48 protein-coding genes (2 of these 48 cut by a window edge) are annotated in these 57,671 nt (G+C 71.1%); 30 read left to right on the top strand and 18 right to left on the bottom strand.

Annotated features, from left to right (window positions below; genetic code table 11):
• Positions 1-349 carry the 3' end of a helix-turn-helix transcriptional regulator gene (locus ACH4RG_RS32560; RefSeq protein WP_398163299.1) on the top strand. Its footprint begins 620 nt before the window's first position, so only the last 349 of its 969 coding nucleotides appear in the window; its start codon lies off the left edge, out of view; its stop codon occupies positions 347-349.
• Here ACH4RG_RS32560 and ACH4RG_RS32555 read toward each other — a convergent pair.
• From ACH4RG_RS32555 to ACH4RG_RS32545, 3 genes are all read right to left on the bottom strand, one after another.
• Positions 346-897 (bottom strand): FBP domain-containing protein, encoded by a 552-nt coding sequence (locus tag ACH4RG_RS32555; protein ID WP_398163300.1) that lies wholly within the window; start codon positions 895-897, stop codon positions 346-348. The genes ACH4RG_RS32560 and ACH4RG_RS32555 overlap by 4 nt on opposite strands.
• Positions 898-1,019: 122 nt before the next feature.
• Entirely contained in the window at positions 1,020-1,451 is a 432-nt protein-coding gene (locus ACH4RG_RS32550) for an RNHCP domain-containing protein (protein ID WP_397923202.1), read from the bottom strand.
• A 26-nt stretch (positions 1,452-1,477) separates the two neighbouring features.
• A complete protein-coding gene (locus ACH4RG_RS32545; protein WP_397923204.1) occupies positions 1,478-1,855 on the bottom strand; it encodes an RNHCP domain-containing protein in 378 nt (125 codons plus the stop codon).
• Positions 1,856-2,209: 354 nt separating this feature from the next.
• On the opposite strand from ACH4RG_RS32545, the gene ACH4RG_RS32540 reads away from it, so the two are divergent.
• Together ACH4RG_RS32540 and ACH4RG_RS32535 are read left to right on the top strand one after the other, a co-directional pair.
• Positions 2,210-2,719 (top strand): hypothetical protein, encoded by a 510-nt coding sequence (locus ACH4RG_RS32540; RefSeq protein WP_398163301.1) that lies wholly within the window; start codon positions 2,210-2,212, stop codon positions 2,717-2,719.
• A 35-nt stretch (positions 2,720-2,754) separates the two neighbouring features.
• Complete coding sequence (locus ACH4RG_RS32535; protein ID WP_397923206.1) at positions 2,755-3,144, top strand: hypothetical protein; 390 nt, start codon at positions 2,755-2,757, stop codon at positions 3,142-3,144.
• Positions 3,145-3,545: 401 nt separating this feature from the next.
• Here ACH4RG_RS32535 and ACH4RG_RS32530 read toward each other — a convergent pair whose 3' ends face one another.
• Both ACH4RG_RS32530 and ACH4RG_RS32525 read right to left on the bottom strand, forming a co-directional pair.
• The gene (locus ACH4RG_RS32530; protein WP_397923208.1) at positions 3,546-3,977 is read right to left on the bottom strand and encodes an SRPBCC family protein; all 432 of its coding nucleotides are present in this window, start codon (positions 3,975-3,977) and stop codon (positions 3,546-3,548) included.
• 79 nt (positions 3,978-4,056) lie between these two features.
• Positions 4,057-4,251 (bottom strand): hypothetical protein, encoded by a 195-nt coding sequence (locus ACH4RG_RS32525; protein WP_397923210.1) that lies wholly within the window; start codon positions 4,249-4,251, stop codon positions 4,057-4,059.
• Between the two features lie 247 nt (positions 4,252-4,498).
• Between ACH4RG_RS32525 and ACH4RG_RS32520 the strand changes: the two genes are divergently transcribed.
• The 3 genes from ACH4RG_RS32520 to ACH4RG_RS32510 all read left to right on the top strand — a co-directional run bounded on the left by ACH4RG_RS32520 (position 4,499) and on the right by ACH4RG_RS32510 (position 7,303).
• Complete coding sequence (locus ACH4RG_RS32520) at positions 4,499-5,041, top strand: Clp protease N-terminal domain-containing protein (RefSeq protein ID WP_397932643.1); 543 nt, start codon at positions 4,499-4,501, stop codon at positions 5,039-5,041.
• 111 nt (positions 5,042-5,152) lie between these two features.
• Positions 5,153-6,184, top strand: coding sequence for an EamA family transporter (locus ACH4RG_RS32515; protein WP_398540645.1), 1,032 nt, complete (start codon positions 5,153-5,155; stop codon positions 6,182-6,184).
• A gap of 159 nt (positions 6,185-6,343) precedes the next feature.
• Positions 6,344-7,303: a DMT family transporter gene (locus tag ACH4RG_RS32510; protein WP_398540644.1), complete on the top strand. Its 960-nt coding sequence runs from the start codon at positions 6,344-6,346 to the stop codon at positions 7,301-7,303.
• Between the two features lie 84 nt (positions 7,304-7,387).
• On the opposite strand, the gene ACH4RG_RS32505 is transcribed toward ACH4RG_RS32510, so the two are convergent.
• The gene (locus tag ACH4RG_RS32505; RefSeq protein WP_397923217.1) at positions 7,388-8,083 is read right to left on the bottom strand and encodes a pyridoxamine 5'-phosphate oxidase family protein; all 696 of its coding nucleotides are present in this window, start codon (positions 8,081-8,083) and stop codon (positions 7,388-7,390) included.
• 36 nt (positions 8,084-8,119) lie between these two features.
• On the opposite strand from ACH4RG_RS32505, the gene ACH4RG_RS32500 reads away from it, so the two are divergent.
• Entirely contained in the window at positions 8,120-9,451 is a 1,332-nt protein-coding gene (locus ACH4RG_RS32500; RefSeq protein ID WP_397923219.1) for an aminotransferase class I/II-fold pyridoxal phosphate-dependent enzyme, read from the top strand.
• On the opposite strand, the gene ACH4RG_RS32495 is transcribed toward ACH4RG_RS32500, so the two are convergent.
• Positions 9,438-10,547 carry a DMT family transporter gene (locus ACH4RG_RS32495; protein WP_398540643.1) on the bottom strand — a complete coding sequence of 370 codons (1,110 nt, stop codon included), beginning with the start codon at positions 10,545-10,547 and terminating at the stop codon, positions 9,438-9,440. The two genes, ACH4RG_RS32500 and ACH4RG_RS32495, sit on opposite strands and share 14 nt — an antisense overlap.
• A gap of 74 nt (positions 10,548-10,621) precedes the next feature.
• On the opposite strand from ACH4RG_RS32495, the gene ACH4RG_RS32490 reads away from it, so the two are divergent.
• On the top strand, positions 10,622-11,542 hold the full coding sequence (locus ACH4RG_RS32490) for a LysR family transcriptional regulator (RefSeq protein ID WP_397923223.1): 921 nt from the start codon (positions 10,622-10,624) through the stop codon (positions 11,540-11,542).
• Between the two features lie 39 nt (positions 11,543-11,581).
• Here the strand turns inward: ACH4RG_RS32490 and ACH4RG_RS32485 are convergent, their stop codons facing one another.
• Positions 11,582-12,052 (bottom strand): pyridoxamine 5'-phosphate oxidase family protein, encoded by a 471-nt coding sequence (locus tag ACH4RG_RS32485; RefSeq protein ID WP_397923225.1) that lies wholly within the window; start codon positions 12,050-12,052, stop codon positions 11,582-11,584.
• 175 nt (positions 12,053-12,227) lie between these two features.
• Between ACH4RG_RS32485 and ACH4RG_RS32480 the strand changes: the two genes are divergently transcribed.
• Positions 12,228-12,908, top strand: coding sequence for a cysteine hydrolase (locus tag ACH4RG_RS32480; RefSeq protein ID WP_397923227.1), 681 nt, complete (start codon positions 12,228-12,230; stop codon positions 12,906-12,908).
• On the opposite strand, the gene ACH4RG_RS32475 is transcribed toward ACH4RG_RS32480, so the two are convergent.
• Entirely contained in the window at positions 12,895-13,341 is a 447-nt protein-coding gene (locus ACH4RG_RS32475; protein WP_397923229.1) for a Rieske (2Fe-2S) protein, read from the bottom strand. The genes ACH4RG_RS32480 and ACH4RG_RS32475 overlap by 14 nt on opposite strands.
• A gap of 265 nt (positions 13,342-13,606) precedes the next feature.
• On the opposite strand from ACH4RG_RS32475, the gene ACH4RG_RS32470 reads away from it, so the two are divergent.
• The 3 genes from ACH4RG_RS32470 (at position 13,607) to ACH4RG_RS32460 (ending at position 16,639) form a co-directional block, all read left to right on the top strand.
• Positions 13,607-13,972 (top strand): PKD domain-containing protein, encoded by a 366-nt coding sequence (locus ACH4RG_RS32470; protein WP_398540642.1) that lies wholly within the window; start codon positions 13,607-13,609, stop codon positions 13,970-13,972.
• Between the two features lie 599 nt (positions 13,973-14,571).
• Positions 14,572-15,720, top strand: a complete 1,149-nt coding sequence (locus ACH4RG_RS32465) for a DUF475 domain-containing protein (protein WP_397923233.1) — start codon at positions 14,572-14,574, stop codon at positions 15,718-15,720.
• Between the two features lie 292 nt (positions 15,721-16,012).
• Complete coding sequence (locus ACH4RG_RS32460; protein ID WP_397923235.1) at positions 16,013-16,639, top strand: TetR/AcrR family transcriptional regulator; 627 nt, start codon at positions 16,013-16,015, stop codon at positions 16,637-16,639.
• A 133-nt stretch (positions 16,640-16,772) separates the two neighbouring features.
• Here ACH4RG_RS32460 and ACH4RG_RS32455 read toward each other — a convergent pair whose 3' ends face one another.
• Positions 16,773-18,518: an ABC transporter ATP-binding protein gene (locus ACH4RG_RS32455; protein ID WP_397923237.1), complete on the bottom strand. Its 1,746-nt coding sequence runs from the start codon at positions 18,516-18,518 to the stop codon at positions 16,773-16,775.
• Entirely contained in the window at positions 18,515-20,224 is a 1,710-nt protein-coding gene (locus tag ACH4RG_RS32450) for an ABC transporter ATP-binding protein (RefSeq protein WP_397923239.1), read from the bottom strand. The genes ACH4RG_RS32455 and ACH4RG_RS32450 overlap by 4 nt, the downstream gene beginning before the upstream one ends.
• A gap of 165 nt (positions 20,225-20,389) precedes the next feature.
• Between ACH4RG_RS32450 and ACH4RG_RS32445 the strand changes: the two genes are divergently transcribed.
• The 4 genes from ACH4RG_RS32445 (at position 20,390) to ACH4RG_RS32430 (ending at position 24,282) form a co-directional block, all read left to right on the top strand.
• The gene (locus ACH4RG_RS32445; RefSeq protein WP_397923241.1) at positions 20,390-21,445 is read left to right on the top strand and encodes an ABC transporter substrate-binding protein; all 1,056 of its coding nucleotides are present in this window, start codon (positions 20,390-20,392) and stop codon (positions 21,443-21,445) included.
• A gap of 9 nt (positions 21,446-21,454) precedes the next feature.
• Positions 21,455-22,558: a FecCD family ABC transporter permease gene (locus ACH4RG_RS32440; RefSeq protein ID WP_398540641.1), complete on the top strand. Its 1,104-nt coding sequence runs from the start codon at positions 21,455-21,457 to the stop codon at positions 22,556-22,558.
• Entirely contained in the window at positions 22,555-23,370 is an 816-nt protein-coding gene (locus ACH4RG_RS32435; RefSeq protein ID WP_398540640.1) for an ABC transporter ATP-binding protein, read from the top strand. Before ACH4RG_RS32440 ends, ACH4RG_RS32435 begins: the two co-directional genes overlap by 4 nt.
• 417 nt (positions 23,371-23,787) lie before the next feature.
• Entirely contained in the window at positions 23,788-24,282 is a 495-nt protein-coding gene (locus ACH4RG_RS32430; RefSeq protein WP_397923247.1) for a LuxR C-terminal-related transcriptional regulator, read from the top strand.
• Between the two features lie 121 nt (positions 24,283-24,403).
• Here the strand turns inward: ACH4RG_RS32430 and ACH4RG_RS32425 are convergent, their stop codons facing one another.
• Positions 24,404-25,462, bottom strand: a complete 1,059-nt coding sequence (locus ACH4RG_RS32425) for a methyltransferase (RefSeq protein ID WP_397923249.1) — start codon at positions 25,460-25,462, stop codon at positions 24,404-24,406.
• A 4-nt stretch (positions 25,463-25,466) separates the two neighbouring features.
• A complete protein-coding gene (locus ACH4RG_RS32420) occupies positions 25,467-27,038 on the bottom strand; it encodes an FAD-binding oxidoreductase (RefSeq protein ID WP_398540639.1) in 1,572 nt (523 codons plus the stop codon).
• A gap of 280 nt (positions 27,039-27,318) precedes the next feature.
• Here ACH4RG_RS32420 and ACH4RG_RS32415 point away from each other — a divergent pair, with 280 nt between their 5' ends.
• Both ACH4RG_RS32415 and ACH4RG_RS32410 read left to right on the top strand, forming a co-directional pair.
• Entirely contained in the window at positions 27,319-28,899 is a 1,581-nt protein-coding gene (locus ACH4RG_RS32415) for an aminotransferase class III-fold pyridoxal phosphate-dependent enzyme (RefSeq protein WP_398540638.1), read from the top strand.
• A 95-nt stretch (positions 28,900-28,994) separates the two neighbouring features.
• Positions 28,995-30,023, top strand: coding sequence for a methyltransferase (locus ACH4RG_RS32410; RefSeq protein WP_397923255.1), 1,029 nt, complete (start codon positions 28,995-28,997; stop codon positions 30,021-30,023).
• A 145-nt stretch (positions 30,024-30,168) separates the two neighbouring features.
• On the opposite strand, the gene ACH4RG_RS32405 is transcribed toward ACH4RG_RS32410, so the two are convergent.
• On the bottom strand, positions 30,169-31,557 hold the full coding sequence (locus ACH4RG_RS32405; RefSeq protein ID WP_397923257.1) for an aldehyde dehydrogenase family protein: 1,389 nt from the start codon (positions 31,555-31,557) through the stop codon (positions 30,169-30,171).
• Between the two features lies 1 nt (position 31,558).
• Positions 31,559-32,569, bottom strand: coding sequence for a phenazine antibiotic biosynthesis protein (locus tag ACH4RG_RS32400; protein ID WP_397923259.1), 1,011 nt, complete (start codon positions 32,567-32,569; stop codon positions 31,559-31,561).
• A 415-nt stretch (positions 32,570-32,984) separates the two neighbouring features.
• Here ACH4RG_RS32400 and ACH4RG_RS32395 point away from each other — a divergent pair, with 415 nt between their 5' ends.
• Entirely contained in the window at positions 32,985-34,184 is a 1,200-nt protein-coding gene (locus tag ACH4RG_RS32395; RefSeq protein WP_398163313.1) for an NAD(P)/FAD-dependent oxidoreductase, read from the top strand.
• A 107-nt stretch (positions 34,185-34,291) separates the two neighbouring features.
• Here ACH4RG_RS32395 and ACH4RG_RS32390 read toward each other — a convergent pair whose 3' ends face one another.
• The 3 genes from ACH4RG_RS32390 to ACH4RG_RS32380 are packed head-to-tail and all read right to left on the bottom strand — an operon-like array spanning position 34,292 to position 37,473.
• Positions 34,292-35,566 carry an amidohydrolase family protein gene (locus ACH4RG_RS32390; protein ID WP_397923263.1) on the bottom strand — a complete coding sequence of 425 codons (1,275 nt, stop codon included), beginning with the start codon at positions 35,564-35,566 and terminating at the stop codon, positions 34,292-34,294.
• Positions 35,567-35,569: 3 nt separating this feature from the next.
• The gene (locus ACH4RG_RS32385; RefSeq protein ID WP_398540637.1) at positions 35,570-37,249 is read right to left on the bottom strand and encodes a (2,3-dihydroxybenzoyl)adenylate synthase; all 1,680 of its coding nucleotides are present in this window, start codon (positions 37,247-37,249) and stop codon (positions 35,570-35,572) included.
• Positions 37,246-37,473, bottom strand: coding sequence for an acyl carrier protein (locus ACH4RG_RS32380; protein WP_397923267.1), 228 nt, complete (start codon positions 37,471-37,473; stop codon positions 37,246-37,248). The genes ACH4RG_RS32385 and ACH4RG_RS32380 overlap by 4 nt, the downstream gene beginning before the upstream one ends.
• 436 nt (positions 37,474-37,909) lie before the next feature.
• On the opposite strand from ACH4RG_RS32380, the gene ACH4RG_RS32375 reads away from it, so the two are divergent.
• The 11 genes from ACH4RG_RS32375 to ACH4RG_RS32325 form a co-directional block, all read left to right on the top strand.
• On the top strand, positions 37,910-39,184 hold the full coding sequence (locus ACH4RG_RS32375; RefSeq protein ID WP_397923269.1) for a DegT/DnrJ/EryC1/StrS family aminotransferase: 1,275 nt from the start codon (positions 37,910-37,912) through the stop codon (positions 39,182-39,184).
• The gene (locus ACH4RG_RS32370) at positions 39,181-40,362 is read left to right on the top strand and encodes an FAD-dependent oxidoreductase (RefSeq protein WP_398540636.1); all 1,182 of its coding nucleotides are present in this window, start codon (positions 39,181-39,183) and stop codon (positions 40,360-40,362) included. Before ACH4RG_RS32375 ends, ACH4RG_RS32370 begins: the two co-directional genes overlap by 4 nt.
• 113 nt (positions 40,363-40,475) lie before the next feature.
• On the top strand, positions 40,476-47,954 hold the full coding sequence (locus ACH4RG_RS32365) for an amino acid adenylation domain-containing protein (RefSeq protein WP_398540635.1): 7,479 nt from the start codon (positions 40,476-40,478) through the stop codon (positions 47,952-47,954).
• A 142-nt stretch (positions 47,955-48,096) separates the two neighbouring features.
• Positions 48,097-51,303, top strand: a complete 3,207-nt coding sequence (locus ACH4RG_RS32360; RefSeq protein WP_398540634.1) for an amino acid adenylation domain-containing protein — start codon at positions 48,097-48,099, stop codon at positions 51,301-51,303.
• Positions 51,300-52,475: an acyl-CoA dehydrogenase family protein gene (locus ACH4RG_RS32355; RefSeq protein WP_398540633.1), complete on the top strand. Its 1,176-nt coding sequence runs from the start codon at positions 51,300-51,302 to the stop codon at positions 52,473-52,475. The genes ACH4RG_RS32360 and ACH4RG_RS32355 overlap by 4 nt, the downstream gene beginning before the upstream one ends.
• Positions 52,468-53,187 carry a thioesterase II family protein gene (locus ACH4RG_RS32350; protein WP_397923279.1) on the top strand — a complete coding sequence of 240 codons (720 nt, stop codon included), beginning with the start codon at positions 52,468-52,470 and terminating at the stop codon, positions 53,185-53,187. The genes ACH4RG_RS32355 and ACH4RG_RS32350 overlap by 8 nt, the downstream gene beginning before the upstream one ends.
• 288 nt (positions 53,188-53,475) lie before the next feature.
• Positions 53,476-54,354, top strand: coding sequence for a HipA family kinase (locus tag ACH4RG_RS32345; RefSeq protein WP_398540632.1), 879 nt, complete (start codon positions 53,476-53,478; stop codon positions 54,352-54,354).
• Complete coding sequence (locus ACH4RG_RS32340) at positions 54,351-54,734, top strand: DUF3037 domain-containing protein (protein WP_397923283.1); 384 nt, start codon at positions 54,351-54,353, stop codon at positions 54,732-54,734. Before ACH4RG_RS32345 ends, ACH4RG_RS32340 begins: the two co-directional genes overlap by 4 nt.
• Positions 54,735-54,953: 219 nt before the next feature.
• A complete protein-coding gene (gene fabG / locus ACH4RG_RS32335) occupies positions 54,954-55,715 on the top strand; it encodes a 3-oxoacyl-ACP reductase FabG (protein ID WP_030582031.1) in 762 nt (253 codons plus the stop codon).
• Between the two features lie 20 nt (positions 55,716-55,735).
• Positions 55,736-56,491 (top strand): SDR family oxidoreductase, encoded by a 756-nt coding sequence (locus ACH4RG_RS32330; RefSeq protein ID WP_397923285.1) that lies wholly within the window; start codon positions 55,736-55,738, stop codon positions 56,489-56,491.
• A 118-nt stretch (positions 56,492-56,609) separates the two neighbouring features.
• Positions 56,610-57,671, top strand: partial view of an ABC transporter substrate-binding protein gene (locus ACH4RG_RS32325; protein WP_397923287.1) — the 5' portion only. It continues 519 nt past the right edge of the window; 1,062 of the gene's 1,581 nt are visible here — the first part of the coding sequence; it begins with the start codon at positions 56,610-56,612; its stop codon lies beyond the right edge, outside the window.

Here is a 57,671-nt window from a genome sequence, read left to right as displayed (position 1 = left end):
GGCCGCCGAGGAACTGCCCGAACCGGCCGAGCGGCCGAACCGGGTCGACCTGGACCGGATCTGGCGGGACCGCTCCGCGCGATTCCTAGCCGGCGGCGACCACGTCACCGCGCTGGTACGGGTGAATCCGGCGCGGCGAGAGGAACTGCTGGGCACCGTGCTGGCCGTCCGCGCGGAAGATCCCGACGCGGACGGCTGGCCACGGCTGGAAGTCACCTTCCAGGACGCACGGCACGCCGAATGGGCTCTGTGGCGTCTCGGTACGGATGCGGAGGCCCTGGCCCCGCAGTCCCTGCGCAGCGCCCTGCGCGACGTCGCCGTCGCGCTCGCCGCCCGGTACGGAACCTAGCGCGCGGCCCCGCTTCGGAACCCAGGGGGTGTCTTGCCGATCGGGGCCCGCCGCGGTTCAGCGACCGAACGGACGAAGGCGATCGTGCGCGAGCGCAGGCCCTCCCGGCGCGAGGCGATGATCTCGTCGACCGGACGGTCGAAGGTCTCGCGGACCGGCTTGCCGTGCACCTTCACCGCGCAGTCGAGGTCGGTGCACAGGAGGAGACCGATCGCGTCGAGGCGTTCGCGCTTGTCACGTGAGGGGCGTTGGGCGGTGAACAGCGAGACCTCGTTGAAGCGGCGGGCGAACCGGCACAGGTCGCACATCACCGCGCGCGAACCGCGCGCCGAGTCGCTCGGGGCCTGGCGCAGCAGTACTCCCCGCGCTCGGCCGTCGACCTCGGTGACGAGGTAGGCGTGGGCCGGGGCGCGCAGGTCTCTCCAGCCGAGGTAGTCGATCCGGTGCCATCGGACGTCGTCGAACCGGGCCGGCAGGCGGACCTTCTTCGCGGCCGGGTCCAGGTTCACGATCGCGCCGCGCACCTCTTCCCTGGTCATGGGGAGCATGGCTTCTCCTTGTGCGTCGCACACGGGTGCGATCTGTAGGGGGGCGGGGGGTGGGAACCCCGAGCGTCAAGGCGCGGGGGTGGTGGGCGCCGTGTGCCACGGCGCCGCGCGGGACGGCCGGGTCACGGCGTGAGTCGCATGCGATGGGCGACGCCGGGGTCCCGCAGGGGTTTGAGCGCCAGGCGCACCAGAGCCAGGGCGTTGTCGTCACCGGCGATGCGATTGGCGCTGAGCTCGCCGCAGGACACGCACTGGTGGATGATCATCCACTCGCCGTCGGGCCTGACCGACATGCCCAGGGCTTCCATCCGGGCGTGGCAGTCCGCAGCCCGGTCGCCCGGCACCCGCCGGTCGACGTGCAGGCTGACCAGGCAGTTCGGGCAGTGATTGCGGTGCCGGGTGCCGGGGGCTTCCAGGGACACGTCCAGTCGGCAGCCCGTGCACCGGAAAGCGTCTCCCCGGTGCCCTCCCTCGCTGTGCAGGACGTCCTTGTACCGCTGCGGCCGGCGTGCGGCCCGGGCACGGCGACGGGTGTTCTTCGCTCGTCTCGGCATGTCCGGTCCTCTCCTCTCCTTCCGGTTCAGAGGTCGCCGAACGCTTCGAGCGGAAAGGGGGGTTGCGCCAGTGGCCGGACGGCCAACCGCATCAGGATGAGTTGGTTGTCGTCCGTGCGGGTGGGGTGGGAGGTCAGCTCGTCACAGCGCACGCAACGGTGAATGACCACCCAGCCGCCCGTACGCGGCACGGCGACGGCGATCGGCGACATGCGGCCCCCGCAGTCACCGGAACCGCCGTCGGCGGGGTCGAGAACGTGCTGGAACTGCAGGCACGACGGGCAGTGGTGGCGCCGTGCGCCGTCGTCGGCGACGGACACGGTCCGGCCGCACCACGCGCAGGAGAAAGCGCTGTTCAGGGTGGTGCGTGGCGTGCTGGAGAGAGTTCTGTTGGTGCTGGACACCCGGGGCGCTCCTTGCTGGGAAGTCTGTGATGACAGCAAGAGCAGGCCGAGCGGCCTCGACGAAGACGCCCACCCCGTACGGCGCGACATGCGCGCGGGCGGAGGCAGGGGCTGATTCAGTGCACCGGAGAGTCACGTCCGGACGCCGTCCGAGAGGGACGGCAGCGGAAAGGCGGACTACTGGTCAGACGGTGCAGCGAGGCGCGCGCGGCGCGGGCCGGAACATAAAAATCTCTCTTTTCCAGGGCACGGAAGCCCAGAACAGACCGAGGAACGCCGTCAGCGTAACCACGGCTCGGTCGGGGGGCCAGTGATTATTTCCGGGCACCGCCGCACCGTGTGCGCAGCGGAGTCGTGTCTCCGGAGCTGATGCGTCCGGGCCGGGCCGACGTCCTGACGATGGTGCCGCACCGCCGTCTGCTGTCCCTGGACGAACACGTGGAGCACACGGCGGCCAAGCCGTTGATCGTCCCGGAGATGATCGTCTGCGACCACGGGGAGGTGTTCGTCGCGCACAACTTCCGTGCCTCCTGCCGCCTTCCGGAGACGGATTGCCAGCCCACCCATGAAGGCGCCCATAAAGGTGCCCATAAAGGTGCCCATGAAGGCGCCCATAAAGGTGCTCATAAAGGTGCGCCCTTGGGGAAGGGGCACATTGAACAAGCAGTTGAACGCAAGCGCATCACCGGCTGCCCGCACCGCGACCGCACGCGATCGATGAGTGCCCATCGCTTCAGGTCCACTGCCGGAGCAACCGTCAAGGCCCGGGGAGGCGAGCACCGACCCAGCGACTCCACCTGGACAGTGGTCGTAGCCGGACCGGCTCCCGCCTCGGATACCGTGTTCCTCCACGGGGTGCCATAACGGATGTGGCGCCCTCTGCCGGAGGTAGTCAGCGTATGAGTTCAAAGCGCAGCAAGAATCCAGCCCTGCCCGTACTTGACGACGCATTTCGACTCGCGTCGGTCAAGGAGGCCGAAGAGTCCACCCGTGAGGTGGCCGCGCGGCTGGCCACCACCGAGCTGCGCCGCGTTTCCCACCCGGGCCGGGTCACCTGGGAGCCCACCGAGCAGGCCGAGCCCGTACCGGTCCCGCCGACTGTGGTCGACGGTGACGGGGACCTGTGGCTGCGGGACCGGGGCACTGGCACCTGGACCATGCCCGAGTTCGACCCGAAGGAGTTCCCGGCCCGCTGTGGCGAGGTTCTGACGTGGAACGAGCTTGCCTGCGAGTTCGGCCCGCTGACCGGACTGGCCGACGACCGCCGCATGGGCGGCGGCCGGCGCTGACCGCGCAGCCTTCCGGGACGACCGCGCCCCTGAACGCCCGCTACAGGTAGCTGGGGGGCGCCCCAGCTCACCGCGCGGCTCGACGATGGCGGCGAGCAGGTGAGCGTGGCGGTGGCACGCGGCCGCCTCGAGCAGCGTGGTTGCCCGGCTCGATGGCGACCGGGGACGCGTTCCGTGCACCGCGAGGCCGCCGAGATCCTCCGACTCCGCACCGGGGGGCGGCCGACCGTCCGGGTTCGGGCGAGCGTGACCCGGTAGCAGGCCAGGGCTTCCCGCTCGCGTTCCCGCGCGATGCGCGTGAAGCCGAGAGTGGAGGGTGCGGCGGATGTGCGGCGCGGGATCGTTCCGCGGGGTCTCTCGCGTGCCGCGTGGCGTGGTCGGGACGTGCCGCGTGGGCGTGGTCAGGAGGTGACGAGCCCGGCGAGCTTGCGCAGCGACTCCTGGAGCGCCGCCGTCGCGGAGTCCTTGAGCCTGCCGCCCATCAGTGAGACCGCCGCACCGGTGAACTCCCCGTCGATGCGCATCGTCGTGGCGTCCCCCTCCGGGGTCAGGGAGTAGCGCATGGCCAGGTTGACCCCCATCGGCCCCTTGCCCCGGGTCGCCAGCAGGCGGCCCTCCTCAAGGCCGTCGACCGTCCAGATCACCTCGGCGGGGAAGCCCATGAGCTTCATGTTCTCCTCGTAGGTGGCCGCGAGCTCCAGCTCGGCCGGGCCGCCCTCGGGGAAGCTGGTGTGGGTGGCGTTCCACTCCCCGTACGACGAGAAGTCCGTCAGACGGCCCCAGACCTTCCCGGCGGGCGCCTCGATGCGTGCCTCGGCGCTGACTTCAGCCATGCGACCACCCCTGGTTCGTCCGGTTTCGGTGTCGCGGAAGGTAGCGGGGGCCGCCCGAACATTCAATACTGATGACCCGTCAGATCTGTTGGGGCTGCCTGTTCCACCAGATCGTCGCGGAGTCGAACCTGTCCGACGCGCGGGGGTGCGGGCCCTCGTCGTGGCAGTGGAAGGCCGACCAGAAGAGATCGGCGGGCAGGGCGTCGTCGGGTGCGTACACGCGGTAGACGTACTGCAGCCCGTCCTGGGCGAGCAGCGCGACCATCCAGAACACCCGTTCCTCCTCCCCTTCCGCTCCCGCCGCGTCCGTGTGGCGTGGGGGACGTGTGCGCGGGGGCCTGCGGTTGCCGCGGGGGCGTGAGACGCAAGGCGGCGCGCGCTCCGGACCGTCATGGTTGTGCCGTTCGGCACGATCTCATCCGCAAGGATGACGGACGGCTCCGGTGTCCCCAACTTCGGTGGGATGCCCAATGGGTCGCTCCGGGGATGCCCTTCGGCCGAGGGACTGATGGGGTAGAGGTGTGCAAAACCGGACGCCGCGCATGCCTGACCAGCCCGCACCGAACCACACCGAGAACGATGCCCGCTTCACCGTGGAGCTGGCATCGGTGCTGACGGGTGCGCGCAGGCGCGCCCTGCGCGACGGTGACCGGCAGATCGACACCGCCCACCTCCTGCATTCGCTGATCGAGACGGACCCCGAGGTCCGCGAGGCCTTCGACGGCGGGTCCCAGTTGGCCAAGGTGCTCGGCTATCTCGTCCAGCGCAGCATCGGCTACGGGCTCCGCTGGCAGGGCTCCGTCGAGGATTCCGGCGCCGTTCCGGTGGTGCGCGACCCGGCGGTCGACGGCTGGTCGCCCTCGGCCCTCGCCGCGATGGAGGGCGCGCTGTACCGTGCGGCGTCGCGCGGCGAAGCGCGTGCCGCCGGCCTCGATCTGCTCGCCGCCCTGGCGGCCGACACCGAGTGCCGTGCGGTGGAGGTGCTCGCCCGCGGGGGCGTGGACGCGCGGTGGCTGGCGGACCGGGTGGTCGTGCTCGCGGCCGAGGCGGCGCGACACGCGTGAGCCGCCCCATGACGGTGATCCCTCGCCCCCCTTCCCCGGGCGCGGCCGGAGGGCCGTCTCGACAGGTGTCATGGGGGTGACGGTGCTGTCGACTGCTGCCATGATGTGCCGATGCAAGCGTCTTCGGGATTTCAGGGCAGAAGTGCCGGGCTGGGCCTCGCACTGGTCTCGGCCTTCGCGTTCGGCGGTTCGGGAGTGGCGGCCAAGCCGCTGATCGAGGCGGGGCTCGACCCGCTGCACGTGGTCTGGCTACGCGTCGCGGGCGCCGCCGTCATCATGCTCCCGGTCGCCTGGCGACACCGGAATCTCGTACGGGAACGCCCCGCGCTGCTGGCCGGGTTCGGCCTGTTCGCGGTGGCCGGGGTCCAGGCCTTCTACTTCGCCTCCATCTCCCGTATCCCGGTCGGTGTGGCGCTCCTGGTGGAATACCTGGCACCCGCGCTGGTCCTCGGCTGGGTCCGCTTCGTGCAGCGCAGGCCCGTCACCCGGGCCGCCGCGGTCGGGGTGGTGCTGGCGGTCGGCGGCCTGGCGTGTGTCGTCGAGGTCTGGTCCGGGCTCAAGTTCGACCTGCTCGGCCTGTTGCTCGCCCTCGGCGCGGCCTGCTGCCAGGTCGGCTACTTCGTTCTCTCCGACCACGGCGGGCAGGACGGCCGGGACGGCGGGGGCAAGCACGCCGGGCCTCCGCACCCCGTCGGGGTCATCGCGTACGGACTGATCGTCGGCGCGGCCGTCCTCACCGTCGTCGCCCGCCCCTGGGGCATGGACTGGTCGCTGCTGGGCGGCAGCGCGGGCATGAACGGCGACGAGGTCCCCGCCTGGCTGCTGCTCGGCTGGATCGTGCTGCTCGCCACCGTGCTCGCGTACGTCACCGGGGTCGTCTCGGTCCGGCTGCTCTCGCCCCAGGTGGCCGGAGTCGTCGCCTGCCTCGAAGCGGTCATCGCGACCGGACTGGCCTGGGTGCTGCTCGGCGAGCATCTCTCCGCACCGCAGCTCATCGGCGGATTCGTGGTGCTGACCGGCGCGTTCATCGCTCAGTCCGCCGCGCCGAAGCCCCCGTCGGGTCCCGTCGCCTCCGGTGCCGGTGCCGGAGCGGTGGCCGGCGTCGCCGAGGGCGAGTTGTCCGGCGGCCGGGCCCCGCATTAGTGTGACGGCCATGCATCTGACTGTGCTGCCGCCCCCCGCCGCCTAGCGCGGGCGGCCACTCCTGACGAAGACCGGGCTCGGGCAGTCCCCGAGCGGCTCGTCGCTGCCCGCGTGCGGAGCCGAGCGACCTGCCACCCTGTCCTCCTCTGGAGAAGTCGTATGTCCATCCCTGTTGCTTCCGCGTTGCCCGTCGGGCGAAGCATGCTGTATCTGGTCGTCGCCGGAGTCGCCTGGGGCACCGCAGGCGCGGCCGCGTCCCTGATCTTCCGGGTCAGTGATCTCGGCCCCCTCGCCCTGTCCTTCTGGCGCTGCGGGGGCGGTCTTCTCCTGCTGGCCGGGGCGCTCGCACTGCGCCCCCGCCGGACGCCCCGGGTGCCCGAGCCCCGGCCTCGCCGACTGCTCCGGATTCTCGGTACCGGCATCGGTCTCACCCTGTTCCAGACCGCGTACTTCGCGGCCGTCGAGGTCACCGGCCTCGCCGTCGGCACCGTCGTCACGCTCGGCGCCGGGCCCGTCCTGATCGCCGTCGGGGCGCGTCTGCTGCTGGGCGAACGCCTCGGCCGGGGCGGCCTGGTCGCCGTGACCGGCGCGCTGACCGGGCTCGTCGTGCTGGTCCTGGGCGGCGAGGGCGGCGACGTCGTGCCGGCCGGGGTGCTGCTCGCGCTGCTGTCCGCCGCCGGGTACGCGGCCATCACGCTGCTCACCCGTTGGCTCGGGCGCGACGGCGGCGGCGGTGACGCGCTGACCACCAGCGCCTGGGCGTTCGGCATCGGAGCGGTGGGCCTGCTGCCCATGGCCATGGCCGAGGGGCTGGTGCCGCACACCGCAGAGACCGGGCAGGTGCTGTGGCTGTTGGTCTATGTGGCCGCGATCCCCACGGCGCTCGCCTACGCGCTGTACTTCGCCGGGGCGGCCGCCGTCCGATCGGCCACCGTCTCGGTGATCATGCTGCTGGAGCCGGTGAGCGCGGCCGTCATCGCGGTGACCGTCCTGCGGGAGCGGTTGACGGCGGCCACGGTCCTCGGCACGCTGCTCCTGCTGTCCGCGGTGGCGGGACTGGCCCTCGCGGAGGCGCGCGACGCGGCGGCGGCCCGTCGGCGGCAGGCCCTGCCCGTGTGACTACCCCGCCCGGCGGGGCGGCGGGTGCCGGTCGCGGCGGACATGGCCGCCGCGGCCCCGGTCGGTGTGCCGCCGCGGTCTCCGTCAGAGCGCGGACAGGTAGTCGGGTACGGCGATGGCCGGATCCATGTCGTCCGCGGGGACCGGCGCCGCGTAGCCCCGGGTGAGCGGCACGATGCCGGTCCAGTGGGGGAGGGTGCTGTCCTCGGGCTCGTCGTTGGGCCCGCCGGTGCGGACCTTCGCGGACACTTCGTTCAGGTCCAGCCGGATCACCGCCGTCGCGGCGAGCTCCTTGGCGTCGGCCGGCCGGGAGTCGTGGGAGCGGCCGGGCACGACCTGTTCCACGATCGCGTCCAGGGCGAGCCGTCGCTCCTCGGGGTCGGTCACCGTCACGGCCGTGCCGTGCACCACCACCGAGCGGTAGTTCATCGAGTGGTGGAAGGCGGACCTGGCCAGCACGAGGGCGTCGACATGGGTGACCGTCAGGCAGACCGGCAGCCCCGGGTCGGCGCTCCTCGCCGAGCGCAGCGGTCGTGAGCCCGTCGAACCGTGGACGTACAGCCGCTCTCCTATCCGGCCGAAGAGGGTCGGCAGGACGACCGGGGCGCCGTCGCGCACGAAGCCCAGGTGGCAGAGGTAGGCCTCGTCGAGGATGGAGTGGACCAGCTCGCGGTCGTAGGAGGCGCGCTCCTTGGACCGGGTGGGCACCGTGCGGTCGGTGGGCAGGTAGGGGGCGGCGACGCCGGAGCCCGTGCCGTCGGGCATTGCGGTGTGCTGCATTTGCTGACTCCATTGCACTAGTGCATACTATTGTTTGTGCTAGGAGAGTATCGGATCAGTGGGCGGCGCGCAGCGGAGATCGCCGCCAGCGTGGAGCGCGGGGTCGGCACCGGAGACCTTCCGCCGGGTCAGGTGCTGCCCCCCATGCGGGAGTTGGCCGCACGTCTGGAGGTCAACCCCAACACCGTGGCCGCCGCCTACCGGACGCTGCGCGAGCGCGGCGTGATCGAAACGGCGGGTCGGCGGGGGAGCCGGGTGCGTCCGGCCCCGGCCAGCACGTCGCGCGGGTCGCTGCGGATCGAAGCGCCTCCGGGCGTACGGGACCTCGGCGAGGGCAATCCCGATCCGGAGCTGCTGCCCGACCTCGGGCCGGCGCTCGCGGCGGCCGCCGCGGCCGACGCGGAGAGCCATGGTCTGTACGGGCAGGCGGCGGTGGTCGCGGAGTTCGCCGCGTACGCCCGCGCCGCGCTGGACGCCGACGGGGTGCCCGCCGGGCCGGTCGCCGTGACGTCCGGAGCGCTGGACGCGATCGAGCGGGTCCTCGCGGCACACCTGAAGCCGGGTGACGCGGTGGCGGTGGAGGACCCCGGCTGGGGCAGCGTGCTCGACCTCGTACCGGCGCTCGGGCTGCGCGCCGTGCCGGTCGGCGTGGACGACTCCGGACCGCTGCCCGCGGATGTGGAGCGGGCGCTGCGGGCGGGGGCGAGGGCCCTGGTCGTCACCGACCGGGCGCAGAACCCGACCGGCGCGTCCCTGGACGCGCCGCGCGCCCGGGAGCTGCGCGCGGTCCTCGGGCGCTACCCGGAGGTGCTGCTGATCGAGGACGACCACGGACACGCCATCGTCGACCTGCCGCTGCACCCGCTGGCCGGGGTGACGGCCCACTGGGCGTTCATCCGTTCGGCGGCCAAGGCGTACGGCCCCGATCTGCGGGTGGCCACGCTCACCGGGGACGCCGTCACGGTCGACCGGGTGGCGGGGCGGCAGCGGCTCGGGCCCGGCTGGGTCAGCCGGCTGCTCCAGCGTGCCGTGCTCCAGTTGTGGACCTCGGGGGCCGTCGACACTCGTGCGGTGTCACGCTCCTACGGGGACCGCCGGGACGCGCTCATCCGTGCGCTGGCGGAGCGTGGCGTGAGTGCCCGGGGCCGTAGCGGGATGAACGTGTGGGTGCCCGTGAGCGACGAGACCGGGGCCGTCGCCCGGCTGCTCCACGCGGGCTGGGCGGCGGCCCCGGGCGCACGCTTCCGGCTGGACACGCCTCAGGGGGTGCGGCTCACCGTCTCCCCGCTGACCGCGGCGGACATCGGGCCCCTGGCGGACGCGGTGGCCGCGGCCGCGGCCACCGCACGGCCGGTCAGCTACGGCTGAGACCGACGGCGTCGGCGTCCGGCGGCAGGGCTCGGTCCGCCGCCGGCTCCGGTGGGGCGGCGACCGGAACGGCCGCGGGCCCCGGTGGGGCGGCGGCAGGAGCCCCCGCGGGCTCCGGTGCGGCGGCAGGGCGGGCCCGGCTCTGGGTGAGGGCCGCCCCGACGAGGACGATCAGCGCCCCGACCGGGGTGTTCCAGCTCAGCTGTTCGCCGAGCAGTGCGACGCCTGCCGCCGTCGCGATCACCGGAATGAAGTACGTGACCATCTGGGCCGTCGTCGGGCCGACCTCCTGGACCAGGCCGTACTGGAGCAGGACGGCGAGGCCCGTGCCGAGCGCGCCCAGGGCGATCACCGAGAGCGTCGGGAGCAGCGGATAGGACGTTGGCGCCGAGGTGAACAGCGGGGTCACCACGGCCAGTTGCAACGTACCGAGGAAGAGCTGGCTGCCCGTGAGCGCCAGCGTCGACGACCCGGTTCCGGCCAGGGTGCGGCGTACGTAGATCCAGCCGACCGGATAGCAGAACGAGGCGAGCAGCGCCATGCCCGTACCCGGCAGGTCCAGGCCGGAGAACCCCTGCCAGGCGCCCAGCACCGTGAGGACGCCGAGGAAGCCGACGCCGAGACCGCCCACCCGGCGGCGGGTCGGGCGGTCCTCGGACAGGGCGATCACCGAGAGCGCCATGCCCCACAGTGGCGAGGTCGCGTTGCAGATCCCGGCCAGCGTCGAGGGGATCGTCAGCTCCGCGTAGGAGAAGAGCGAGAACGGCAGTGCGTTGAGGAGGAGCGCCGCGACCGTGAGGTGCCCCCAGGTCCGGGCGGAGCGCGGAAGCCGATCCCGGCGCATCGCCATGGCGGCGACCAGCACCGCCGTACCGGCCAGCAGCCGACCGAAGGTGACCTGGAACGGGGCGTAGCCCTCGGTCCCGACCTTGATCAGCAGAAAGCTGAACCCCCAGATCAGCGAGAGCCCCGCGAACCGGATCCGCCAGTCGAGGGCGGGGCACCGCACGGCGGGCGCGATCGGGGCCGCCGGAGGAGGCGGCGGGGGAGGTGCTGACGCCGGGGTCGTGACCGTCGGCTCGCAGGTAGCGCTCATGAGGTCAACCCTGACGAAGATGACATCGTAGGACAAGCGAATCTTTCTGTGCTTGTTCGCGTAGCATCGCTTACATGTTGAACCTGGAGCGGCTGCGCACGTTGGACGCCCTCGCCCGGCACGGCTCGGTGAGCGGGGCGGCCGACGGGCTGCACGTCACGACCTCGGCGGTCTCGCAGCAACTGGCGAAGCTCGAGCGTGAGGTCGGGCAGCGGCTGCTCGCCAAGAACGGCCGAGGCGTCCGGCTCACCGACGCCGGCCGGCTGCTCGCGGACCACGCCGCGCGGATCCTGTCGCAGGTGGAGCTGGCCCAGTCCGACATCGAGGCACAGCGCGGCGAGGTCGTCGGCGAGGTACGGATCTGCGCCTTCCCGACGGCGGCCCGCGGGTTGTTCCCCGCGATGCTCACGGCCTTGCGCGCGGACCACCCCGATCTCGCCGTCCGCACCCGGGAGCTGGAGCCCGAACAGGGGCTGCGCGCGGTGCTCCGCGGAGACGTCGACCTGGCCGTCGTGCTGGACTGGAGCAACAAGCGGCTGCCCGTGCCCGGCGGGCTGGCCAAGGCCGAACTCCTCGACGACGCGCCGGACATCGCCATGCCGGCCGGGCATCCGCTGGCGGACCGTGACGAGGTGGCGCTGGAGGACTTCGCGGACGACCCGTGGGTGTCCTGGCCCGAGGGCGAATTCTGCTACGAGTGGCTGATGTTCACGCTGCGCTCCCGCGGCATCGAGCCCCGCATCGCCCATCTGGCGGGTGAGCACCACACACAACTCGCGCTGATCGCGGCCGGGTTTGGCGTCTGCGTGGCTCCTCGGCTGGGGCGCGGTCCGGTCCCCGAAGGCGTGCGGCTGGTGCCCGTGCGGCAGACCATGCGGCGGCATGTCCACGCGGTCTGGCGCACGGACGCGGACCGTCGGCCGTCGGTCCGCGCCGCGGTGAAGGCGCTGCGGGCGGCGGGGGCGGGGGCGGGTGGGGCGGCGGACGGCGGATGAGCTCCGGAGGTCGGGGGCGTTGTGGCCGCGGGCGGAAGCTCAGTCGAGATCGGCGAGCTTGCGGAAGTCCCAGGACGTGATCGTCTCCGGGATGAGCCGCAGCCACGCGTGCCGTCCGTCGTGCGGCATCTCCGCCATGCCGAAGTACTTGGCGGGGAACAGCCGCTCCGGCTCCACGAGTTCGGAACAGGGCTCGCCCGTGCGGGGCGCCTCGCCGACGAACTCCGCCCGGCCGGTGAGCTCCACGCCGCGCAGCTCCTCGTACCCCTCGCCGTCGTCCACGACCACGGCGATCCTGGCGTCCCCCCGCAGCTGGGACCAGCGCAGGCTGCGCGTGATGGAGTACAGCCAGAGGGAGCCGCCGTCCCAGACGAACCACAGGGCGCCGACGTGCGGGGCGCCGTCGGGGCCGAGCGTCGCCACCCGGCAGGTGCGCTGTTCGCCGAGATAGGCGTCACGCTCCCCGGGCGTCATCATGATCCGGCGGCCTCGTCGCTGGGTGTCGGTCATGGTCGCCCTCTCCCCTCATATGACTGAGTGTCAGAAATCATGGGCGCTCTTCCTTCCTGACGCAATGGCCGCTACTGTCGCGCGCCCGGTCCGTCCACGGAAGTCCGTTCACGGAAGTCCGTCCCGAGGAGCCCGTACTCCCGGGCGGCGGTCACCGAGAAGGGGAGGAGCGCCCGTGGAGTCGAGGTCATCACAGGAGCGGCTCACCGAACTGCTCGACCACGCCACCACCGTCCTGCTGACCGTCGAGTGCCAGCAGGGCGTCGTCGGGCCGGAGAGCGCCCTGCCCGAACTCGCCGCCGCAGCACGCTCGTCGGGCGCGCTCGACAACATCGCCCGCCTCGTCGTCGCCGCCCACGGAAATGGGGTCCAGGTGATGCACGCGGTCGCCGAGAGCCGGCCCGACGGTCGCGGCGGCAACCACAACGCCCGGCTCTTCCGGGCCGCCGCCCGGCTGCCCGTCCAGCAGCACACCGGCAGCACCGCCGTCCGGATCGCGGCCCCCATCGAGGTGGCCGACGAGGACCTCGTCGTCCGCCGGCTGCACGGCCTCTCGCCGCTGGCCGGTACCGACGTCGACCCGCTGCTGCGCAACCTCGGCTGCCGGACGCTCGTCGTCACCGGCGTATCGGCCAACATCGCGATCCCCAACGCCGTCTTCGACGCGGTCAACCTCGGCTACACGGCCGTCGTCCCGGCCGACGCCATCGCGGGGGTACCCGCCGAGTACACCCCCGCGATGGTCCGCAACACGCTCGCCCTCGTCGCCACCGTCACCACCACGGACGCCGTACTCGGCGGCTGGAAGCGACCGCGCGGGCAGGGGCCGGGGCAGGAAGCGGCTACGCCAGCCTGATCGAGTCGCCCTCGACGGTGATCTCACGGGCGGGCAGCGGTCGCGTGGCGGGCCCGCCGGTCGGGCTGCCCGTGGCGGCGTCGAAGGTGGAGTCGTGGCACGGGCACGTGATCGTGCCGTCCGAGACGTCCTGGACCGCACAGCCCTGATGGGTGCACGCGGACGAGAACGCCTTGAACTCGCCCGGCCGCGGCTGGGTCACCACGACCTTCTCCGCGGCGAAGACGACTCCGCCGCCCTCCGGGATGTCCGCGGTCGCGGCGAGCACCTCTCCACCCTTCCCGCCGCTCCCGGGCTGCTCGACCGTGTCCGAACTTCCCGAACCGTCCGATCCGCCGCACGCGGTGAGGGCGGCGGCCGCTCCGGCCGCTCCCACCGCGGCGACGACCGTGCGGCGTCCGAGGAGGCTCCGGCGCTCCTGTGTTGCGCTCATCGCGGCATAGCCCTCGTCGGTCTTCTTGTCGTTCCCGGCTCGGTCACTTCGGTCAGGGGTACGTGCCCCGGCGAAACGATGTTCACGCCGCGATCCCGCGAGGTCGGATGCCGCTGGACGGCCCCGTCGGCCGGGGGTAGTTTCGCCGACCTCTGCCGCCGCCGTCAGGGGAGTCCGCGTTGGTGCTGGTCGGACGGACCGAGGAACGGCACGCCCTGCTCGACGCGATCAGGGCAGGGGCTCGACGTCGCAGATCGTCGCGGGCGTGGACTGGGTGGCCAGGAAGGCACAGAAGCCCGCCATCGTGTCGTCACCTGCCCCCGGGTCCTCCTCCCCGAACAGGCTCCTGGACGTCACCGACCTCGGCGGCGGACCGTCCGAACCGGGCAAGCCGGTGGCCGCGTTCACCACCCAGTGCTCCACCTCCACCCCGGCCTGCTCCTTCGACGCCTCCGCCTCCAGCGACCCGGACGGCGACATCGCCTCGTACGCCTGGAAGTTCGGCGACGGCGCGACCGGCTCCGGCGCCGACGAGAGCGGCGGTGGCGGCGAAGGTCGCCAGACCCCTGCGGACTCTTCGTGCCGTTGCGGTGATGCGCACGGGTTCCCCGATCCGTCTCAGTCGCGTTGAACGGCTGTGAGGCCAGCCGACTCGTGTGCCGAATCCCTACCGACGCCTGACCGAGGCGGGGCGGTTCCCGGGGGCCTCGGCGAGGTCGGTTGGGTGAGCGCGAGTCAGTCCGGCCGCAAGGGCCCCGGCTGCGCCGCGAGTTCGGGAGTCGGGCGGTGACGTCCCGTTCCGTTGGGCGGGCGCGACGGCGCCGCTCCTGTACCTCTTTCGATCACGGCTTCCGTCGTCGGCGGCGACGTGGCGGAGGGTGCGGTCCAGTGAAGCGCGGCGATGACCGGCGCGAACCTGCTGGGCACCGAAGCGCCTTCGGAGGGCTGCGCAGTGGGTACATGACGCCGTCCCCCAAGGGGGAAGCCACTCGGACATGGGGGAGTCCCGTGAAGGTCATGGCCAGGCGGAGACGGCCTGCGAGGACGTCCGGTGGCTGGTGCGCCTCATGTGCGTGGTGCGGGCGCGGCGTTGGTCCGACATCGGCGAAAGCCCGTGGGGCTTGGCCTGTACGTGTCAGGGTGCCGAGGTTTCGCTCTAGACTCCGATCAGTGTTCGGTAAAGCCAGGTGCGGCCCGCGGGGGAGCCCCGCACAGATGATGGGGTAGACAGTGATTTTGAAGACGTTCGGCTGGTCGTTCGCGGTGACCGCGCTCGGCCTCGTCGTGGCGGTGCTGTACGGGGGGTGGGCGGCCTTCGGGATCGTGGCGATCCTGTCCATTCTCGAGATCTCGGTGTCCTTCGACAACGCCGTGGTCAACGCCGGGATCCTGAAGAAGATGAACGCCTTCTGGCAGAGGATCTTCCTCACCATCGGTGTGCTCATCGCCGTCTTCGGCATGAGGCTGGTCTTCCCCGTCGTGATCGTGGCGATCAGCGCCAAGGTCGGCCCGGTCGAGGCCGTGGACCTCGCGATCAACGATGCCGAGCGTTACGAACAGCTCGTCACCGACGCCCACCCGTCGATCGCGGCCTTCGGCGGCATGTTCCTGCTGATGATCTTCCTCGAGTTCATCTTCGAGGACCGTGACATCAAGTGGCTCGGCTGGCTGGAGCGCCCGCTGGCCAAGTTCGGCAAGATCGACATGGTGTCGGTCTGTATCGCCCTGATCGTCCTGGCGATCAGTGCCATGACGTTCGCGACCCAGGCCCACCAGCACGGCGGCCTGCATGTCGACAAGGCGGCGACGGTCCTCCTCTCGGGCGTCTTCGGTCTCATCACGTACCTCGTCGTCGGCGGTCTCTCCGGCTACTTCGAGAACAAGCTGGAGGAGGAAGAGGAGCGCGAGCACGAGGCCGAGGAAGAGGCCAGGAGGAGTGGCCGGAAGGTTCCGGTGGTTTTGATGGCCGGCAAGGCCGCGTTCTTCATGTTCCTCTACCTGGAGGTCCTGGACGCGTCCTTCTCCTTCGACGGCGTCATCGCTGCCTTCGCGATCACCAACGACATCGTCCTGATGTCGCTCGGCCTCGGAATCGGCGCCATGTACGTCCGTTCGCTGACGGTCTACCTCGTCCGCCAGGGCACCCTCGACGACTACGTCTACCTGGAGCACGGCGCGCACTACGCGATCGGCGCGCTGGCCGTGATCCTCATGATCTCCATCCGCTACCAGATCCCCGAAGTGGTCACCGGTCTCATCGGTGTCCTGCTGATCGCCGGGTCCTTCTGGTCCTCCGTCCGCCGCAATCGCAGGCTGGCGGCGGACGGAGGGGAGCAGACGGGTCCTCCCGAGAAGGCCGAGGTCCCCTCCGGCGTCTGAGCCGGCGCGGACCGCGGTCCGGCTCGCGCGGAAACCCGGGCCGGCCGTTGGGCTGCGAGGCGTTTGGACCGGGACGGGTCACCCCGTCCTTGGTGGTGATGACGAGGCCATCGGCATGGGACCCCGGTGGCCTCGTCCGGCGGCGACCACCCTCGGTCACCGCGCTCACTTCGGGCCGGAATCCGGTGGCGGGGGCGCGGCGCCGTCGGCGGTCTGCCCGGAGCGGGCCGACCGGCTTGCCGGCCGGGCCCCAGTGGCCTGTAACCGCCGCCGAACACGTAGACTCCATGGAATGAGTGTGCGCCGTATCACCCCTGGACGCCCGCGAACCAAACCCGCCGAGGAGCGGCGTGCCGACCTTTTGGACTCGGCCGAGAGGGTGTTCGTCGAGCGGGGCATCGACGCTGCTCGGATCGATGAGATCGCTGAGGGCGCGGGTATCGCGATCGGCACCTTCTACCTCTACTTCAGCTCCAAGCGCGAGATCATGCTCGCGGTACAGGCCCGCTTCATCGATCGGCTGGTCGAGCGGCAGAACGCGGCGGTGCGGAGCCTTCCCGCCGACGACTGGGTCGGACGCGTGGACGCCTGGCTCAGTGATGCGGTCCGCGTCTACCTGGAACATGCCGAACTGCACGATGTGCTGTACGGCCACACTCCGATCAACGCGTCGACGGAGATCGAGGTCAGTCCCACGAACGCGCACGTCGAAGCGTTCCGGCAGCTCATCTCCGAGCGCCCCGACCCGCCGGCGGACGCCCCGGACCCCGCCATGGCGGCGCTCTTGATCTACAGCGCCTGGTACGGCGCCACCCACGCGCTGCTGCATCACGAGGCCGAGGACATCGACCGCCTGGCCGAGGGACTCATCGCCGACATCACCGACCTCGCCCACCGCTACCTGCGCGCCGAGGTCTGAGCGCCGGTCCCGTGCACCGAGAACCGGTACACCGCTGCCGTCGACCCCCTGGGCGGGGGGCGACGGCAGCGGTGCGGTTCGGGCGACGGGGGGCCGGTGGGTTGTTCTCCGGGGATCCGTCACGTGTCGCCGGTCAGCCGTTCACCGGGGCGATGCGCCAGTGACGGGCCCGCTCGTACTGTGAGCTCAGCCGTGAGAACGCCCCACCGGCGCGCAGCAGTTCGTCCCTGGTGCCGGCCTCCACGACCCGGCCGTCGTCCAGCGAGACCACATGGTCCGCCGTGGCCAGGGTGGCGGGACGATGGGCGATCACGATCACCGTGCGGTCGGGGTCGTCGCCGAGGTTGGCGATGGCCCGGGTGACCGCGGCCTCGTTCTCCGGGTCGAGGGCGGAGCTGGCCTCGTCCACCAGGACGATCCGCGCCCGCTTGAGCATCGCCCGGGCGATCGCGACGCGCTGGCGTTCGCCGCCCGACAACTGCGCGCCACCCTCGCCCACCCGGGTCTGCCAGCCGGCGGGAAGCCGCTCGATCACCTCGTCGAGCCGTGCCGCGGCGGCGGCCTCCCGCAACTCGTCCCAGGTCGCGTCCGGGCGTGCCAGGCGCAGGTTGTCCTCGATGGTGTCGTCGAACAGGTAGACGTCCTGGAAGACGATGGCGATCTCGTCGAGCAGGGTGCTCGGGTCGAGTTCGCGCACATCGACGCCGCCCACGCGCACCTGGCCCGAGTCGACGTCGAAGAACCGGGCGATGAGCCGGGTCGCCGTCGTCTTCCCGGACCCCGATGGCCCGACCAGGGCGGTGGTGGTGCCCGGCCGGCAGCGCAGGGTCACGTTCTTCAGAGCGGGGGTGTCGCCGCCCGGGTAGGTGAAGGTGACGTCCCTGAGCTCGACGTCGGCCTCGGTGATCAGGCGTACCGGCTCGGCCGGAACCGGCAGAGCCGGAGTGGACAGCAACTCCTCGATGCGCCCGATCTGGTTCCGCAACGCCCGCAGCGCGCCGATGAGGTCGATGAGATTGCCGAGCGGCTCCAGGAAGCGGGCGGCGAGCACGAGCAGCACGATCGCGGTGGCGACCTCGATGCGCCCACTGAGCATCAGCTCGGCGGTCAGGGCGAGCACCGCGACGAACCCGGCCATGATCACGCCGGTGTAGACGAAGAACGGCTGCCGCGCACGGCGCATGCCGTCGCGGTAGGTCTCGCGATGGTCCTCCAGCGCGGCGCGCATCCGGGGCGTGCCCTCGGCGTGGCCTGCGGCGCGCAGCACCGGCTGGGCCTGACCCAGCTCGATCGCCCGGCTGGCCACCCCGGCCGCCGCCTGCTCCAGCTCGCCCTCGGTGATCTCGGCGATGCGCGCGGCCCGCTGCAGGGCCAGGTAGGCGACCAGCGCGATCCCGCACAGCAGCAGCGCCATCCGCCAGTCGACCGTGAACGTCACGACGACGACCGTCGCGGGCAGCAGCGTCGAGGTGATCACGGGCCCGCCGATGGTCACGGCCAGATGGGCGGCGCTGCCGACGTCCGCGGTCACGCCGCGCGCGAGCCGGGCCTTGTGCTCGGCGGTGAACCAGCCCAGCGTCAGGGTGCTCACATGGTGCATCAGCCGTCGGCGCAGTTGCGCCGCGAGCGCGCCCGCCGCCGCGAAGCCCACCGGGGTGGCGATGATGCTCAAGGCCGCGTACAGCGCCGCGCCGATCCCACCGAGCACCAACCACGGGGTGGCCGCGCCGACGTCCGGTTCGGGTCGCACGACCGCGTCCAGGATGGGGATGAGCAGAGCGAGCAGCAGACCCTGCAGGACCGCCTGCGCCGCGGTGAGCAGCCACAGGCGGGCCAGCAGCTTCGGATTCGGCCAGAGTCGGTACAGGCGGCGGATCACGCGAGCACTCCTTCCTGTGCCGCCCACAGCCGGGCGTACAGCCCGTCCCGGACGAGCAGTTCATCGTGGCGGCCCTGTTCGACGAGCCGCCCGTTCTCGAGCACGAGGATCTGGGCCGCGCCCGCGATGGTGTGCAGCCGATGGGCGATCACGATCACCGTCTTGCCCACCGCCAGGTTGGACAGCGCCTCCTGGACCGCGGATTCGCTGTCGGCGTCCAACGCGGCCGTCGCCTCGTCGAGGACGACGATCGGCGCCCCGGACAGGATCGCCCGCGCGATCGTCAGCCGCTGGCGTTCACCGCCGGACAGACTGCCGCCGCCCGAGTCGAGCAGCGTGTCGTACCCGTCGGGCAGGCCCGCGATCACCTCGTGGATGTGCGCGGCCTCCGCTGCCGCGCGGACCTCGGCGTCGCTCGCGCCGGGCCGGCCGATGCGGATGTTCTCCGACACGCTGTCCCGCAGCAGGGCGACGTCCTGGAAGACCAGCGACATCGACGCCAGCAGTTTCGCGGACGGGATCGAGCGCACGTCCACCCCGCCGACCCTGATCGCCCCCTCCGACACCTCGTGGAAGCGGGGCAGCAGGCCGGCCAGGGTCGACTTGCCGGCTCCCGACGGGCCCACGATGGCGGTCACCCCGCCCGGCGGACAGACGGCGCTGATGTTCTCGACCGCGTTGGTCACCCCGTCGTACGAGAACGAGACCCGGTCGAACTCGACGCCGTGGCCCTCGGGCGTCAGCGGAGTCTCGGGCTCGGGCAGCGGGGTGCGCGACAGCAGCTGCTCGATGTTGGACGCGCCCATCCGGCCCTTGCGCACGCCTTGGGCGGCGGTGACCGCGGGCAGGATGGAGTTGGGCAGCCCGATGGCGACGACCAGGAACGTCACCAGGTCGGCGACGCCGAGCGACCCGCGGTCGACGAGGACCAGACCCACGGCCGCCACGGCGGTGAGGACGGCCATCTCCGAGCCGAACAGCCGCGAGACCGCGGAGCTGTGGCGCACCTCGGCGACCCAGGCCGCGAACGCCTGGGTGTGCTCGTCCACGGCGTCGTCGTAGCGGCGCAGGACACGGCCCCCGGTGCCGAACGTCTTGACCACCTGGATCCCGTCGGCGTACTCGACGCTGGCGGCGCTGATGCGCGCGTCGGCGGCGACCAGCCGGTTCATATGGCTTGTCATGGAGCGCATCGAGATGCGGAAGAAGACGCCCATCAGGAGGAGCACACCCAGCACGACCAAGGCCATGCGGACGTCGACGAAGAGCAGATAGCCGGTCGCGACGGCCGTCACGGTGGTCGCTCCGACCAGCTGTCCCAGCGCGTGCGCGATGACCTCGTGCATCTCCTCCAGGTCACCGGTCATCGCCCGCTTGACCTTGCCCGAGCCGACCGAGCGGAACCAGCCCAGCGGCAGCCTGCCGAGATGCGTCACGATCCGCACCCGCACGTCGTGCAGGATCTTCGCGTCCGCGTAGTGCCCCACCCGGGCGGACTGCACGAACAGTACGAGCCAGAGGCCCGCGCCCGCGGCCCCGATGCCGACCCAGGTCCAGATGGCGGTGTGCGACGGAGTGGGGTCGTCGAGCATGAGCCGCGCGATCTCGGCCACGGCGATGTAGGGCACGATCCCCGCCGCCGCGCTCAGGCACGAGAGCACCGCACAGATGACGAGATGGTTTCTGATCGGGGCGAGCAGACGCATTAACGCGCCGGGCCCGGCCAGCCCCGGAGTCTGTGATGTTGATCGTTTCATTAGGGTACCCTAACATGGCGACTGAGGCTCATTCAATAAACATGCACGTCATCCCGGACGCCCCTCTGTCCGGGCTCTCGCCCTCACGGCCTTCACCGAAGGGAACGCCCCGTCATGTTCCGACCGCACTTCGACCCTCTGTCATCGAGCCGCCGCTCTCGCGCTGCTCCCCACCGCCCCAACGCCGCTGTGGTCTGCGCGGTCGTCGCCCTCACGGCGGTCGGTGTCACCGGGTGCGCCGGCGCCGAAGCGGGGCCACGCCAGGACGACAAGGCGAGCCGCATCACCTTCGAGTCCTGTAGTCGCACCGTCCGGCTCGACCGGGTCCCACAGCGGGTGGCGATCACCACGGACGCCATAGCCGACACCCTGTTCGCGCTCGGCGTCGGTGACCGGATCGTCGCGAAGACTCGCGGCGAGTCCGCCCCCGCGCCCGAACTGAAGGAGCGCCTCGCCGCGCTGCCGAGTCTCGGGACGCGCAATCCGGGCGTCGAGGCGCTGATCGCCGCCAGGCCCGACCTCCTGATCACCGATCAGGTCGAGAAGGTCTCCGGCAAGCAGGGCAGCCCGAGCATCGCCGAACTGAGGGAACTGGGGATCGCGACCTACGTGGTCGGCGGCGGTTGCGCCGCGGACCTGCGCTCGGACACCTCCGGACTGGACGCGCTCGACGCCGACCTGCACCAGCTCGGCGTGATCTTCGGCGTGGAGGACCACGCGCACGAGCTGGTCGACGAGCTGCGCGGCGAACTCGACGCCGTACGCCGGAGGACCGCGAAGGAGCCCGAGCGCAAGGTCGCCGAGCTCTCACAGGTCGCCGGCCAGCTCTACGTGACCAGCGGCGGTCTCGCCAACGACGTGCTCGAACGGGCCGGCGGGTCGAACGTCTTCGCCGACCTGCCGGGCCAGTTCGCCCCGGTCAGCCCCGAACAGATCGTCGCGCGCGACCCCGAGGCCCTCGTCGTCGACGACTTCACCGCGACGGAGAAGGGCCGGAACGAGGCGCTCGCGTTCCTGAAGCGCACGTTCCCCACCGTCGAAGCGGTCAAGAAGGAGCGCGTGCTCGTCATCGACGCGGCCAAGACCGGAGCACGCGGCAGTACGCGACCGGTGTCGGGCGTCACCGAGATCGCGGGCTTCCTGCACCCGATCCCGTCCCGCTCGCAGTAGGGGCCCGCGATGCAAAGGCAGAGATCCAGCACGCTCGTCACCGGCGCCGACGAGAGCCCGCGAGGCGGCCCCGTGCCGACTCCGCTCCGCCGCGGCCGGCCCCTCTCCCTCCCCGTCGTCGCCCCCCTGCTGCTCGCCCTCCTCCTCGTCACGGTCTGCGTGGCCGTGTCCGTGGGATCCGTCGGTGTGCCGTTGGGAACCGTCACCCGGGTCATCGCCCACCACCTGACCGGGTTCGGGGCGTCCCCCGGCGTCATGGACGACCAGATCGTGTGGAACCTGCGGATGCCGCGGGTCCTGCTGGCCGCCGTCGTCGGGGCGGGGCTCGCCGTCGTCGGTGTCACTCTCCAGGCGACCGTCCGCAACCCGCTCGCCGACCCCTACGTGCTCGGCGTCTCCGCGGGCGCCGGACTGATGGCCTCCATCGCCATCACCCTCGGATCGGTGGCGGTGGCCGGGCTCTCCACGTCGGCGGCGGCCTTCGTCGGCGCGCTCGTGGCGATGGCCGCGGTCCTCGGACTGTCACGCCGCGCCGGCCGCGTCATCCCGAGCCGCCTGATCCTCGCCGGGGTCACCCTCTCCTACCTGTTCAGCGGAGCCACCAGCTTCGTCATCTTCCGGAGTGGCAACGCGGACGCGGCGCACTCGGTGCTGTTCTGGCTGCTGGGCTCCCTCTCGGAGTCGTCGTGGTCGAATCTCGTGCTGCCGGCGGCGGCCGTGCTGGTCGTCGGCGTCCATCTGCTGGCGCGGTCCCGGACGCTCAACGCCCTCGCGGCCGGTGACGACGCGGCGCTCTCGCTCGGCGTCCCCGTGCACCGCGTCCGCATCCATCTCCTGGTCGTCGCCTCGCTCCTGACCGGCGTCCTGGTCGCGGTGTCGGGCGGGATCGGCTTCGTGGGGCTCATCATTCCCCATCTCGTACGGCTGGTCGTGGGCCCGGACCACCGGCGGCTGCTTCCCGTCGCCATGTTCGTCGGCGCGATCTACCTCGTCGTCGTCGACCTGCTCTGCCGCGTTCTCGTCCGTCCGGAGGAACTGCCCGTCGGGATCGTCACCGCTGTGCTCGGCGCGCCGGTATTCCTGTGGTTGCTGCGACGCTCGGAGGCGTCATGAGACTCGCCCTGTCCGGCGTCGGCGTCCGGATCGGCTCCGCCCCGATCGTCATGGAGTGCGACCTCACCGTCGCCGACGGCGAGCGCGTCGGCCTCGTCGGCCCCAACGGAAGCGGTAAGACCTCGCTGCTGCGTACGGTCTACCGCGCGCTCGACCCCTTCGCCGGCCGCGTCGCCCTGTCCGGGGACGACGTCACGGACCTCAGCCAGCGCGAGGTCGCCCGACGGGCCGCGCTCGTCGCCCAGGACAGCACCCCGGACTTCGACTTCACCGTGGAGGAAGTCGTGGCCATGGGGCGCGGACCGTGGCTCCGGGCCTTCGAGTCGGTAGCCGGGGGCGGGGACGCGAAGGTCACCGCCGCACTGGAGCGGGTCCGCCTGGCGGAGCACCGCGCCCGCAGGCTCTCCACGCTGTCCGGCGGTGAACGCCAGCGGGCCCTGGTGGCGCGTGCGCTGGCCCAGGAGAGCCCGCTGCTCCTCCTCGACGAACCGACCAACCACCTCGATGTGTACGCGGCGCTCGAACTCCTGGAGCTGGTACGGGATCTGGGGCGTGCGACGCTGTGCGTGCTGCACGACCTCAATCTCGCGGCCGCCTACTGCGACCGGCTCTACGTTCTGCACCGCGGGCGGATCGTCGCGGACGGCCCGCCGGCGGAGGTACTCAGCCCCGAGCTCGTCCGGACGGTCTTCGGAGTCACCTGCACCCATCTGACCCACCCGGTCACCGGCGGCCTGCTCCTCGCGTTCTCACCGCACCAAAATGCCCCGGCCGCCCCGGTCGCCGCGCTCGGTGAGGCAGCGAATCGATGAGCAGCCTACGTACGGCGTCACCCCACCGGCGTTCCGGGCGGAATTCAGCAGTGACCATCGTCATAAACACCACCGCGGTGTAGCCGCATAAATATCGTTCACGACCCGTCGCAGAGGTGGTCGGGCGATCCGGCAACAGGTCGTCACAGCGGTCTGTCAGGGCTGTCTCAGCATCATGATCCCTCCTGTTGACGGCAGTCGAAACCGTGGTAACAATTCCCTCCAGGTTCCGGATCACCTGTCGATGAGCATCATCGAACCGGCCTTCCGGGGCGCTCTCGGATCACCTCGGATAACGCGAAGTCATCGGCATCGTGAAGCTGTTCTCATGAAGCCGTAAGCCGTAAGCCGTAAGCCAGAAGCGCTCGTTCCCATGCGTCGTCCAAACGAAAGGCGAATCACCCGATGGTTGATCGTGTGAATGTCATACCGTTAACGGAACGCCAGGATGCAGACCAGGCCCAGGCGGCCATCGTCCAGATCGACGAAGTGCTGATCCTTCTCCAGGAGCTCGGTGACGTCGCACGCCGCGCACGCAAGGATCTGGTCTCCCCGCGGCACCGGGGCGCCCCCGGCGTCCCGGCCCAGGCGACGCCCCATGGAGCACCGCGCCCGCTGACGCGGTCCGAGGGCGATTCCCCCGGCGAGGCCGGGGCCCGGGACACCCGGCCCGGCGCCACCCAGAAGCCTCCGACGCTCACCCGGCGTCAGGAGGAAGTGCTCCATCTGCTGGCCCAGGGCCTGTCCAACCGCCGGATCGGCCGGGCCCTGCATATCACCGAACAGACGGTCAAGGCCCATCTGCACATGGTTTACCACAAGCTCGGCGTCGCGGACCGTACGGAGGCCGTGGTCCTGGCCATGCGTCAGGGACTGGTCCAGCACCAGCGCCGGGAGGACGCGTCCACCTGACCGGCCCGCACGCGGGGGCGATCGCCGCCTCCGGAAATGATCCGCCGTGACCGTGAGAAAGCACGGGCAGTGAGAGGGCGCGGTCCCGGCCGAGCGGAGGCTCGGCCGGGACCGCTCGCCGTCAGACCGCGCTGTCGGGGACGGCCTCGATCAGCGACGCGTTCAACTCCTGGGCCAGCGGCGCGACCTGGACGACACGGAGCCCCGCCCGGGCGCAGAGCGTGGTGTACTCCGCCCTGGTGCGCTGTCGGCCGCCGATGGTGACCAGCATGTGCAGATCGGTCAGGTACGGGTTCTCCAGGGCGGCGTGGTTGAGGGTGTCCGCGCCGGCGGTGTCGGGCAGCACCGGCTCGGCGATGAGCAGCTTGCCGTGGTCGGGCATGGCGGCCCGGACCCGGCTCAGGATCGTCGAGGCACGTTCGTCGTCCCAGTTCAGCACCACGTTCTTGATGAGGTAGAGATCGGCGCCCTTGGGCACCTCGGCGAAGAAGTCTCCCGCGACCGCGCGGCACCGGTTCTCCAGACCGGACGCGGTGATGGTCTCCCGCGCTCGCGCGGTCCCGGCCTCGGTCTCGTACACGGTGCCGGTCAGCCGCGGGTGCCGTTCGAGGAACGCGGCGAGCAGCGTGCCGTCGCCACCTCCGACGTCGACCACCGTGCCGAAACGGCTCAGGTCGTAGGTCCCGGAGATCGCCTCGGCCATTTCCACCGGCAGATGGCGCTTGCTCATCGCCGCGTGGAAGAGGGCGGCCAGTTCCGGCTTGCCCGACAGGTAGTCGTACACCGGCTCACCGAAGTGTGTGTCGAATGCGGGCCGGCCCGTGCCCAACGACTCCCCCAGGTTCAGCCAGTTGCGCTGGAAGACGTCGTGGGTGAGAAAGGCGGCGAAGTCCAGCAGCGACGCGGGGGTGTCCCGGCGCAACAGTGCCCCCGCCTCGGTGAGGGCGAAGCGTCCGGACCGGGACTCGACGCACAGGCCGAGGGAGGCCAGGGCACGCAGCAGCCTGCCCAGCTGTTCGGCGGGCACTTCGCAGGCGAGCGCCAGTTCGTCGGTCCCGGCCTCACCGTCGCCGATACGATCGGCCAGCTCCAGCCGTGCGGCAGCTCCTACGGCCTGGGTGGCCAGCGTCCCGAAGATCGCCGAGATCACGGTGCGGCGGGCGTCGGCCTCGGTTGTCATGAACTCACCATTCCTTCTGTGTCGTCGCATGAGGGCTCGTGATGGACAGGGCGTGGCGGAAGATGTTCAACGGATCCCACTTCGCTTTCACTTCTTGCAGCCCGGCATAGTTCTCGCCGTAATACAACTCGTGCCAGGGAACGCCGGACGTGTTCCACTCCGGATCCGCCAGATCGATATCCGCGTAATTGATGTAGGCGCCCGTGTTGACATCGTTCGGCACCGGGACGCCGCCCGTCGAAGCGTGTATGTCCCGGTACAGTTCGCGGATCCACCGCATATGCCACTCGTCCTCGGCGGAATCCTTCCAGGTGACCATGTAAAAGGTCTTCACCAGGGCGCCCCGCGGTATGGCAGTGGCGGTGGAGGGTACGGCATTGACCTTGCCGCCGTACGCGATGTATTCCACCGCCGCGTACGTGCCTCGGTAGTCGTCGCGGGTGAGGTGCCCGTGAAGAGTGGCGAGCTGTTCCGGAGAGTGCGGGGCGCGCAGATCCGCCGACTTGACCTTGCACCGGAGTCCGATGGCGGTCGGACCGGTGTCGGGGACCGCCAGGTACCGGCTCGCGGCCAGCCACGGCAGGGACGTGCGCCGGACGCTCGGAGCGGTGCCGACGCCGGCACCGAGCGCGTCGAGGAACGCGTCCATGCGGGCGTGGGCGCGCGGAGAGTCCGCGGGCAGCTGGGCGTGCAGGGTGAGGTCCCCCGCCGAGCGGTGCGGGCAGTCGAGCAGGGCGTACAGGTCGGCGTCGGGCGAGTCGACCGCGCTGTTCGCCAGCTGCCAGCGAAGGAAGTTGCCGGTCAGCCGGACGAAGTCCGTCTCGGTGAGCCCGCCCCATGGCCAGCGCGCCTCCGCGATGTGCAGAGCGCTCGGCGGACGGGGCAGCAGGCCGGACGGATCGGTTCCCCGCGCGTCCGGGGAACGCATCCAGTACCGGGTGACCACGCCGAAGTTGCCGCCGCCGCCGCCGGTGTGCGCCCACCAGAGATCTCTGTTGGGGTCGTTCTCCTCGCGGGTCGCCACCACCGTCGACACGTTCCGGTGCTGGTCGACGACGACCACTTCGACCGCGTACAGGTGGTCGACGCTGAGCCCCAGCATCCGGGAGAGCGGTCCGTAACCGCCGCCGCTGATGTGCCCGCCCGCACCCACGCCCATGCAGAATCCGACGGGGATCGTGACCCCCCACTGGTGGAAGAGGGCGTCGGTCATCTTCCCCACGGAAGCGCCCGCCTCGATGACGAAGGCGTTGTGCTCGCGGTCGAAATCGACGCGGGACATGGGGGAGAGGTCCAGGACGATCCGCACGTCGGGTGCGGCGACGAAGTTCTCGCCGCAGTGCCCGCCCGATCGGACGGCGATCCGCTTCCCGCTCTCGACCGCTTCACGGACCGCGTCCTCGACCTGTCGCGGCGAATGGGCCAGCCGAAAATAGTCGGGCTTCGCTATGAACCGGTAGTTGTAGGCGTGGCCGAGATTCTCGTAGCGAAGGTCGTCGGGTGTGACGATCGTGGAAATCGGCGTCGGCTGGGATAGCACGTCTTCCTCATCGCCGTAACTGTCGTCGCGTTTCATGGATATGTCCGTCATCTCCGCCGTTCGATCCGTGCGAGGGAGCGACCGTGAACCATGATGAGCCGTCCCGGAACGCGCCTCTGGTCGTTGGGCCACCGTACTCCGGAAGAGGAGCCGGCCAGCGCGAACATAAACGAAGGTTCGAGCTGATTAGACCCGGCGATCTAGACCCGTTGCCGGTGCCGGACAGACGCCTGTAAAGTCCGGGACCACCAAAACGGACAGGTGATTGCACGATCCCTGGCAGGATTCATCGGCAGTGATACGAAAGAGGCGTGGTATGAGCAGTGCAGCCAGTGATCCCGTCTTCGCGGACCGTCGGCTGAACGACTGGCTGAGCAGCGTGGGGCTCGGAATCGAGTATTCCCGGGCCGAGGCCAACACACTGTACTTCCGGGACGAGAGCGATCAGGAAGTAGCGGTGCTCGACCACGTGTGTGGATTCGGATCGCTGCTATTCGGCCACAACAACCCGGACATCACGGAGCACGCGAAGTCGGTGCTGGACCAGCAGGTTCCGGTGCACGCCCAGCTGTCCCGGCAGTCGCACGCGAACGCGATAGCCACCGTGTTGAACGCGATCATGCGGCGGGAGGTGCCGGGCGGGGACAGCGGATACGCGGCGATCTTCGCCAACAGCGGTGCCGAGGCCGTCGAGATCTGCGTTAAGCACGCGGAACTGGAACGCCGTGCCCGGATCGTGAGGCTCACGGACGACATCGCCCAGCACATCGAGGAAGCGCGGGAAGCCGTCGGCGCGGGGCGGGCGGCCGTCGTCGAGAACCCGTACGTTCCGGTCGGCCCCGGGCGCGACGACAGGGAGAAGCTCGAACAGCTGATCGCGGAAATCGACCGCAGGAACGCGGAGCTGGTCGCGCGGGGGCCGGTCCATCTGGCACTGGAGAACGCCTTTCACGGCAAGCTGGTCGCCAGCGTGCAGCTCACTCAGAATCCGCACTGGCGCCTTCCCTTCACCGCCCTGTCCTCCTCGACCCGCTTTCTCCACCCGGACCGCCCGGAGGAGATGAAGGCGGCTGTCGAGGAGCTGCGCGAGAACCTGCTGGACATCGTGGTGGAAGACGATGCGGTGAACGTGGTGGAGCGGGAATTCCCCGCCATCGGGGCGTTCTTCGTCGAACCCGTCCAGGGCGCGAACGGCATGCGCCCCTTGTCCGAGGTTTCGGCCCGCGAGATCAGGGCGGTGTGTGACGCGATCGGGTGCCCTCTGATCGTGGATGAGATACACAGCGGCATGGGCCGGACGGGCGCCTTTCTCGCCAGTTCGCACATGGGCCTGCGGGGCGACTATTACACCCTGGCGAAGAGCATCGGCGGAGGAATCGCCAAGAACGCGGTGGCCCTCTTCCGCCAGGACCGATTCCGCCCGGAATTCGAGGTCATGCACAGCTCGACCTTCGCCAAGGACGGGTTCTCGGCGTCCATCGCTCTGAAGGTCCTGGAGATGCTGGAGGCCGACGACGGCCGGGCGTACCGGGTCGCCGCCGAACGGGGGAGCCGGCTGAGGGAGATGCTCGACTCGGTCCGGTCCGATTTCCCGGAGGTCGTGGACACGGTCGCCGGCCTCGGCCTCATGGTCGCGCTGGAGTTCACGGACCAGACCCGGGCGTCGTGCGAGGTGCTGCGGGAGAAGGCCGGCGCGGGCATGCTCGGATACGTCGTCGCGGGCCACATCCTGCGGGAACACCGCATACGCGTCCTCCCGGTCGGGCCCGTGGGCAACTCGGTGCGGTTCGAACCCTCGATCCATCTCACGGACGCGGACATCGCCCGTACGGAGTCCGCGCTGCGTGATGTCTGCACGATCCTCCGCGACCAGGACGGCCACCGTCTCCTGCCCTGACGGGGGTACGAGGGCGTGCCCATCGATCGTCGGCGGGCATATCGCCCGAGCGGTCACGAACACGATCAGTCGAACCGGCAGAGAGGTGTCCCCCCATGAGCAGTGAGGTATCCGCCGAGTCATTGGTGTCGGGACTGATGGAGCACGCGCTCAGTGCGGCATGCGCGGCCTCGGTGCGCGCGGCGGTGACCCTGGGCCTGCCCGAGGCGCTCGGCGACGAGTCGGCCACGGCCGACGAACTCGCGTCGGCGGTCGGCGTGCGTCCGGGGGCCCTTCGGCGACTCCTGCGGTCGCTGACGTCCTACGGTGTGTTCGCCGAGACACCGGCGGGCTCGTTCGCCCACACCGACAAGTCGCTCGTCCTGCGCGAGGATTCACCGAACAGCGTCAAATACCTGGTGCTCTGGTGTACCGAGCCGTGGCTCTGGTCGCTGTGGGGGGATCTCGACGAGGCGGTCCGGACAGGAGGCGAGGTCTTCACCAGGGCGCACGGCCGGAAGTTCTACGAGCAACTGCACAGCGAGTGGCCGGAGTCCGCGCGGACGTTCCAGCGCGCCATGACGCAGCAGACCCGGGTGTCCGCCTTCGCCATCGCCGACATGCTCCCCCTCTCCGGCGCCGGCACGATCGCCGATGTCGGCGGAGGGCAGGGACTCGTCCTCGGTACGCTGCTGGAACGCCACCCGGAGGCACGGGGGTTCCTCCTCGACCTCCCCGACGTGGTGGCGAACGCGGATCCGCGACTGCACCCGGGCGGTGAACTGGCCGACCGCGTGCGGTTGGTGCCGGGCGACTGTCAGAGGGAGATCTCCGTCGAGGCCGACGTCTATCTCTTCAAGAACATCCTGGGGGCGGACGACGACGCCTCGGTCCGGATTCTGCGCAACGCGGTGCGGGCGGCACCGCCCGGAGCTCAGATGGTCATCGTGGAGAACTTCGTCGACGACGGTCCCGGACAGCGGCTCGCCTCCGCACTGGACCTGCGGATGCTGCTGGTCATCGGGGGACAGAAGCACACCAGGGCCGGGCTGCTGGCGATCGCGGAACGGGCCGGGCTGACCGTGCGGAACGTTCGCCCGGTCGACTCCTCCCTGCACATGATCGAGGCGACCGCCCCGAGGTAGCCGCGGTCGGGCCGCACCGCCCGGGGGGCGCGGCCCCGCGAGCAGCACGACCACACGTTCGGCCTCCGGCGTCGGACGCTGGAGGCCGAACGTGTGGGAACGACACGGGTGCGGGGCGTCGAGGTGTGACGACGCCCCCCCGTGGTCAATCGACGACCACCGCCTTGGTCCGCATGAGGAATTCTCCGAGGTATCCCTCGTGGGGGAGCCCGGGAAGCGTCCAGGTGGTCGGACGGTCCCCGACATGGATCTTGTCGATGGACGGCTCGGCGACCAGTGAGGTGATGAGCTCGCCGTCGTCCGTGAACACCGTGAGCGACAAGGTGTCGCGCAAGGCCGCCAGCGCGTCGCCGTCGCGTCGCCACGGCAGCACCCAGACACACGGGAAACCCAACTCGATCCGGGCCTGCGGAGCGTCCGGACGGTCCAGCACGAACACCGCCGGACGCAACACCGCCGAACCGTCTCCCAGTTCGTCGACGATCGTTTCCCCACCCAGCAGCGCCCGTGCGTCGCCCGCCTGGGCCCGCAGATAGCTCTCCACGGCGCGCGCGGCGGCGACCGGACGGACCGGGAGCCTCGCGCGCTCGTCACCGGGCGGGAACGAGGGAAGCCTCCCCAGCCGGTCGGCGAGAGCCCTCGCGACGGGCTCCGGGTCGCCCTCCACGAACACCGCGGTCGCGTTCACGCAACCGGTGCCGGCGTGCCCGGCGACGGACTTCGCGATGGTGTCCAGATGGTCCAGGGCGTTCACCCCGGCTGTGATGAGGATCTTGGACCGGCCGGGCCCGAACGGCATGACCAGGGTGCTGGACCCGTACTTGCGGGCCACCTCGTCGGCGCCGAACGCGATGGCGACGTCCGCTTCGGCGACCAGCCGGTCGGCTGTCTCGTGGTCCGTGGGCAACAGGGCGACCTGATCATGGTCGTAGCCCGCCTGTCGCAGGGCCGAGACCAGCCGGTGGGCGGTGAACGGCTCCCGTTGCGACGGCCGGACCGCCACGCGGTAGCCGAGCGCCAGGGCGTCGAGCCACGAGGTGTGCACCGCGAGGGAGTTGGCCGGCGCGTGCACCACCAGCACCTCGCCACGACGGGTCCACACCCCGCAACCGCCTCGCGCCCGCGGGTCGCGCCAGCTGTCCACCGCGCCGATCGGACGGGCCTGGCGCACACTCTCGTGCGCGGTCTCCGCGTACTCGCCGACCTGCCGCGCCGTCTCCCGTACGGTGGCGATCGGCAGACCGGACACGTCGGCCACGGTCCGGTGGTAGATCCTGGGGGAGACGCCGTCGACCGAGCCGCTCGCGAAGAGCCAGCCCGCACGGGTCAGGAGCTTCTTGCGCCGCTCCGCCTCCGGCGGAGTGGCCCTGCGCAGCGCCGTGATGGTCCGTTGCGCGAACAGCCAGGGCACCAGGCTCAGTTCGGCCACCGGCCTGCCCCGGACGTCGTGGACGACTTCCCGGTTGCGGCTCCGGAAGGGCCCTCCGGTACCGAGTGCGGGAAGGTCCACCGGTGCGACTGGGGTGTCCCGCACCTCAGTAGACCCCTTCGACCACGGCGGAGGCGCCGAACTCCCGTACCGGCTTGAACTCGGCCACCGCGTCACCCGGCAGGCCCAGGCGGTGCGGGTGGCGGATCCCGGTGTCCCGGTCCAGGTTGTTGGGCAGGAACAGGTTCCGGGTGAGGTGATGGGTGACGACCTGGCCGCGTTCCCCGTACGGCACGTTCTTCCCGGTCTCCGGATCGATCACCGAGAACATGGCGAACGGCGACGGCGGGTCGAAGACCGGTGCGTCGTCGGCCGACGTCCCGGGCCGCTGCGGCATCGCGCAGAAGATCATCGTGCTGCCGAAGATGCTGATGAAGTCGGTCTGCGGGAAGAGTTCGGTTCGGAACAGGTGCCGGGTGTCCTCGTCCATCGATGTGCCGCCGTAGATCACCGTGTTGACCTTCGCGTTGATCAGCTCCACCAGGTGATCGCGGCGGCAGACCGCCTCCAGGAGCGGCGGCGTGATGACCATGACGCGGATGTCCTGGCTCCGCAGGATCCATTCGATCTGGTCGACCAGGTGGGAGATGTAGGCCTTCGCCTCGTCGGCGGCGCCGCGGCCGATGACGCGCTTCGCCCACCGGGGGTCGAAGTCCAGGGTGAAGAAGATGCTCCCGAAGCGATGGGCGGTGTCCTGGGCCAGGACACCGGCCATGTGCGGACCGCCCGGCATGATCCCGAGCCAGTTGTCGCCCGCCGCGATGCCGTGCTCCACCAGTCTGTTGTAGTACCAGGCCCAGGACTGCTCCCGCACATCGGGCAGCATGAACACCCGCTTCGGCGCCCCGGTCGTTCCCCCGCTCTCGGCCACCACGGGCGGTGCGGGCAGCTCCGCGATGTCTCCGTACCCTCTGGGTACCAGATCCTCGATGCGCGCGTCGCGCAGCTCGTCGACGATGTTGGGGAACAGCGAGAGATCCTCCACGGTCCGCACGTCCTTACGCGGATCGAAGTCCAGCCTTCTCCTCTGTTCCTGCCAGAAAGGCGATCCCGTCACGGGATCAAAATGCCATGCCATGGCTTCCTGAATGAGTTCCTGGGTATCTGGCGGGCTGTCCCACGGAGTGTCGAGTGCGGATGCGGCACGTGAGGTCATCGTCCTGCTCCTCGGCATTGTCTTTCGACGGTCGGCTGAGTGGAGGGGAAGAGTGCATCCGCTCGAACTCGGGCGCCCGGACCGCTGATCGGGGCGCAGCCTCCGGAATCTCCTGTGAAGGTACAAGGCCGGTACTCCTCCCGCCAGCCCCTTTTCCTCGTCCGATGGATCACCTGGTTTACAACCGTGGATCTAGACTCATTGCCGCTCGCCCGGTGGCGTGATTAGTCTTCGGGGTGCTGTTCCGATTTCCGTAAAGATGTGCGAACAGCCTCCATCCGACGGACCATCACATGAGTGCGGGCAGGAGTGGAAGATGAGCGAGAGCCGCTACGACGTGATCGTCGTGGGTGCGCGGTGCGCGGGGTCGCCGACCGCGATGCTGTTGGCGAGAAGGGGGTACCGGGTCCTGGTCGTGGACCGGGCGACCTTTCCCAGCGACACGTTGTCGACTCACCTGGTGCACCCACCGGGCGTCGCCGCGTTGCGCAGATGGGGCCTGCTCGACCGACTGGTGGCCACGGGCTGTCCGCCCATCCACACCTACGAGTTCGACTTCGGCGCGCTCGTCCTCCCCGGCGCTCCGGGTACGGAGGCCGAACCGTACGCGTACGCGCCCCGCAGGACCGTCCTGGACGCGATGCTGGTGGACGCGGCCGTGGAGGCGGGGGCCGAGGTGCGCGTGGGGTTCACCGTCTCCGGGCTGGTCTTCGACGACGCCGGCCGGGTGGTGGGCGTACGGGGGCGGGGGCCATGGGGTCCGGAGATGACCGAGCGGGCGCGGGTGGTGCTGGGGGCTGACGGTCTGCATTCGCTGGTCGCGCGTGCGGTGGACGCGCCGCGCTACGACGAGCATCAGAAACTGATGGTCGGTTACTACAGCTATTTCAGCGGGCTGGAAATGGAGGGGGTATTCAAGGCCCATTCGCGTCCCTACCGGAGTTTCGGCGCGTGGCCGACCCACGACGGCCTGACGCTGGTCGGCGGCTGCTGGCCGTTCGCGGAACTGAACGACATCCGGAAGGACATCGAGGGGAATTACTTCAAGAACTTCACCCTGGCACCGGCGTGGGCGGAACGTATACGCGAAGCGAAGCGTGAGGACCGGATCGTCGGTGCGGCGTTGCCGAACTTCTTCCGCAGGCCTTTCGGACCCGGCTGGGCGCTGGTCGGCGACTCCGGCTACTGCAAGGACTTCTTCACCGCCCAGGGCATCAGCGACGCGTTCATCTCCGCCGAGCTCTGCGCCGCGTCCCTGGACGACGCGCTGTCCGGGCGCGTGCCGTTCGACGTGTCGATGGCCGCCTATCAATCCGCCCGCGACCGGCATGCGCGACCCGTATACGACTTCACGCTCCAGGTCTCCACGCTGGACCCCCTCTCCACGGACTTCGAGAAGGTCCTGGAGGGCATCGACGGAAACCGGCAGGGCATGGACGCCTTCGCCCGGGTGAACGCGGGTGTGACGTCGATGGAGCAATTCTCCGCCGACTGGGGCCCTTCCCCCGCTGCGTGAGAGCCACCCGCCTCCCCCGCTGCCTGAGGGACACCCGCCGACGCACGGAAACCGTCCGCGATCCGGCGGACGGTTTCCGTGCGTCGGCGGGGCGGCCCCGGGGCCGTTCAGGCGGCGCGGGCGGTTTCCGTACCCGCGGCGGCGTTCCGGTGCACCAGCTCCCCGGCCTTCCACACCCGCGCGATGCGGTCCGGGTCGGCCAGCACGGTCAGGTCGGCCAGGGGATCTCCGTCCACCGCCAGGAGATCGGCGTCGTGACCGGCGACCAGCCGGCCGGACCGGGGCGCCCGGGGCCCCAGCGTGCCGGGGCCGTGGGCGGTGGCCGCCGTGATGGCCTCCAGCGGGCTCAGGCCGGCGGCGGTCAGATGGGTGAACTCGCTCGCGTGTCCGCCCCAGGAGAGCGGGCCGCCGCGGTCGCTGGTGCCCAGATCGGTGCCGAGCGCGATGGTGACGCCGGCCCTGTGCGCGACGGCGATCGCCGCGAGGTGCCGATCGGCCATCACCGCGAAACGGTCCCGCCAGGCGGGCGGCAGCGCGCCGGTGTTCTGCCGCAAGGCCTCGTAGATGGTGCGCGTCGGCACGAGCGTCATGCCCCGCTCGGCCATCAGGTCCGCGGTCCTCTCGTCGATCTCCGTGCCGTGCTCGATCGTGTGGCATCCGGCGTTGATCGCGGCCAGGATGCCCGCCCGCCCGTGGCAGTGCGCCGCCACGACCCGGTCGGCCCGTGCCGCCTCGGTGACGATCGCGGCCAACTCCTCGTCGCGGTACTGCTGGTGCACCGGGTTGTCCACCTCGCTCAGGACACCGCCCGAGGTACAGATCTTGATCAGTTCGGCTCCCGCCCGCAGTTGCAGGCGCACCGCGCGCACGCACTCGTCCACCCCGTCGGCGATACGCAGGGTGCCGCCGCTCCGGCAGGGGTCGGTCACCCAGCGGTAGGGCAGGCGGTGTGCGTCGCTGTGGCCACCCGTCTGCCCGATGACCTGGTTCGCGCTGTAGATGTTCGGGCCGGTGAAGGTGCCTTCCCGGACGGCCTCGGCGAGGACGCAGCCATGGCCGCCCATGTCCCGCAGACTGGTGAAGCCCGCGCGCAGCGCCGTCTCGGCGTCCTTGACGCTGCGCGCGACGGCCAGCGCCTCCGGAGTGAGCATCAGCTCCTCGGTGCTGACCCGGCCACGGATCCCGGCGAAGTGTACATGGCAGTCCCACAACCCGGGCAGCAGGGTGGCCACCCGGGTCGGCCGCAACGACCGGTACTCGTCGCTCAGTCGAGCTGTCGGCCCGGCGAAGCGGATACGGCCTTCCGCGTGCACGACGCTGCCGTGCGCGACGGGTGCGCCGGCGCCGGGGATGAGCAGGTCCGCGTCGATGCGCTCTGTCATGGGCTATGCCTCCAAGGCCGTACGTCGCGCGAGATCGGCGCGGAGCGCCTTCTTGTCGATCTTGCCGATGGCGGTGGTCGGCAACTGGGCCACGACCTCCACCCGTTCGGGCAGCTTCCAGACGGCCAGCCCGAGCCCGCGCAGGAACCGGCGGAGCTCCAGCAGCGTGGGTTCCTGACCCTCCTCAGGGACGACGTACAGGCAGACGGTCTCGCCGTACAGCTCGTGAGGAGCGCCGACGGCGGCATTGGCGCGCACGGCGGGATGCCGCGCCACCGCCATCTCCAGGTCCTCGGCGGGGATCTTCTCGCCGCCGCGGTTGATGATGTCGCGCACCCGGCCGTTGACGACGAGGGTGCCCTCGGGCGTCCGGGTCGCCAGATCGCCCGTGCGGTAGAAGCCGTCCGGGGTGAACGCCTTCGCGGTGGCGTCCGGGTCCCGGTAGTACCCGGCGACGGTGTAAGGGCCCCGGGTGAGGAGTTCCCCCGTGGCGCCGTCCGGCACCGGACGGCCGTGCTCGTCCACGATGAGCACCTCGTCCGCCGGGGAGGCGGGGCGGCCCTGGGTCTCGACGATCACCGTCTCGCGGTCGTCGAGCGCCGTGTAGCAGAGCAGCCCCTCGCTCATGCCGTAGCACTGCTGGAGCGTCGCTCCCAGCGCGGGGCCGATCCGGCGCGCCAGCTCGGGGGTCGGGCGGGCGCCCCCGGTCTGGAGCACGCGCAGGCTGCTGAGATCGGCGGCCGTCCGCTCGGCGGCTGCCAGCCATTGCATGGCCACCGTCGGCACGAGAGCGCAGTGCGTCACCCGTTCGCGTTCGATCTGGGCGAGGGCCTGCCGTGGGTCGGTGGTGTCGCCGAGTACGACCGTGCCACCCTGGGCCAACGTACCGAGCACGCCGGGGCAGTTGAGGACGAAACCGTGCGCGGCAGGCATCACCGCCAGGTAGACCGAGTCGTGCGAGACCCCCGCGATCCCGCAGGCCGTCCGCACCATGTACGCGTACCCCGCGTTGCCCCGGGGGATCACCTTCGGCGGGCCCGTGGTGCCGCCGGACAACAGGAAGACGGCGGCGTCGGTCAGGGCGGACGGACGCGGAGCGCTCACGACGGCGGGTCCGGCCGGTCCGTCCCACGGCGCGGCCGGATCGCACAGCGCGGCGAGGTCGACGTCGCCGGCGCCGACGTCGCCCAGGGAGAGGACATGCCCGAGGAACTCGTGTTCCGTCCGCAGCCGCCGGGCCGACTCCACGGGGTCGGCCGCTCTGCCGCCCGCGCTCACCGCGATGGCCACCGGCCGGGCGGCACGCACCACATGGCCCAGCTCGTAGTCGCCGAACCCGGGCAGGACCAGGACCGGTGGCGCTCCGATGTCGAGCAGGGCCAGGACCAGGACCACCAACTCCGCGCGGTTCGGCAGCTGCACCACCACCCGGTCCCCGGCACGGACGCCGAGCCCCTCCAGGCGCCGGCCGGCCGCGGTCACGGCCGTGTGCAGTTCGCCGTGGGTCAGCCGTGTCGTACCGCTCACCAATGCGAGCCGGTCGGGGTGGCGCAGGCGCGCGTCGCGCAGCAGATCGGCGATCCGCTCCTCGCGCCACAGCCCGGCCCGCAGATAGGACTCGGCCCGTCGCCGGTCGATCACCGGGACGTCCCCGTCCAGGGGCCGGGCCCCGAGCGGGCTCATCGGGGCGCCTCCGCTATCCCGCGGGTCAATTGCTCCACCGTGTAGTCGTCCTTGTCCCACAGATCCATCCTGACTCCGAACCGTTCACGCAATTGAATCTCCAGATCGGTGGTCTCGACGGAGTTGAGGCCGATGTCAGCGCGGAGCCGGGTATAAGGTTCGACCTCGCTCAGCGTCTGCTCCGAAATGCCGATATCGAGCAGCAACTGCTTGATGACGTCCACGGACACGGCGGCTCCCTGATTTCCGATGTCGAGGATGAAAGGCGGTGACGTTCCGCCGTCTGCGCGAAACTCCGTACGGAGCGCAGGCCGAGGCTAATCGACGCCCGTCGGCCTGACAACGGACTAGTACGCCGGTACTAAGCGCCTCGTTCGGTTTCCCGGTTCTACCCCGGAGGTTGTCCATCGTTGGGTGCGAACCGGGGTGTCGAGGGCGTAGACCGGCCTTACACCAAGCGGTGTATTTCCGATTCCGGTGAGATTTGAGAGTGTTGCGTTTGTGCCGGACGAATATCGCAAGCCTGCGGCGCGTTTTGGATGGTGACCACGAACATTCGACCCGTTGATCGGCGCGCTGCCGATCCGGACTGGAGCCTATCGATGCCTGAATTCTCGGGTGACACGTGTTCAGGCGGTCGGGAAGTCATGGGGGTGGACGGTGCAACAGTCGTACGAAATTCCTTACCCGGAGTTGGGGTCCGTACTCGGAGAGCAGGAAATCGGAGTTCTGGCCCGATTGCTCGAATCCGGTGAGAACCTGTCGGGGGGGAGGTGCCGCGAGGAGTTCGAGCGGTGTTTCCGCGAGTATCTCGGAGTGCCGCACGCGCTCTCGGTGACCAGTGGGACCGTGGCGCTGGAGATCGGGATACGGCTGCTCGACCTGAGTGAGGGCGATGAGGTCATCGCGACCCCGCAGACGTACAAGGCCAGTGTGCAACCGCTGTTGAACTATCCGGTGAACGTGCGCTTCTGCGATGTCGAGCCGGACACGCTCAATATCGACCCCGACCACTTCGCATCGTTGATCACCGACCGGACCAAGGCTCTGATCCTCGTGCACTATGGCGGGCTGCCCTGCGACATGGACAAGATCATGGAGATCGCCCGCCGGCACGGGATCACCGTCATCGAGGACTGCGCGCACGCGCTCGGCGCGGAGTACCGGGGACGCAAGCCGGGTGCGCTGGCCGACATCGGCTGCTTCAGCTTCCACTCCAGCAAGAACATCACCACCCTCGGAGAGGGCGGGATGATCACGCTGTTCGACCGGACGCTGGCGGAGCGGGCGGACCGCATCCGGTCCAACGACGCCGACGCCGTCTACCGCGAGCAGGCACGCGCCATCGGGGAGTCCACCAGTGCCCACCCATGGATGATGCACCCCGGTTTCGCCTTCACCCACGACTGCTCGAAGATCCGCTACGGCGGCACGAACGCCACCCTCGCGGAGCCGAACGCGGCGGTGGGCACCGTACAGCTGGCCAAACTCGACCAGTTGGTGAACAGGCGGGCGGAGGTCGCGGCCGCCTACGGGAAGGTCCTCGAAGGGTATCCCGGGGTACGGGCGCACCAGGGGCCCGAGCCGGTGCGGCACGGACACCATCTGTACACGTTCTTCGCCGACCCGGCCGACGGCATTCTGCGCAACCGGCTGGTCTCCCGGCTCGACGCACTCGGTGTGCAGATGCAGCTGCGCTACTTCCCGCTGCACCTGCTCGCCGAATGGCGGGCCAGGGGGCACACCGCCGGGGAGTGTCCGGTCGCCGAGCGCATGTGGTTCGAGCAGCAGGTCAACCTGCCCTGCCACCCGGGCATGACCGACCGGCAGGTCGAGCAGGTCGTGTCCCGGCTCGACACCGTCCTCGGCCAGGAGGCCCGGGGCGTACCCCTCGCGGAGGGAACGACGCGGACGACGGAGGGACGGACCCGGTGACCGAAGCAGAGCACTACGACATCGTCGTCATCGGCGGCGGCCCGGTCGGGCTCGCCTCCGCCTGGCACGCCGCCCGCCGCGGCGCGCGGGTCGCGGTCTTCGAGCAGTACGCGTTCGGCAACGAACAGTGCGGCACGAGCGGGGCGGAGCGGCACTGGCGGCTGCAGTACACCGAGCCGGACCTGTGCCGACTGACCGGGGAGGCCCTGCCGCTCTGGCGCGAACTCGAACGGGCCACCGGGAGCCGGCTCCTGCACGCGTTCGGCAGCCTCTGGTTCGGCGACGTCGACGTCGCCACCAACGAGGGCAAGATCTCGGCGACCGCGCGAACCATGGACGACCTGTCCATCCCGTACGAGTGGCTCACCGCGGCCGACATCGAGCGCCGCTACGGCTTCACCCGCCTCCCCGGCCACTTCGAGGGGTTCGTCCAGCCCGACGGCGGAGCCGTCGACGTACGCGCCACGGTGGAGGGCCTGCTGCGACTGACCGAGGCCGCGGGGTGTGTGCTGCGGGCACACGAGCCGGTGCTGGAACTGGTCCCCGACGGCGAAGGGGTGCGGTTGCGCACTTCACGCGGCTGGTGCAGGGCGGGCAAGGCGGTGGTGGCCAACGGCGCCTACGCCAACGACCTGCTCGAACCGCTGGGCGCCCGGCTCGATCTCAACGTGTTCGAGATGGCCCTGGTGACCCTGCGCCAGCGCGATCCCGACGCGCGCTACCCGTTCTGGTTCGTCTTCCAGGAGCCGACCGAGGAGGACACCAACCTGTTCTACGGCTTCCCGCCCAACGTGTGGCAGGACACGGACAGGGTCCGCGTCGGCCCGGTGTTCGAGGTCAACGCGCTGGCCGATCCCGGGCAGGCGACCGGCGCTCCCGATCCGCGCCATGTGGCCCGGATGTGCGAGTGGGTCGAACGGCATCTGCCCTCGGTGGACCCACGCCCCCTGGCGCGCGAGACCTGTCTCGCCGTGCTGCCCGCCGACCCCGAGCGGCAGTTCTTCCTCGGCACCGCCAAGGGCCGGTTCGACGGCGGGGAGAACGTGGTGGTCGCCACCGGCGGATGGGGGTTCAAGTTCGTGCCGCTGCTGGGCAGAATCTGCGCCGACCTGTGCGTCGACGGCGCGACCGACTACCGCGTCGACCGCCTGATGCTGCCGGACGCCACCTGTCCCTGACAGCTGTCCCGCTGTCCCGCTCCGAGGGCGATGGCGCGAACGCGACGAGACGCCCCTGGGCGCGTCCGGCTATCCCGCACGGCCGACCCTTCCTCTGCAAAGGAGATTCCCCGGTGGTTTCCGAAGTTCTCGCCACAGGTGTCCATCACGACGGCACGTCCGTCGACATCGCCGTCGTCGGAATGGCGGGCCGCTTCCCCGGTGCCCCCGACATCGACACCTACTGGCACAACCTGCGCTCCGGCGTCGAGTCGATCGAGCGGCTGACCGAGGACGACCTGCTGGCCGAGGGGCTCGGCAGGGAGGTCATCGACGCGCCGGGCTACGTACCGGCCGCGCCGACGCTGGAGGGCATCGAGCTCTTCGACGCCGGGTTCTTCGGCTTCACGGCCCGGGAGGCCGCTCTGCTGGACCCGCAACAGCGGCTCTTCCTGGAGAGCGCGTGGCACGCGATGGAGCACGCCGGGATCGACCCCGCCCGGTGCGGGAGGGCCGCGGTGTTCGCCGGCGGCAACATGCCCGCCTACCTGATGTCCAACCTGCTGGGCGGGAACCGGATCGTGCTCGACTCGGCCATGTTCGAGCTGCAGATCCACAACGACAAGGACTACCTGGCCAGCCGGACCGCGTACAAGCTCGGCCTGACCGGCCCCGCGGTGAACGTGCAGACGGCGTGCTCCACCTCACTCGTCGCGGTGCACCAGGCCACCGCGGCACTGCGCTCCGGCGACTGCGAGCTCGCGCTCGCCGGCGGGGTGTGCGTCCGGGTGCCCCACCGGGTCGGCTACCGCTACGAACAGCAGCTGATCTACTCGCCGGACGGGCGGTGCCGCCCGTTCGACGCCGACGGCGCGGGCACGGTCTTCGGCAACGGGGCCGGTGTCGTCGTGCTCAAGCGGCTGGCCGACGCGCGGCGCGACGGCGACCGGATCCTCGCCGTGCTCAAGGGCTCCGCGGTGAACAACGACGGTGCGGACAAGGTGGGTTACACCTCACCGAGCGTGCGCGGGCAGGAGGCGGTGGTCGCCGCCGCGATCGCCGACAGCGGGGTGCCCGCCCGGTCGATCACCGCGATCGAGGCGCACGGAACGGGTACCCATGTCGGCGACCCCATCGAGATCACGGCTCTCACCAGGGCGTTCGGAGAGCACACCGCGGACAGGCAGTTCTGCGCCGTCGGTTCCGTCAAGTCGAACATCGGGCACCTGGAGTCGGCGGCGGGCATCGCCAGTTTCATCAAGGCCGTGCTGCAACTGCACCACCGGACGCTCGTGCCGAGCCTGCACTACGAACGGCCCAACCCGCGCATCGACTTCGCCGCCACTCCGTTCTTCGTCAACACGGAGCTGCGCGACTGGCCCGAGGGGGAGTCCCCCCGCCGGATCGGGGTGAGCTCGTTCGGCATCGGCGGCACCAACGCCCACGTGGTGCTGGAGCAGGCGCCCGAACCGAGCCCCGGCCACCCCTCCGGCCGGCCCGAGCTGGTGGTGGTCTCGGCCAGGACCCCGGCAGCCCTGGACAGGGCCGCCGAGGCACTCGCGCGGAGACTCGCCGGGCTCGACCGGCCGCTCGCCGACATCGCCCACACCCTCCAGACCGGTCGCGCGGCCATGCGCTACCGCCGGGCCGTGGTGGCCGCCGACACGGCCGAGGCGGCGGCGCTGCTGTCCGGGGCCGACCCGGGCAGGGTGCGGGGCGCGGACGCGGGCAACACCCCGGCGAAGACGGTCTTCCTCTTCCCCGGCCAAGGCTCCCAGTACGCCGGCATGAGCCGAGGGCTGTACGAGAGCGAACCGGTCTTCGCCGAGGCGATGGACGCCTGCGCCGCACTGCTGACCGAGCCGCTCGGCATCGACCTGCGGACCGTGCTCTACCCCGACCTGCCCGGCGAGGACGGGCTCACCCACACCACCCTCGCGCAGCCGGCCCTCTTCGCCACCGAGTACGCGCTGGCCGTGCTCCTGCGGTCCTGGGGAGTCGAACCCGACGTCATGGTCGGGCACAGCATCGGCGAGTTCACCGCGGCGGTGCTCGCCGGAGTGCTGTCCCTGGCCGACGCGGCACATCTGGTCGCCCTGCGGGGCCGGCTCATGCAGGACCTGCCGACCGGGGCCATGGTCTCCGTCGCCGCCGCCGCGGCCGACATCGAACCGTTCCTGCCGCCCGGGGTGTCCATCGCCGCCCTCAACGCACCCACGCTCTGCGTGGCCTCCGGCCCCCACGAAGCGGTGGCGGAGCTCGGTGAGATCCTGGCGGGCAAGGAGATCGCGGTCCGCCCGCTCCACACCTCGCACGCCTTCCACTCCCCGATGATGGACCCGGTCGTGGAGCCGTTCACCCGGGCCGTGGCCGACACGGCGCTCGCCGCACCCCGCCTGCCGTTCGTCTCCTGCGTCACCGGCGAGGTCATCAGCACCGAGCAGGCCACGGACCCCGCGTACTGGGGCACACATCTGCGCCGCCCCGTGCGCTTCGCCGACGCGGTGCGCACCGCGGTCGGCGACGGCCCCGCCGTCCTCGTCGAGGTGGGCCCCGGCAACACCCTGAGCGTCCTGGCCCGCGCCGGCACGGGACCCGCGGGGCCCCGTGCCGCAGCCGTCACCACGATGCGCAGGCCCGACGAGACCGCCGACGACGGCCAGGTCCTGCGGACCGCGGTCGGGGACGTCTGGCTCTTCGGCGGCGCGGTGGACTGGCCCGCCCAGCACGAGGGGCGGCGCACCCGGGTGGAACTGCCCGGCTATCCCTTCCAGCGCGACCGCCACTGGATCGAGCCGCGCGGCACGGCGACGGGCGCGCCCCTCACCGTGGGGACAGCCGACCACGAGGAGCCGGAGGCGGGGCAGCCCGCCAGGGCGAATCGGCCGAGCACCCTGGTGACCCCCTATGTGGAGCCGGCGGACGAACTGGAGCGCACCATCGCCGGGATCTGGGAGGAGATGTTCGGCATCGCGCCGATCGGCACCACGGACGACTTCTTCGAACTCGGCGGCCACTCGCTGCTCGCCATTCAGGTGGTCAACCGGCTCCACGCCACCTCCGGGGCGACGGTGGAACTGGGCAAGCTGCTGGCCACCCCCACCATCGGCGGCATGGCCGAACAGCTGCGCGAGGCCGGCGCGGCCGGGGCCGATGACCGGCTCGCCACCGTCGTCCCCCGGCCGGACCGGCGGTACGAGCCGTTCCCGCTCACCGAGATGCAGCAGGCCCAGTGGATCGGCCGGCTGTCCAGCTTCGACATGGGTGGCGTGGCCCCCCATCTCTACTTCGAGTTCGACAGCCGCACCATCGAGCCCGACCGGCTGGAGCAGGCGTGGCAGCGGGTCGTGGAGCGGCACGACATGCTGCGCATGGTGGTCCTTCCCGACGGCCGGCAACAGGTCCTGGCGGACACGGCGCCGTACCGCTTCGAGGTGCTCGACCTGCGTGAGACGGAGCCATCGGAGGCCGAGCGCCAACTGGCCGCGATACGCGACCGGATGAGCGCCGAGGTGCGTCCTGCGGACGTCTGGCCGCTCTGGGAGGTACGCGTCAGCCTGCTGCCCGACCACCAGGTCCGGGTACACATCGGCTTCGACCTGCTGGTCGCCGACGTCTCCTCGTTCTTCTACCAACTTCTGCCGCAGTGGCGCGAGTTCTACCATGAGCCCGGGCAGGATCCCGCCCCGCTGGCCCTCTCCTTCCGGGACTATGTGCTCGCGGAGGAGGAGCTGCGGCGGACACCGAGGTACGAGCGTTCCCTGGAGTACTGGCGCAAGCGGGTCCGCGAGCTCCCCGCCGCACCCGAACTCCCCACGGTGCAGGCCACCGGGGACGGCGGACGCCTGGGATTCGTCCGCCGGCACGCCCGGCTGGACGCCGAGCTGTGGGGCCGGATCAAGGCGAAGGCGGGCGAGTTCGGCGTCACCCCGTCCAGCGCGATGCTCGCGGCGTTCGCCGTCACCATCGGCACCTGGAGCAAGACCCAGCGCTTCACCCTGAACTTCACGGCCGTCAACCGGCTCCCCGTGCACGAAGAGGTCGACGACCTGGTGGGCGAGTTCGCCTCCTTCGACCTGCTGGAGGTGGACGCGGTCTCGGCATCCGACTTCGCCGAGCTGGTGCGCGAACTGCAACGGCAGAGCTGGGCGGACTTCGACCACCGCTACGTCAGCGGCGTACGCATTCTGCGCGAGCGGGCCCGGGCGCGCGGCGGCGCGGGCGACGTCATGCCCGTCGTGTTCACCAGTGCGCTCGGCGGCGACGTCGACGGCAAGCCCGCGCCGTCGCCGGTGGACTGGCTCGGTGAGCAGAGCTACTTCATCTCGCAGACCCCCCAGGTGACGATCGACCACTTCCTGCTGGAGTTCGGGGGCAATCTGGAGCTGGCGTGGCACGCCGTCGACGGGATCTTCCCCGAGGGGCTGATGGAGGAGATGTTCCAGGCCTACCAGGACTTCGTGGTGGGACTGGCGGAGAACGACGGTTGGCACCGCCCCCCGGTGCTCGACCTGCCCGCCGGGCAGCTCGCGGCCCGGGCCGCGGCCAACGACACCGCCGGCGAGCTGCCCGCCGACGTCCTGCCCGCCCGGGTGCTGGCCCGCGGCGACTCCACCGTGCCGGCCGTGATCACCGAGGACCGTACGCTCGACTTCGCCGAACTCGTGGGCCGCGCCGTCGCTCTGGCCCAGGAGTTGACCGAGGGCGGCTTCGGCCGGGGAGCCGTGGTAGGCATCGGACTGGCCAAGGGATGGCGGCAGATCGTGGCGGCACTCGCGGCCTCCGCGGCCGGCTGTACGTATGTACCCCTCGACCCCGGCCTCCCGGAGCCCCGACGCCGCTGGCTGGTCGAGCAGGCCGGAATCGGCTGTGTACTGGCCGAACCGGACACGGCCGCGCACTGGCCGAACGCGCCCCGGGTGCTGCCGGTTCCGGAGGACGCGCCGTGGGACCCGGCGGCCGCGTCGGAGTGGACCTGCCCCGCCCGGCCGGACGACACCGCCTACGTCATCTACACCTCGGGCTCCACCGGAACACCCAAGGGCGTGGCGGTCAGTCACCGGGCCGCCCTGAACACCCTGGTGGACATCGAGGAGCGGTACGGCATCCGTCCGGGCGACCGCGTCCTGGGGCTGTCCGCGCTCAGCTTCGACCTCTCCGTCTTCGACGTCTTCGGGATGCTCGCGGCAGGCGGTGCCGTCGTGCTGCCGGCGGACGCGGACCGCCGGGCCCCGGACCGCTGGACCGAGCTGTGCCGGCTCCACGGGGTCACGGTGTGGAACTCGGTGCCCGCCCTGATGCAGATGCTCGTCGAGCACCTGGAGAGCCGGGGCCCGGCCGGCGACCCGGGCCGCCTGCCCGACCTGCGACTGACCCTGCTGAGCGGCGACTGGATACCGCTGTCCCTGCCGGACCGGCTCCGGACGGTGGCTCCCGCGACCGAGGTGATCAGCCTGGGCGGCGCGACCGAGGCCGCCGTCTGGTCCATCGCCCACCCGATCGGCGAGGTCGCGCCCGACTGGCCGTCCATCCCCTACGGCCGCCCCCTGCGCAACCAGCGCTTCCACGTCCTCAACGACCGGCTGCGGCACGCGCCGGTGTGGGTGCCGGGCCAACTGCACATCGCCGGGGCCGGACTGGCCGAAGGGTACTGGCGGGACGGGCGGCGCACCGCCGAGTCGTTCATCGTCCACCCGGAGACGGGGGAACGGCTGTACCGCACCGGCGACCTAGGGCGGTATCTGCCCGACGGCACCATCGAGTTCCTCGGCCGTGACGACTTCCAGGTCAAGATCGGCGGCTACCGCATCGAACTGGGCGAGATCGAGCACGCCCTGAGCGGCCACCCCGACGTCCTCAGCGCCGTGGTGTCCGCACCCGGGGAACGTACCCGGCAACGGCTGGTCGCCCATGTCGTCCCGGCCCGCCCCGGGCTGCGGGACGCCCCGGACTTCGCCGACCGGTTGCGGGCCCACCTCGCCGCGACCCTGCCCTCCTACATGACGCCGTCCGACATCGTCCTCATCGACGCGATGCCGCTGAGCGGCAACGGCAAGGTCGACCGCTCGGCCCTGCCCGACCCCCGGCACGCGGGCGAGGCGACCGCGAGCACGCCGGAGGACGAGGAGGAGCCGGCGACAGGGGCGCTGGGCACCCTGCTGGTCCTGGCCGCCGATCTCCTCGGCGTGGAGCGGCCCCGGGCGCGGGACAACTTCTTCGAGCTCGGCGGCGACTCCATCATGGGGGTGCAACTCGTCGGGAGGGCCAACGCCGAAGGCATCCCGATCACCCCGCAGAACCTTTTCGAGACCTCCAGCTTCATCGAACTGGCCGGGGCCGTGCCCGCCGGGACGGGCGTCGGCGACGTGGGCGCGGCCGTGCCGCTCACCCCGCACCAGGCAGTCGCACGGGCCCAGGCCGGATCGGTGCTGCTGGACGTACCCGACGCGTTCGACCCGGTGCTGGCCGCCCGCGCGCTGGCCGCGCTGGCCGACCGCCACCCGGCCCTCGGCATCCGGGTACGGACCGAGGACGGCCGGCCGTTCGCGGTGCGGACCGAACGGGGCGAGGACCACGAGGTTCCGGAGATCGACCTCGGCGCACTGCCCGACGAGGTACGGGCCGAGGCAGTGACGCAGATGCTCGACGAGATGGCCGGGGAGCTGGACATCGAGGCCGGGCCGACGGTCAAGCCCGCGGTGTTCCGCCTGGGCGAACGGGGCAGCGTGTTGGCCTGCACGGTGGCGCAGGGGCTGATCGACGACGCCTCCGTCCTCCTGCTCTGCCGCGAACTGAACCAGGCGTACGACCGGTTGGCCGCCGGTCAGCCCGTGGTGTGGAGCGCGGGCGCGGGTTCGCCGCAGGCGTGGAACCAGGGCCTGCGCCGGGAGCCGGCGCACCCGGCGGGGCTCGACGCGCTCCCCGGGGCGCCGCGTGCGCTGCCCCGGCAACGGACCATCGAGCTGGACGCCGCACGTACGGCGGAGCTGTTCACCGCCGCCGCGGGCAGTTACCACCTGGACCCGACCGAGGTGTTGGTGGCGGCGGCGTCCGCCGCACTGGGCAGGGCCCTGGACGAACCGCCGCAGCTGCTGGTCGAGCGTTCGCTGCGGGCCGACCTGGCCGCCAGCGAAGAACCGGCCGGCCGCCTGGTGGGCCGGGTGACCGAGCTGCGGACCATGGAGCCGACGGCGGATCGGACCCCCCTCGCCGAAGCCCTGACCTCGGTGAAGAGCCGGCTGCGGACGGCGGACCCGCTCCCGGTCCGCGGGGCGACGGTCGCGGTCAGGGAGGTGGTGACCTGGGACCGCGGCGATGACGCGATCACGGTCCCCGCGGACTTCACCGGGGTGGCCGGGCTCGCCGGCTGGCACGAGGCGGCGGAGGGGCAGCTGAGCGCCGCCGTGGTGGACGGCACCCTGCGCGTCCGCTGGCTCCTTGGCGCATCCGTGTCCGAGGACGGTGCTACCCGCCTGGCCGACGCCTTCGAGACGGTGCTCGGGGAGATCGCCGAGCACTGCGGCGCGGCGGCGGGGACCTACGAACCGTCCGACTTCCCGCTGTCCGGCCTGTCGGAGGACGAGCTGGACGCGTTCCTCGACGAACTGCGGTGACCGGTGACGGTGACGGCGGCGGATGGCCTGGGACGGCGACGACGGCGGACGGGCCGAGCACGGGTGACGGCGGGAACAGGGCTGCGACGACTGACGACTGCGGACGGGGCTGCGATGACTGACGACTGCGGACGGGGCTGCGATGACTGACAACGGTGGATGGGGCGGCGAGATGACGGACAACGGTGCTACCGAGCGACCTGTCCGCGATATCGCGGACATCTACGAACTCTCGCCGATCCAGCAGGGCCTGCTCTACGAGCAACTGGCCCAGCCGGAACTCGGCGTCTACGTGGAACAGCTGCAACTGGAGTTCGCCGGGACGCTGCACCCCGAGAACTTCGAGCGGGCATGGCAGCTGGTGGTCGACCGGCACCCGATCCTGCGCACCTCCTTCCACTGGCGCAAGAACGGAAAAGTGGTGCAGGTCGTACACGGCTCCGCCCGGCTGCCGGTGGAGACGCTGGACTGGCGCGATCTCGACGAACACGCGCAGCAGGAGCGGCTGCGGGCGTCGCTGGAGGCCGAGCGGAAGGAAGGGTTCGACCTCGCCCGTGCGCCGTTGATGCGCAGCACCCTGATCCGGCGCGGCGCGGAACGGTGGACGTTCTCCTGGCGGTTCTCGCACCTGCTGATGGACGGCTGGTCGTTCACGCTGGCCATTCAGGACTTCCTCGGCCACTACCGGGCGCTGTGCCGGGGCGGGCGGCCGACCGTCTCCCCGGGGCGGCCGTACCGCGACTACCTCTCCTGGTGGCGCGACCGGGACCCCGAGGAGGCGCGGGAGTTCTGGCGCAAGGAGCTGGCCGGCCATCAGCCGGTGGAGGGCGTGCACCTGGGCGGGACCGAGGTGCCCGCCGGGGAGCCGGTCCACGCCCACGTCGAACGGATCCTCGGCGACCTGGCGCCGCGGCTCACCGCACTGGCCCGCGCCGAACAGCTGACACTCGCCACGCTCGCCCAGGGAGCCTGGTTCGTCGTGCTGGGCCGCTTCCTCGGCGTCACGGACCTCACCTGTGGCATCACCATGGCGCACCGGCCCCCCGACCTGGTCGGCTCGCAGGACATCCTCGGACCGATGATCGCCACCCTGCCGCTCCGCAGGACGCTGGACCCCGCGGCCCGTCTGCGGTCCTGGCTCCGGGAGTTCGGCCGAAACGTCGTCGAGGCGAGCGGGCACAGCGCCGTGCCCCTGTCCGAGATGCCGGACCTGCTCGGCTGGGACCCCGCGATCCCGGTCCTGCAGAGCAGCGTCTCGTACGAGAACGTACCGATGCCGGACTTCGACCTGGCCGACGTCGGGGCGGAGATGACCGAACTGGTCTACGACGGCAGGCCCCACTTCCCGATCACCATGGTGATCATGCCCGGCGACGCCATGCCGCTGCGGATCGTCCACGACCGCCGGAAGGTGTCCGACGCGGTGGCGGAGCGTTTCGCCGACGACGTCGTCGCGGTGCTGACCCAGCTGACCGAGCGTCCCGACGTCACGCTGGGGGAGCTGGCCTTCCCCAGCGCTCCGGAGCCGGCGACCAGCCCCCTCACGGAACCGGAGGACGTCACCCTGCACGAGACGTTCCGGCGCCACGCCGGGCTGCGCCCGGACGCGGTCGCCGTACGCCACGGGAACCGTGCGCTCACCTACCGGGAGCTGGACGCGTACTCCGACCGGGTCGCCGCCGCCCTGCGCGAGCGGTGCCCGGAGGTGCGGCGCGTGGGCCTGTGCCTGCCCCGCTCCACCGAGTTGGTGGCCGCGATGATCGGCGTGCTCAAGGCGGGCGCCGCCTACGTTCCGCTGGACCCGGAGTACCCGGCGGACCGGCTGGCCGAGGTCCTGGCCGACTCGGCCGCCGAACTGGTCCTCACCGACGGCGCGGCGGACCACGCGCTCACCGTGGCCGAGGCCAGGCTGGTCACCCTCGCCGACGTGGACCGGCAGGCGGCCGACAGCGCCCCGCCGACAGCCGCGGACCCGGACGCACCGGCCTACCTCCTCCACACCTCGGGCTCGACCGGACGGCCCAAGGGCGTACCGATCACTCACCGCAACGTTCAGAGTCTGCTGGCCGCCGGCCGCGAGGTCTTCGGCTTCACGGCCGAGGACGTGTGGACCTTCGCTCACTCCTTCGCCTTCGACTACTCGGTGTGGGAGATCTGGGGCGCCCTGGGCAACGGCGCCACGCTGGTCGTGGTCGACCGCGAGGCCGGGCGCGACCCGCGCGCCCTGGCCCGGCTGATCGCCGAGGAGCGGGTGACGGTGCTCAGCGAGACGCCCTCGCTCTTCGAGCACCTGGTGCCCGAGCTGGCCGGGGAGACCGCGCTGCGCAGGGTCTTCCTCGGTGGCGACCGGCTGGAACCCGCGATCCTGCGGCCCTGGTTCGCCCGGTTCGGCGACCGGGACATCGAGCTGTACAACCTCTACGGGGTCACCGAGGCCACCGTGGTCTCCACCTACCACCTGGTGCGCGAGGAGGAGGCGGACGCCGACCTGCCGATCCCGATCGGCCGCGCGCTGCCCAACCAGCGGGTGTTCCTGTTCGACGCGTACGACCGCCCGGTGCCGGTGGGCGCCACCGGCCAGTTGTGCGTGGCCGGGCCCGCGGTCGCCTCCGGATACCACGACCGGGACCGGCTCACCGCAGAGCGCTTCGCCGGGGACGCACCGACGGGCCTGCCCTCCGCCGGCCCTCTGTACCGCACCGGCGACCTCGCCACCGCCACCTCCGAGGGCGAGTTCCGATTCCTCGGCCGCGCCGACGCGCAGGTCAAGGTGCGCGGCTTCCGGGTCGAACCGGGCGAGATCGAGGCCGCGCTGCGCGGGGTGCCGGGAGTCGGGTCGGCAACCGTGTCCGTGTTCGGCTCCGGTGCGGCACAGCGCCTCGTGGGGTACGCCGTGCCCGAGCGCCCGGACGCGGCGCTCACCGCCGGGCCCCTGCTCACCGACGTGGTACGGGAGTCGCTGCGCGCCCGACTGCCCGAGCACATGGTCCCGGCCGCCGTGTACTGGATCGACCGGATACCCACCACCCCCGGCGGCAAGGTGGACGTCGCCGCCCTCCCCGTACCGGACACCGGGGGGCGCGTCCGGCACACCGCCCCGGGGACCGACGCCGAGCGGCTGGTCGCCGGGCTGCTCTCCGAACTGCTCCAGGTCCCCGACGTGGGCCCGGACGACGAGCTGGGCGACGTGGGCCTGCACTCGCTCGGAGCGATGCGGCTGGCCGCCCGGCTGCGCGGTGAGTACGCGCTCGACCTGGCGGTGGGCGAACTGCTGGCCGCCCGTACGGTGGCCGAGCTGGCGAGCACGGTGGATGCCGCCCGCAGCGCCGTGTCCGGGGAGGACCGGTGAAGACGACCCCCGTGCCGCACGCCACGGACCACCCCGACAGCCCGGAGAACCAGCGATGGCGGGAGAAGGTCCGGCGGTTCGCCGAGGAGGAGATCGCCCCGCTCTCCGCCACGATGGACAGGAAGGCGGCCCTGGACGCCACGTTGCGCGAGCGCCTCTTCGCCGAAGGCCTGATGGGGGTGGAGATCCCGCGCGGCTACGGCGGCGCGGGCGGCGCCCTCTGCCGGCTGATCCTCACCATCGAGGAGGTGGCGCGAGTGGACCCGGGAGTCGCCGTCGGGATCCACGTGCACAACGTCCTCGTCGCGGGAACGCTGCTGCGCCACGCCTCGGGTGACCAACGCAGGCAGTACCTGCCCCAGTTGGCCACCGGAAGGATCGGGGCCTTCGCCCTGTCCGAGGAGCGGGCGGGCAGCGACGCGTTCGCCCTGAGCGCGGTCGCCCGTAAGGAGTGCACGGGTTATCTGCTGAGCGGTCGCAAGCGGTGGACCAGCAACGCGCGCAACGCCGATCTGCTGCTCGTCTTCGCCCTGGTCGACGGCAGCGGCCCCACGGCGTTCGTGGTCCCGGCCGACGCTCCAGGGGTGTCCCTGGACGCCCGGGTGGAGCAGCTGGGGGTGCGGGCGGCGGCCACCTCGGACGTGATCCTCGACCGGGTCCCGGTCCGTGCCGCCCAGCGCGTCGGCCCGCCCGGCGGCGGCCAGACGGTGGCGATGGCCGGCCTGGACCTCGGGCGGCTCGGCATCGCCGCACAGATGGTCGGGCTGGCCCAGGGAGCCCTGGACGTGGCGGTCGGCTACAGCCTGTCGCGCGAGCAGTTCGGCAGCCGGATCGCCGACTACCAGGGCGTTCAGTTCCCGCTGGCCGACGTGGCCAGCAGGCTGGCGGCGGCCCGTGCCCTGCTGTACCAGGCGGCCGACCACCAAGGGCGGGGCGCCGACCCGGTCGAGACGATGCGGCTGTCGGCCATGGCGAAGTACGTCGCGTCCGAGGTGGCCGAAAGAGCGGCCTCGGTTGCCCTGGAAACCCTGGGCGGGAACGGGTACACCGACGCGTACCCCGTCGAACGTCTCTACCGGGACGCCAAGGCGGGCAAGATCTACGAGGGCACCTCCAACGTGCTGCTCCGAACCATCGCCTCGATCATGATCGGGGTGAGCGCGGGTGACTGAACCGCTGCGCCTGTTGTGCTTCCCCTACGCGGGCGGCAACGCCCGGACGTACATCCGATGGCAACGTCACCTGGGACCGGACATCGAGGTCTGTCCCATGCAACTGGCCGGTCACGGCGAGCGGATCGGCGAACCTCCCCGCCACCGGTGGGAAGACCTGCTGGCGGATCTCCGGACCCGTCTCCCCGGCCTGACGGACCGTCCGATCGCCCTGTTCGGACACAGCCTCGGCGCCCTGCTCGCGTTCGAGTGCGCCCGCATCCTCGTGGCCGAGCACGGCGTCGAGCCGGCCTGGCTGCTGGTGTCGGGCCACCGGGCCCCCGACCTTCCCCTGCGTGAGAAGGTGTTGCACCACCTGCCGGACCCGGAGTTCCTGGCGAGGCTCGGCGAACGCTCCCGCACTCTGCGCGCGCTGACCGACCCCGAGTTCCGCAAGCTCCTACTGCCGGTGCTGCGGGCCGACTTCACCGCTTCCGAGACCTACGCGTACGAGGAGGGGCAACGGCTGACCTGCCCGGTGACCGCGCTGGGCGGCGACCGGGACGAGGACGCGAGCCTTCCGGAAATCGCCGACTGGCGCCGCCACACCACGGGCCCGTTCGACCTGGCCGTCTTCGAGGGCGACCACTTCTTCATCGACGACGCGTGGCAGGAGGTGGTGGCCACGGTCGGCGACCGGCTGCGCCCACCCGCCGGGGGTGCGCGGCGGTGACGCCCTGCGGTGTCCGGCTCGGACACTCCGCGCCGACGATCACCCTCGGTTACTATGCTCACTTCGTGCCGGAAGCCGGAAGCCGGAAGCCGGAAGCCGGAAGCCGGAAGCAAGGGGCGGGTGCGGCGCCATCGACGGTCTGCCGGGGGAGCGGGGGAGCGGGGGAGCAACGCGTCAGCCGGAACTCCCCGGCTTCTCCCCAACGCCGTCGACCGGTGATTACTGCCTCCGCACCCCGGGGAAATCGTCCGTGGATGTTAAGGCTAATAAGATAGGTGACCTGGGAAAGTGTTGGAAGAGGTCGTAGCGACCCGCTATGTCACGCCCCTGCGTGAGGGTGGCTCGCTCCCCGGAATCGTCGAGGCCGACGACCTGGGCACATATGTCATGAAGTTCACCGGGGCGGGACAGGGCCGCAAGACGCTCGTCGCGGAGATCATCTGCGGGGAACTCGGCCGCCGGCTGGGGCTGCGGGTGCCGGAGCTGGTGACCATCGAGCTCGACCCCGTCATCGGACTCGCGGAGCCCGACGAGGAGGTGCAGGAACTGCTCCGCGCGAGCGGCGGACTGAACCTCGGGATGGACTACCTGCCGGGCTCGTTCGGGTTCGATCCGCTCGCCTACGAGGTCGGGGCGGCCGAGGCCGGCCGGATCGTCTGGTTCGACGCGCTGATCAATAATGTCGACCGCTCCTGGCGCAATCCGAACCTGCTCGTCTGGCACGGCGACCTCTGGCTCATCGACCACGGTGCGACGATGATCTGGCACCACAACTGGCCCGGCGCCCAGGCCTCCGCCGGCAAGCCGTACAACGCCTCGGACCATGTCCTCGCGCCCTTCCGGCCGGACATCGCGGCCGCGGCCGCCGAGCTCGCCCCGCTGGTCACCGAGGAACTGCTCACCGAGGTCGCCGCCGACGTGCCGGACGTCTGGCTGGCCGACGAGCCCGGCTTCGCCTCCGCGGACGAGGTGCGCCGGGCCTACATCGCACCGCTGCTCGCGCGGGCCGCCGACATCGACGGGCGGATCATCCTGGACGCTCCGGCCTCGACCCGGCCCTCCCAGGCGCCGGGCTGGCTCACCGAGCGGCTGCCGCCCCGGCCGAAGCGGGCCGCGGACGACCGCGCCGCCGCGTCCGCCCGTACCGGCGATGAGGGTGGCCGATGACGCGCCGCGACGTCTTCGAGTACGCGCTCCTGCGCGTCGTGCCCCGCGTCGAGCGGGGGGAGTGCTTCAACGCCGGGGTGCTCGTCTACTGCCGGGCACAATCGTTCGTCGCCGCCCGTACACACCTCGATGAGGCGAAGCTGAAGGCTCTGGACCCGGGCGCCGATGTCAACGGGGTGCGGGCCGCCCTGCGCGCCGTCGAGGGAGTCTGCGGCGGCGGCGAGGGGGCCGGTCAGGCGGCGGGCGACGACGCCGGGAGGCGGTTCCGCTGGCTGATCGCCCCGCGCTCCACGGTCGTCCAGCCCGGCGCCGTGCACAGCGGCCTGACCACCGACCCGGCCGGTGAGGTGGAACGGCTGCTCGACCTCCTCGTGCACTGATCCACGCCTCGGTGGGACCCTGACGGCACAGCGGCGGGCGCTTCCGCCCGGTGTGACGTGCGGCCCGCCGGGGCGTGCGCCGTTGACACCGGGTGCCGGGGCTTCTAGCGTCTCGTCTGCTGAAGGTACTAAGCGGTTGCTCAGCGATCGGGAGCCTTTCTGTCGGGGAAACGCCCCGACCCCCGCTGAGCCCCGATCCAAGGGCGAGGAGAACCAAGCATGTCCACCACCGAGCAGCGCGTCGCCATCGTGACGGGAGCGGCGCGGGGCATCGGCGCCGCCACCGCCGTACGTCTCGCGGCCGAGGGCCGTTCCGTCGCCGTACTCGACCTGGACGAGGCGGCCTGCAAGGACACGGTCGAGAAGATCACCGCCGCCGGGGGCACCGCGCTCGCCGTGGGCTGCGACGTGTCGGACGCCGGTCAGGTGGAAGCCGCCGTCGCGCGGGTCGCCGCCGAGCTGGGCGCGCCGACGATCCTCGTGAACAACGCGGGCGTGCTCCGCGACAACCTGCTGTTCAAGATGAGCGAGTCCGACTGGGACCTCGTGATGAACGTGCACCTCAAGGGCGCGTTCCTGATGGCGAAGGCCGTCCAGGCCCACATGGTCGAGGCCAAGTTCGGCCGGATCGTCTCGCTCTCCTCCTCCTCGGCCCTCGGCAACCGGGGCCAGGCCAACTACTCCGCGGTCAAGGCGGGGCTCCAGGGCCTCACCAAGACGCTCGCCAAGGAGCTCGGCAAGTTCGGCGTCACCGCCAACGCCGTCGCGCCCGGCTTCATCGTCACGGAGATGACCGCGCAGACGGCCGCCCGCGTCGGCATGGGCTTCGAGGAGTTCCAGGCGGCGGCCGCCACCCAGATCCCGGTCCAGCGCGTCGGCCGTCCCGAGGACGTCGCGAACGCCATCGCCTTCTTCGCGGGCGACGACGCGGGCTTCGTCTCCGGCCAGGTCATGTACGTGGCCGGCGGACCCCTCAACTGACCCGAAGGGCAGCGGACATCATGACGGTGCAGGACAGCGGAAAGGTCGCCCTGATCACGGGCGCGAGCCGGGGCATCGGTTACGGGATCGCCGAGGCGCTCGTCGCCCGCGGCGACCGGGTGGCCATCACCGGGCGGGGCGAGGACGCCCTGAAGGAGGCCGTCGAGCGGCTCGGCTCCGACCGGGTGATCGGCATCGCGGGCAAGGCGCACGACGAGGCGCACCAGGCCGTCGCGGTCGAGCGCACGATGGAGGCCTTCGGCCGCGTCGACCACCTGGTGAACAACGCCGGGACGAATCCGGTCTTCGGCCCCATGGCGGAGCTCGACCTGAACGTCGCCCGCAAGGTCTACGAGACCAATGTGATCTCGGCGCTGGGCTTCGCCCAGCAGACCTGGAAGGCCTGGCAGAAGGAGAACGGCGGGGCGATCGTGAACATCGCCTCGGTCGCCGGGGTCTCCGCCTCGCCGTTCATCGGCGCGTACGGCATGAGCAAGGCGGCGATGGTCAACCTGACCCTCCAGCTGGCCCACGAGTTCGCCCCGGTCGTCCGGGTCAACGCCATCGCCCCGGCCGTGGTCAAGACCAGGTTCGCCGAGGCCCTCTACGAAGGGCGCGAAGCGGAGGCGGCCGCCGCCTACCCGCTGGGCAGGCTCGGTGTGCCCGAGGACATCGGGGGCGCGGCGGCCTTCCTCACCTCCGCCCAGTCCGACTGGATCACCGGCCAGACCCTCGTGGTCGACGGGGGAATCTTCCTCAACGCCGGCGTGGGCTGAGAGGGGCCTGGGCCGGTTTGGCCCTGATTGAGTCAAGTGCCCCGCCGGGCCAGCGGATTGACCCGGTGGGGCGCTGCGGTATGGTCTGCCGACCCATGGCTGATCGAGGAGCGTGCACGTGTTCTACCGGGCCAGTCTGCAGGCTGCTGCAGCCCTAGCTTCCCTTTCTCTGCTGGCCGGCTGCGGTCTCCTTTCCGACAGCGGATCGGAAGCGGAGCAGAAGATAACGGTCGGGACGACCAGCTCGCCGTCCACGCTGGATCCCGCGGCAGCCTGGGACGGCTCCTGGGAGCTGATGCGGAACGTCTACCAGACCCTGGTGAGCTTCCCCTCCGGCAGCACGATCCCGGAGCCGGACGCGGCGGACTCCTGCAAGTTCACCGACGCCACGAGCATGGCGTACCGGTGCACGCTCAAGAAGAACCTCACGTTCTCCAACGGCGAGAAGCTCGACGCCGAGGCTGTGAAGTACTCGATCGACCGCATCGTGGACATCCACTTCAAGGGCGGCCCGGCCGGCATGCTCGACTCCCTGGACCGGATCGAGACCAAGGGCGACGACACGGTCATCTTCCACCTGAACAAGTCCGACGCCACGTTCCCGTTCATCCTGGCCACGCCCGCCATGTCGCTCGTCGCCCCCGGCGACTACCGCAAGGACAAGATCCGCGACGACGGCAAGGTCACCGGTTCCGGCCCCTATCTCCTGGAGTCCTACAAGGACCGGGTCACCGCCGAGCTGAAGAAGAACCCGGACTACAAGGGCTTCGCCGACCGGAAGAACGACGCGGTCACCATCCGCTACTTCGAGAAGTCCGCCGACATGGTGACCGCGCTCAAGGCGGACGAGATCGACGCCACCTACCGGGGTCTGACCGCCGAGGAGGTCGTCAGCCTGGAGGACAACAAGGACGACAACGCCGGCCTCCAGATCGTCGAGAGCACCGGCGCGGACATCCGCTTCCTGGTCTTCAACCCGAAGGACCCGGCCGCCGCGAACCCCGCCGTCCGCAAGGCCATCGCCCACGTCGTGGACCGCGACGCCCTGGTCGCCAAGGTCTACCGGGGAACCGCCGAGCCGCTCTACTCCATGGTCCCCAAGGGCATCGCCGGACACACCACGAGCTTCTTCGACACCTTCGGCGACCCGGACGTCAAGAAGGCGAAGAACATCCTGACC

The sequence above is a fragment of the Streptomyces sp. NPDC021019 genome, assembly GCF_044333295.1.
Lineage (GTDB): Bacteria > Actinomycetota > Actinomycetes > Streptomycetales > Streptomycetaceae > Streptomyces.
The sequence above is the reverse complement of the archived record's forward strand: the minus strand, read 5'-3'. Positions and strand labels throughout refer to the sequence as shown.

Bases quoted from the DNA above. Each gene is read 5' to 3' on its own strand.
- ACH4RG_RS32420 (WP_398540639.1), bottom strand. From the start codon at position 27,038: ATGAAACGCGACGACAGTTACGGCGATGAGGAAGACGTGCTATCCCAG.
- ACH4RG_RS32385 (WP_398540637.1), bottom strand. From the start codon at position 37,249: ATGAGCCCGCTCGGGGCCCGGCCCCTGGACGGGGACGTCCCGGTGATC.
- ACH4RG_RS32445 (WP_397923241.1), top strand. From the start codon at position 20,390: ATGTTCCGACCGCACTTCGACCCTCTGTCATCGAGCCGCCGCTCTCGC.
- ACH4RG_RS32475 (WP_397923229.1), bottom strand. From the start codon at position 13,341: ATGAGCGCAACACAGGAGCGCCGGAGCCTCCTCGGACGCCGCACGGTC.
- ACH4RG_RS32450 (WP_397923239.1), bottom strand. From the start codon at position 20,224: ATGCGTCTGCTCGCCCCGATCAGAAACCATCTCGTCATCTGTGCGGTG.
- ACH4RG_RS32360 (WP_398540634.1), top strand. From the start codon at position 48,097: ATGACTGACAACGGTGGATGGGGCGGCGAGATGACGGACAACGGTGCT.
- ACH4RG_RS32390 (WP_397923263.1), bottom strand. From the start codon at position 35,566: ATGACAGAGCGCATCGACGCGGACCTGCTCATCCCCGGCGCCGGCGCA.
- ACH4RG_RS32535 (WP_397923206.1), top strand. From the start codon at position 2,755: ATGAGTTCAAAGCGCAGCAAGAATCCAGCCCTGCCCGTACTTGACGAC.
- ACH4RG_RS32460 (WP_397923235.1), top strand. From the start codon at position 16,013: ATGAGTGTGCGCCGTATCACCCCTGGACGCCCGCGAACCAAACCCGCC.
- ACH4RG_RS32505 (WP_397923217.1), bottom strand. From the start codon at position 8,083: ATGCAGCACACCGCAATGCCCGACGGCACGGGCTCCGGCGTCGCCGCC.
- ACH4RG_RS32330 (WP_397923285.1), top strand. From the start codon at position 55,736: ATGACGGTGCAGGACAGCGGAAAGGTCGCCCTGATCACGGGCGCGAGC.
- fabG (WP_030582031.1), top strand. From the start codon at position 54,954: ATGTCCACCACCGAGCAGCGCGTCGCCATCGTGACGGGAGCGGCGCGG.
- ACH4RG_RS32425 (WP_397923249.1), bottom strand. From the start codon at position 25,462: ATGACAACCGAGGCCGACGCCCGCCGCACCGTGATCTCGGCGATCTTC.
- ACH4RG_RS32550 (WP_397923202.1), bottom strand. From the start codon at position 1,451: ATGCCGAGACGAGCGAAGAACACCCGTCGCCGTGCCCGGGCCGCACGC.
- ACH4RG_RS32490 (WP_397923223.1), top strand. From the start codon at position 10,622: ATGTTGAACCTGGAGCGGCTGCGCACGTTGGACGCCCTCGCCCGGCAC.
- ACH4RG_RS32530 (WP_397923208.1), bottom strand. From the start codon at position 3,977: ATGGCTGAAGTCAGCGCCGAGGCACGCATCGAGGCGCCCGCCGGGAAG.
- ACH4RG_RS32410 (WP_397923255.1), top strand. From the start codon at position 28,995: ATGAGCAGTGAGGTATCCGCCGAGTCATTGGTGTCGGGACTGATGGAG.
- ACH4RG_RS32485 (WP_397923225.1), bottom strand. From the start codon at position 12,052: ATGACCGACACCCAGCGACGAGGCCGCCGGATCATGATGACGCCCGGG.
- ACH4RG_RS32440 (WP_398540641.1), top strand. From the start codon at position 21,455: ATGCAAAGGCAGAGATCCAGCACGCTCGTCACCGGCGCCGACGAGAGC.
- ACH4RG_RS32395 (WP_398163313.1), top strand. From the start codon at position 32,985: ATGAGCGAGAGCCGCTACGACGTGATCGTCGTGGGTGCGCGGTGCGCG.
- ACH4RG_RS32415 (WP_398540638.1), top strand. From the start codon at position 27,319: ATGAGCAGTGCAGCCAGTGATCCCGTCTTCGCGGACCGTCGGCTGAAC.
- ACH4RG_RS32555 (WP_398163300.1), bottom strand. From the start codon at position 897: ATGCTCCCCATGACCAGGGAAGAGGTGCGCGGCGCGATCGTGAACCTG.
- ACH4RG_RS32515 (WP_398540645.1), top strand. From the start codon at position 5,153: ATGCAAGCGTCTTCGGGATTTCAGGGCAGAAGTGCCGGGCTGGGCCTC.
- ACH4RG_RS32510 (WP_398540644.1), top strand. From the start codon at position 6,344: ATGTCCATCCCTGTTGCTTCCGCGTTGCCCGTCGGGCGAAGCATGCTG.
- ACH4RG_RS32340 (WP_397923283.1), top strand. From the start codon at position 54,351: ATGACGCGCCGCGACGTCTTCGAGTACGCGCTCCTGCGCGTCGTGCCC.
- ACH4RG_RS32435 (WP_398540640.1), top strand. From the start codon at position 22,555: ATGAGACTCGCCCTGTCCGGCGTCGGCGTCCGGATCGGCTCCGCCCCG.
- ACH4RG_RS32495 (WP_398540643.1), bottom strand. From the start codon at position 10,547: ATGAGCGCTACCTGCGAGCCGACGGTCACGACCCCGGCGTCAGCACCT.